General features: G+C 39.7%; 58 protein-coding genes, 5 tRNA genes and 1 riboswitch (2 of these 64 running past the window's edge). Of the genes, 40 read left to right on the top strand and 23 right to left on the bottom strand.

What is annotated here, in order from left to right; genetic code table 11:
* Positions 1-1706, bottom strand: partial view of a type I secretion system permease/ATPase gene (locus EL121_RS02640; protein ID WP_039197498.1) — the 5' portion only. Its footprint begins 511 nt before the window's first position; the window shows 1706 of its 2217 coding nt (coding positions 1-1706); the start codon lies at positions 1704-1706; its stop codon lies beyond the left edge, outside the window.
* A 1-nt stretch (position 1707) separates the two neighbouring features.
* Positions 1708-2967: a TolC family protein gene (locus tag EL121_RS02635; RefSeq protein WP_039197496.1), complete on the bottom strand. Its 1260-nt coding sequence runs from the start codon at positions 2965-2967 to the stop codon at positions 1708-1710.
* Between the two features lie 312 nt (positions 2968-3279).
* Here EL121_RS02635 and rsxA point away from each other — a divergent pair, with 312 nt between their 5' ends.
* The 8 genes from rsxA to lpxM are packed head-to-tail and all read left to right on the top strand — an operon-like array spanning position 3280 to position 10898.
* Positions 3280-3861 carry an electron transport complex subunit RsxA gene (gene rsxA, locus EL121_RS02630; protein WP_039197494.1) on the top strand — a complete coding sequence of 194 codons (582 nt, stop codon included), beginning with the start codon at positions 3280-3282 and terminating at the stop codon, positions 3859-3861.
* Positions 3861-4481 (top strand): electron transport complex subunit RsxB, encoded by a 621-nt coding sequence (gene rsxB, locus EL121_RS02625; RefSeq protein WP_039197492.1) that lies wholly within the window; start codon positions 3861-3863, stop codon positions 4479-4481. The genes rsxA and rsxB overlap by 1 nt, the downstream gene beginning before the upstream one ends.
* Positions 4474-6900: an electron transport complex subunit RsxC gene (rsxC, locus tag EL121_RS02620; RefSeq protein ID WP_039197490.1), complete on the top strand. Its 2427-nt coding sequence runs from the start codon at positions 4474-4476 to the stop codon at positions 6898-6900. The genes rsxB and rsxC overlap by 8 nt, the downstream gene beginning before the upstream one ends.
* On the top strand, positions 6893-7537 hold the full coding sequence (locus tag EL121_RS02615) for a trimeric intracellular cation channel family protein (RefSeq protein WP_039197488.1): 645 nt from the start codon (positions 6893-6895) through the stop codon (positions 7535-7537). The genes rsxC and EL121_RS02615 overlap by 8 nt, the downstream gene beginning before the upstream one ends.
* 19 nt (positions 7538-7556) lie before the next feature.
* On the top strand, positions 7557-8603 hold the full coding sequence (gene rsxD / locus EL121_RS02610; RefSeq protein WP_039197486.1) for an electron transport complex subunit RsxD: 1047 nt from the start codon (positions 7557-7559) through the stop codon (positions 8601-8603).
* Complete coding sequence (gene rsxG, locus EL121_RS02605) at positions 8603-9235, top strand: electron transport complex subunit RsxG (RefSeq protein WP_039197484.1); 633 nt, start codon at positions 8603-8605, stop codon at positions 9233-9235. Before rsxD ends, rsxG begins: the two co-directional genes overlap by 1 nt.
* Before the next feature lie 11 nt (positions 9236-9246).
* On the top strand, positions 9247-9933 hold the full coding sequence (locus EL121_RS02600) for an electron transport complex subunit E (protein ID WP_039197482.1): 687 nt from the start codon (positions 9247-9249) through the stop codon (positions 9931-9933).
* An 8-nt stretch (positions 9934-9941) separates the two neighbouring features.
* A complete protein-coding gene (gene lpxM, locus EL121_RS02595; RefSeq protein ID WP_039197480.1) occupies positions 9942-10898 on the top strand; it encodes a lauroyl-Kdo(2)-lipid IV(A) myristoyltransferase in 957 nt (318 codons plus the stop codon).
* A gap of 93 nt (positions 10899-10991) precedes the next feature.
* Here lpxM and EL121_RS02590 read toward each other — a convergent pair whose 3' ends face one another.
* From EL121_RS02590 to rmuC, 3 genes are all read right to left on the bottom strand, one after another.
* Complete coding sequence (locus EL121_RS02590) at positions 10992-11444, bottom strand: DUF302 domain-containing protein (protein WP_039197479.1); 453 nt, start codon at positions 11442-11444, stop codon at positions 10992-10994.
* Between the two features lie 72 nt (positions 11445-11516).
* Positions 11517-12107 carry an anthranilate synthase component II gene (locus EL121_RS02585; RefSeq protein ID WP_039197478.1) on the bottom strand — a complete coding sequence of 197 codons (591 nt, stop codon included), beginning with the start codon at positions 12105-12107 and terminating at the stop codon, positions 11517-11519.
* A complete protein-coding gene (gene rmuC / locus EL121_RS02580) occupies positions 12079-13713 on the bottom strand; it encodes a DNA recombination protein RmuC (protein ID WP_039197476.1) in 1635 nt (544 codons plus the stop codon). Before rmuC ends, EL121_RS02585 begins: the two co-directional genes overlap by 29 nt.
* 134 nt (positions 13714-13847) lie before the next feature.
* On the opposite strand from rmuC, the gene EL121_RS02575 reads away from it, so the two are divergent.
* The 14 genes from EL121_RS02575 (at position 13848) to pgi (ending at position 22016) form a co-directional block, all read left to right on the top strand.
* Positions 13848-14816: an aminodeoxychorismate synthase component I gene (locus EL121_RS02575; RefSeq protein WP_039197474.1), complete on the top strand. Its 969-nt coding sequence runs from the start codon at positions 13848-13850 to the stop codon at positions 14814-14816.
* The gene (locus EL121_RS02570; RefSeq protein ID WP_039197472.1) at positions 14794-15399 is read left to right on the top strand and encodes an aminotransferase class IV family protein; all 606 of its coding nucleotides are present in this window, start codon (positions 14794-14796) and stop codon (positions 15397-15399) included. Before EL121_RS02575 ends, EL121_RS02570 begins: the two co-directional genes overlap by 23 nt.
* Before the next feature lie 113 nt (positions 15400-15512).
* Entirely contained in the window at positions 15513-16643 is a 1131-nt protein-coding gene (recA, locus tag EL121_RS02565; protein ID WP_039197470.1) for a recombinase RecA, read from the top strand.
* Between the two features lie 63 nt (positions 16644-16706).
* On the top strand, positions 16707-17162 hold the full coding sequence (recX, locus tag EL121_RS02560) for a recombination regulator RecX (RefSeq protein WP_197050945.1): 456 nt from the start codon (positions 16707-16709) through the stop codon (positions 17160-17162).
* Positions 17155-17460, top strand: a complete 306-nt coding sequence (gene yqfB / locus EL121_RS02555) for a N(4)-acetylcytidine aminohydrolase (protein WP_039197466.1) — start codon at positions 17155-17157, stop codon at positions 17458-17460. Before recX ends, yqfB begins: the two co-directional genes overlap by 8 nt.
* Entirely contained in the window at positions 17460-17993 is a 534-nt protein-coding gene (locus tag EL121_RS02550) for a DNA topoisomerase family protein (RefSeq protein WP_039197464.1), read from the top strand. Before yqfB ends, EL121_RS02550 begins: the two co-directional genes overlap by 1 nt.
* Complete coding sequence (locus EL121_RS02545; protein ID WP_039197463.1) at positions 17986-18540, top strand: Sua5/YciO/YrdC/YwlC family protein; 555 nt, start codon at positions 17986-17988, stop codon at positions 18538-18540. The genes EL121_RS02550 and EL121_RS02545 overlap by 8 nt, the downstream gene beginning before the upstream one ends.
* 5 nt (positions 18541-18545) lie before the next feature.
* Positions 18546-19370 carry a shikimate dehydrogenase gene (gene aroE / locus EL121_RS02540; protein WP_039197461.1) on the top strand — a complete coding sequence of 275 codons (825 nt, stop codon included), beginning with the start codon at positions 18546-18548 and terminating at the stop codon, positions 19368-19370.
* Between the two features lie 177 nt (positions 19371-19547).
* Positions 19548-19624, top strand: a tRNA-Met gene (locus EL121_RS02535).
* 3 nt (positions 19625-19627) lie between these two features.
* A tRNA-Leu gene (locus EL121_RS02530) sits at positions 19628-19712 on the top strand.
* Between the two features lie 27 nt (positions 19713-19739).
* A tRNA-Gln gene (locus EL121_RS02525) sits at positions 19740-19814 on the top strand.
* Positions 19815-19865: 51 nt separating this feature from the next.
* A tRNA-Gln gene (locus EL121_RS02520) sits at positions 19866-19940 on the top strand.
* A gap of 145 nt (positions 19941-20085) precedes the next feature.
* Positions 20086-20337: a ubiquinone biosynthesis accessory factor UbiK gene (gene ubiK / locus EL121_RS02515; RefSeq protein ID WP_039197458.1), complete on the top strand. Its 252-nt coding sequence runs from the start codon at positions 20086-20088 to the stop codon at positions 20335-20337.
* Between the two features lie 38 nt (positions 20338-20375).
* Positions 20376-22016, top strand: a complete 1641-nt coding sequence (gene pgi / locus EL121_RS02510; protein ID WP_039197456.1) for a glucose-6-phosphate isomerase — start codon at positions 20376-20378, stop codon at positions 22014-22016.
* Between the two features lie 128 nt (positions 22017-22144).
* Here pgi and EL121_RS02505 read toward each other — a convergent pair whose 3' ends face one another.
* The 5 genes from EL121_RS02505 to EL121_RS02485 form a co-directional block, all read right to left on the bottom strand.
* Positions 22145-23503: a sodium-dependent transporter gene (locus EL121_RS02505; RefSeq protein ID WP_039197454.1), complete on the bottom strand. Its 1359-nt coding sequence runs from the start codon at positions 23501-23503 to the stop codon at positions 22145-22147.
* 69 nt (positions 23504-23572) lie between these two features.
* On the bottom strand, positions 23573-24409 hold the full coding sequence (locus EL121_RS02500; RefSeq protein WP_039197452.1) for a Dam family site-specific DNA-(adenine-N6)-methyltransferase: 837 nt from the start codon (positions 24407-24409) through the stop codon (positions 23573-23575).
* Positions 24410-24412: 3 nt separating this feature from the next.
* On the bottom strand, positions 24413-25501 hold the full coding sequence (gene aroB, locus EL121_RS02495; RefSeq protein ID WP_039197450.1) for a 3-dehydroquinate synthase: 1089 nt from the start codon (positions 25499-25501) through the stop codon (positions 24413-24415).
* Positions 25502-25517: 16 nt separating this feature from the next.
* Positions 25518-26039 carry a shikimate kinase AroK gene (gene aroK / locus EL121_RS02490; protein ID WP_005623982.1) on the bottom strand — a complete coding sequence of 174 codons (522 nt, stop codon included), beginning with the start codon at positions 26037-26039 and terminating at the stop codon, positions 25518-25520.
* A 263-nt stretch (positions 26040-26302) separates the two neighbouring features.
* Positions 26303-28888, bottom strand: coding sequence for a penicillin-binding protein 1A (locus EL121_RS02485; RefSeq protein WP_039197449.1), 2586 nt, complete (start codon positions 28886-28888; stop codon positions 26303-26305).
* 138 nt (positions 28889-29026) lie between these two features.
* Between EL121_RS02485 and EL121_RS02480 the strand changes: the two genes are divergently transcribed.
* From EL121_RS02480 to EL121_RS02440, 9 genes are all read left to right on the top strand, one after another.
* Positions 29027-29713, top strand: a complete 687-nt coding sequence (locus EL121_RS02480; RefSeq protein WP_039197447.1) for a type IV pilus biogenesis protein PilM — start codon at positions 29027-29029, stop codon at positions 29711-29713.
* Positions 29695-30216, top strand: coding sequence for a hypothetical protein (locus EL121_RS02475; protein WP_039197445.1), 522 nt, complete (start codon positions 29695-29697; stop codon positions 30214-30216). The genes EL121_RS02480 and EL121_RS02475 overlap by 19 nt, the downstream gene beginning before the upstream one ends.
* Positions 30217-30218: 2 nt before the next feature.
* On the top strand, positions 30219-30746 hold the full coding sequence (locus tag EL121_RS02470; RefSeq protein WP_081978365.1) for a chromosome segregation protein: 528 nt from the start codon (positions 30219-30221) through the stop codon (positions 30744-30746).
* Entirely contained in the window at positions 30739-31143 is a 405-nt protein-coding gene (locus EL121_RS02465; protein ID WP_039197443.1) for a hypothetical protein, read from the top strand. The genes EL121_RS02470 and EL121_RS02465 overlap by 8 nt, the downstream gene beginning before the upstream one ends.
* 11 nt (positions 31144-31154) lie before the next feature.
* Complete coding sequence (pilQ, locus tag EL121_RS02460) at positions 31155-32453, top strand: type IV pilus secretin PilQ (protein ID WP_039197441.1); 1299 nt, start codon at positions 31155-31157, stop codon at positions 32451-32453.
* Between the two features lie 125 nt (positions 32454-32578).
* Positions 32579-32992: a transcription antitermination factor NusB gene (gene nusB / locus EL121_RS02455; protein ID WP_039197439.1), complete on the top strand. Its 414-nt coding sequence runs from the start codon at positions 32579-32581 to the stop codon at positions 32990-32992.
* A gap of 64 nt (positions 32993-33056) precedes the next feature.
* Positions 33057-34022, top strand: a complete 966-nt coding sequence (gene thiL / locus EL121_RS02450) for a thiamine-phosphate kinase (protein WP_039197437.1) — start codon at positions 33057-33059, stop codon at positions 34020-34022.
* A gap of 12 nt (positions 34023-34034) precedes the next feature.
* Positions 34035-34508: a phosphatidylglycerophosphatase A family protein gene (locus EL121_RS02445; protein ID WP_039197435.1), complete on the top strand. Its 474-nt coding sequence runs from the start codon at positions 34035-34037 to the stop codon at positions 34506-34508.
* Between the two features lie 12 nt (positions 34509-34520).
* Positions 34521-35147 carry a LysE family transporter gene (locus EL121_RS02440; RefSeq protein WP_039199034.1) on the top strand — a complete coding sequence of 209 codons (627 nt, stop codon included), beginning with the start codon at positions 34521-34523 and terminating at the stop codon, positions 35145-35147.
* A gap of 50 nt (positions 35148-35197) precedes the next feature.
* Here the strand turns inward: EL121_RS02440 and EL121_RS02435 are convergent, their stop codons facing one another.
* Positions 35198-36295: a TrmH family RNA methyltransferase gene (locus tag EL121_RS02435; RefSeq protein ID WP_039197433.1), complete on the bottom strand. Its 1098-nt coding sequence runs from the start codon at positions 36293-36295 to the stop codon at positions 35198-35200.
* Positions 36296-36461: 166 nt separating this feature from the next.
* Here EL121_RS02435 and suhB point away from each other — a divergent pair, with 166 nt between their 5' ends.
* A complete protein-coding gene (gene suhB, locus EL121_RS02430) occupies positions 36462-37274 on the top strand; it encodes an inositol-1-monophosphatase (protein ID WP_039197432.1) in 813 nt (270 codons plus the stop codon).
* 121 nt (positions 37275-37395) lie between these two features.
* Entirely contained in the window at positions 37396-39249 is a 1854-nt protein-coding gene (gene dxs, locus EL121_RS02425) for a 1-deoxy-D-xylulose-5-phosphate synthase (RefSeq protein WP_039197430.1), read from the top strand.
* Between the two features lie 35 nt (positions 39250-39284).
* Here dxs and tyrA read toward each other — a convergent pair whose 3' ends face one another.
* From tyrA to pyk, 4 genes are all read right to left on the bottom strand, one after another.
* A complete protein-coding gene (gene tyrA / locus EL121_RS02420; RefSeq protein ID WP_039197427.1) occupies positions 39285-40406 on the bottom strand; it encodes a bifunctional chorismate mutase/prephenate dehydrogenase in 1122 nt (373 codons plus the stop codon).
* Between the two features lie 118 nt (positions 40407-40524).
* Entirely contained in the window at positions 40525-41589 is a 1065-nt protein-coding gene (locus tag EL121_RS02415; protein ID WP_039197425.1) for a 3-deoxy-7-phosphoheptulonate synthase, read from the bottom strand.
* A gap of 42 nt (positions 41590-41631) precedes the next feature.
* A complete protein-coding gene (locus EL121_RS02410; protein WP_039197424.1) occupies positions 41632-42678 on the bottom strand; it encodes a glycosyltransferase family 9 protein in 1047 nt (348 codons plus the stop codon).
* Positions 42679-42759: 81 nt separating this feature from the next.
* Positions 42760-44199 carry a pyruvate kinase gene (pyk, locus tag EL121_RS02405; protein ID WP_026313285.1) on the bottom strand — a complete coding sequence of 480 codons (1440 nt, stop codon included), beginning with the start codon at positions 44197-44199 and terminating at the stop codon, positions 42760-42762.
* 131 nt (positions 44200-44330) lie between these two features.
* Between pyk and sixA the strand changes: the two genes are divergently transcribed.
* The 3 genes from sixA (at position 44331) to fis (ending at position 46337) form a co-directional block, all read left to right on the top strand.
* The gene (gene sixA / locus EL121_RS02400; protein ID WP_039197421.1) at positions 44331-44825 is read left to right on the top strand and encodes a phosphohistidine phosphatase SixA; all 495 of its coding nucleotides are present in this window, start codon (positions 44331-44333) and stop codon (positions 44823-44825) included.
* A 225-nt stretch (positions 44826-45050) separates the two neighbouring features.
* Positions 45051-46013: a tRNA dihydrouridine synthase DusB gene (dusB, locus tag EL121_RS02395; protein WP_039199032.1), complete on the top strand. Its 963-nt coding sequence runs from the start codon at positions 45051-45053 to the stop codon at positions 46011-46013.
* 27 nt (positions 46014-46040) lie between these two features.
* The gene (fis, locus tag EL121_RS02390; RefSeq protein ID WP_005623949.1) at positions 46041-46337 is read left to right on the top strand and encodes a DNA-binding transcriptional regulator Fis; all 297 of its coding nucleotides are present in this window, start codon (positions 46041-46043) and stop codon (positions 46335-46337) included.
* 143 nt (positions 46338-46480) lie between these two features.
* Here the strand turns inward: fis and EL121_RS02385 are convergent, their stop codons facing one another.
* The 8 genes from EL121_RS02385 to trhP all read right to left on the bottom strand — a co-directional run bounded on the left by EL121_RS02385 (position 46481) and on the right by trhP (position 53642).
* Positions 46481-47635 (bottom strand): N-acetylmuramoyl-L-alanine amidase, encoded by a 1155-nt coding sequence (locus EL121_RS02385; RefSeq protein ID WP_039197419.1) that lies wholly within the window; start codon positions 47633-47635, stop codon positions 46481-46483.
* A 23-nt stretch (positions 47636-47658) separates the two neighbouring features.
* The gene (tsaE, locus tag EL121_RS02380) at positions 47659-48150 is read right to left on the bottom strand and encodes a tRNA (adenosine(37)-N6)-threonylcarbamoyltransferase complex ATPase subunit type 1 TsaE (RefSeq protein WP_039199030.1); all 492 of its coding nucleotides are present in this window, start codon (positions 48148-48150) and stop codon (positions 47659-47661) included.
* Between the two features lie 81 nt (positions 48151-48231).
* Positions 48232-48307, bottom strand: a tRNA-Gly gene (locus EL121_RS02375).
* Between the two features lie 130 nt (positions 48308-48437).
* Positions 48438-48989, bottom strand: coding sequence for an oligoribonuclease (gene orn, locus EL121_RS02370; RefSeq protein WP_039197417.1), 552 nt, complete (start codon positions 48987-48989; stop codon positions 48438-48440).
* A 2-nt stretch (positions 48990-48991) separates the two neighbouring features.
* Positions 48992-49468: a pantetheine-phosphate adenylyltransferase gene (gene coaD, locus EL121_RS02365; protein WP_039197414.1), complete on the bottom strand. Its 477-nt coding sequence runs from the start codon at positions 49466-49468 to the stop codon at positions 48992-48994.
* A 1-nt stretch (position 49469) separates the two neighbouring features.
* Positions 49470-50750 carry a lipid IV(A) 3-deoxy-D-manno-octulosonic acid transferase gene (gene waaA, locus EL121_RS02360; protein ID WP_039197412.1) on the bottom strand — a complete coding sequence of 427 codons (1281 nt, stop codon included), beginning with the start codon at positions 50748-50750 and terminating at the stop codon, positions 49470-49472.
* The gene (locus tag EL121_RS02355; RefSeq protein WP_039197410.1) at positions 50750-51997 is read right to left on the bottom strand and encodes an O-antigen ligase family protein; all 1248 of its coding nucleotides are present in this window, start codon (positions 51995-51997) and stop codon (positions 50750-50752) included. The genes waaA and EL121_RS02355 overlap by 1 nt, the downstream gene beginning before the upstream one ends.
* A 247-nt stretch (positions 51998-52244) precedes the next feature.
* On the bottom strand, positions 52245-53642 hold the full coding sequence (gene trhP / locus EL121_RS02350) for a prephenate-dependent tRNA uridine(34) hydroxylase TrhP (protein ID WP_039197408.1): 1398 nt from the start codon (positions 53640-53642) through the stop codon (positions 52245-52247).
* 154 nt (positions 53643-53796) lie between these two features.
* Between trhP and EL121_RS02345 the strand changes: the two genes are divergently transcribed.
* The 4 genes from EL121_RS02345 to EL121_RS02330 form a co-directional block, all read left to right on the top strand.
* Complete coding sequence (locus EL121_RS02345; protein WP_039197406.1) at positions 53797-54171, top strand: cytochrome b562; 375 nt, start codon at positions 53797-53799, stop codon at positions 54169-54171.
* Positions 54172-54256: 85 nt separating this feature from the next.
* A complete protein-coding gene (locus EL121_RS02340; protein ID WP_039197404.1) occupies positions 54257-55306 on the top strand; it encodes an AI-2E family transporter in 1050 nt (349 codons plus the stop codon).
* A gap of 319 nt (positions 55307-55625) precedes the next feature.
* Positions 55626-55729, top strand: a riboswitch (glycine riboswitch).
* 111 nt (positions 55730-55840) lie between these two features.
* Complete coding sequence (locus EL121_RS02335; RefSeq protein ID WP_039197402.1) at positions 55841-57208, top strand: alanine/glycine:cation symporter family protein; 1368 nt, start codon at positions 55841-55843, stop codon at positions 57206-57208.
* A gap of 65 nt (positions 57209-57273) precedes the next feature.
* A protein-coding gene (locus EL121_RS02330; RefSeq protein WP_039197400.1) for a thermonuclease family protein crosses the window boundary here: on the top strand, positions 57274-57473 show its start. 499 nt of this gene lie beyond the right edge of the window; 200 of the gene's 699 nt are visible here — the first part of the coding sequence; the start codon lies at positions 57274-57276; its stop codon lies off the right edge, out of view.

Raw genomic sequence — 57473 nt, 5'->3', positions numbered from 1 at the left:
AGATCTAAGTTTTCACGTAATGAACCTAAAAATAATCGAGGAGACTGGCTAAATAACGCCACTTGATTACGTAAGAAATTCGGATCAATTTGGCGTAAATCGACATTGTCTAATGTAACATTTCCTTTGCTTGGTTCGTATAAACCTGAAGCTAATTTAAGTAAAGTGGTTTTACCGCTCCCGATTTTGCCTAAGATACCGATTTTCTCGCCCGGTTTTATTTGTAAATTCAGTCCAGAGACAATCTCATTACCTTGCTCAGAATATTGGAATGCAGCTTGGTTAAATTGAATATGTCCTTGTACGGATGACAACGTAATATATTTACGTTCCGGATCACGCTCGGTCGGGCGCTCAATAATACTATCCAAACCTTTTAATGCTAGACGAGCTTGTTGGAAACGTGTCGCCAGTCCGGCAATTTGTGATAATGGCGCCAATGCTCGACCGGAAAGAATTACGGAAGCAATTAATGCCCCCATCGTAATGCGAGAGGCTTCATTTTCCGCATGAATAAGGTAAGTACCGACCACCACTAAAAAAACGGTATTCAGTTGCTGCATTGCCGTTGAAAAATTCACCACAAAATTGCTTAAGTCTTTTACCTTAATCTGTGTCGCAGCAGTCTTTGCCGTATAAGAATCCCAACGCTGTTGCGCCCAGTTTGCCGCATTATTGGTTTTTAAGGTTTCAATACCGTCAATCACTTCCACAACCAAACCTTGTCGCTGTGAACTTTCGCGCATGGTTTTATTAATGTTTTCTGCAATTTTCGGTTGTACCGCAAAGCCGACAATCATCACAATTGGGATAATGATCAATGGCACGAGCGCTAAGGAACCTCCCACCAAGAAAATCACAAAAATAAATAACAATACGAAAGGTAAGTCGACTAATACCAATAAACTTGCGCTGGTCATAAATTCTCGAACGGACTCAAATTCACGTAAGTTGTTGGCATAAGAACCGGAAGATGCCGGTTTATCTACTAAACGTAAGCCCATAACTCGTCTAAAGATCGCAGAACTTATCAGTAAATCGGCTTTTTTACCGGCGATGTCAGTGAGATGTCCTCGAATCAGTTTTGCCGCCAATTCGAAGCTAATCGCAAGCACTACACCGATACTTAATGCCCAAAGGGTTTCATAAGTTTTATTCGGAATCACTCGGTCATAAACGTTCATCACATAAAGTGAGCTGACTAAGGCTAAGAAATTGATGATAAAAGTTGCTAAGATCACTTGATAATAATAAGAACGGAAACGCCAAACCACCTTCCAGAACCAAGCTTTCGGCATATGATATTCCGGCAATTCCGAACGCTCGTCTTTAGCGGTTTGAGGTTTAATAAACCAGCAATATCCCAAATAATTTTGAGCGAGCGAGTCTGCCGATACGGTATGTGTGACACCATTTTGATACAAATGATAAATACGTTCTCTGCCTGCACCTTCAATTTTCGTAACAATAGCAGCTTCTTCATTTTGTAAGACCACTAGCACTGGTGTTGAAAGCGAAGGAATATCTTTTAATTCACGGCGAGAAATTTGGTTTTCAAATCCGTGCGAACGTAAAACTTCGACCAATGACTGAAAATTCACATTGAGATTTTGTTCTCGAATTACCTGAGCAGAAAGCGCTTCTTTAGCTACCGGAGAACCGTGTAGCTGGGTGATATGGGCGATGTGTTCGATAATTGCTTTCAATTTATTTACCTTCTTCCGTTAAGTTCAGAGTGCTAAAGCCAGCCCAATTAGCCACTTTAGCTTGAGAGACTAAATAGAGTAGTGCGGCATCTCGATAATCATTACGTGCTGCAACTTCTTCCGCCTGTACACTGGTTAATTCTTGGTAGGCGTCAAGCAAATTAAGTAATGATTTTGTTGCAATATCAAATTGTAGTTCGGTATCGTCAACGACTTTTCGTTGTAATTTAATTTGACGTTGTGTCGTTTTCGCCAGTTTTTGTGAACGGAACATTTCTAATTCTGCCGTACGAGCTTTTTCTTCTACTTCTAATTTAATGCTTCGTAATTTTGCATTAGCGGCTGCTTGAGAATGGCGGCTCCGTTCTGCCTCATGCTTCGTGGCTGAATTGTAAATATCCCAAGATACGCCAACATAGACTTCTCGCTCATGACGACTTGCGGAACCCTCTAAATTAATTGAAGGTAATCGACGAGCTTCGGCGGCTTTAACGGCAGATTCCGTACTTTCAAATTCTTTTTCTTGTGCAAGGTATGTTGGATTTTTTGCAAGGTTCTCATTACGATAGCGCTTTAAGAATGCAAGAGTATCTTGTGAAGCAAAAGGATCTTGTAACGAATTCTCATCTACCTCATTTTGGCTATATCGTCCTAACTGACTCAAATTTGTATGAAGAATACGTTCTTGGCGAATAATATTTGTTTCTACTTGATTACGGCGAGTCATTGCTTCATTTAATTCAAAGGTTCTACCGGGATCATAAGAAACGATCGTTTTTAAATCTGCAATTAATTTATCATGACGGGCTAAACTTTCTTGGTAGATAGCAATATTTTCTTTGGCTCGTAATGCTCCTAAATAATATTGCCCAATTGTTTGCCCCATTGTTTCACGCGTTTCACTAAATTTATGTTGATAATATTCGACACGATGCTTATCTCGTTCAATTTCAGCTTCTACAGCTCCCCAGGAATAGAGGTTTATTCTGCCGTTAATACTAGGATCGGAACGTCTCTCCCCTTGGTAAGTATGCTTTTGTGCGAGTATTTTATTCTGGCTGAGAGAAATAACCGGATGATGACCGGCTTCTGAAATTTTAGTTTGGCTTTCTGCGACACGAATGTTTGCTCTCGCTTCATCTAAATTTGGATGTTGCGTAAAAGCATATTGCAAAATTTGTTTTAAACTTTCGGCTTGAGAGAGTGATGGGGTGAATAAAAATAATCCAACACTTAATAAAGTATAATAAGATTTTTTCATGGAGAAATATTCAGCAGAAATAAAATGGATAGGAAATATTCTAGCACGCATTGGACTGTAAATAGGGAAATATGTTCTAAAAAAAACGTGTAAAAAAATTCATAAAAATCATACAGTAATGCAAGTAAAACTAATAAAGATCAATATAGTGAATATTTTTTATTGTTAGAAATAGCAAAAGACAGGATAATAACCAAAATTTTTTGGCTTTTGCATGTTACAAGCGGTCAAATTTTTGCTGTTTTTTGCAAAATTTGACGTAAAATCAACCGCTTGTCTTATATTGAATTGAACCTTTCTTTTGTGGACTTTATGCTCGATTATATATTGTTAGTTATCAGTACCGCTTTAATAAATAACTTTGTCCTAGTGAAATTCCTAGGACTTTGTCCATTTATGGGCGTGTCGAAAAAAGTAGAAACTGCGATTGGTATGGGAATGGCTACAACTTTTGTTTTGACGGTGGCATCGTTATCGGCTTATTTAGTCGAGACGTTCATTTTAGTACCGCTCGAAGCACAATTTTTACGTACTTTAGTCTTTATCTTAGTGATTGCCGTTATTGTACAATTAACGGAAATGATCGTTCATAAAACCAGCCCGATTCTTTATCGTTTACTTGGGATCTATTTACCTCTGATTACCACCAACTGTGCGGTGCTGGGTGTTGCATTATTGAATGTAAATTTAGCGAATAACTTGGTTGAATCCGTTCTATATGGTTTTGGAGCGGCTACTGGATTTTCGCTAGTGTTAGTGCTTTTTGCCGCACTACGTGAGCGCCTTGTTGCAGCGGATGTGCCGCGTCCATTCCAAGGTGCTTCAATTGCTTTAATCACTGCAGGATTAATGTCTCTTGCCTTTATGGGCTTTACAGGATTGGTGAAAATCTAATGTTAGACTTACCAATTATTACTTATATCTTAATTGCCATTGCTGTAATTGCCTTAATTTTTGGGGCGGTATTAGGCTATTCATCAATTAAACTCAAAGTTGAAGCGGATCCGATTGTCGACCAAATTGATGCATTGTTGCCTCAGAGCCAATGCGGTCAATGTGGTTACCCCGGCTGTAAGCCTTATGCGGAAGCTATTGCCAACGGGGATCAAATTACTAAATGTGTACCGGGTGGCCAGCCGCTAGTGGTGAAAATTGCAGACCTGATGGGCGTTGAAGTACCGGCAATGGACGGTGCGGAAGAGCCGGAAGTGAAAGTGGCATTTGTACATGAAGATATGTGTATCGGCTGTACCAAGTGTATCCAAGCTTGTCCGGTGGATGCGATTATCGGTACAAATAAAGCAATGCACACCATTATTGCGGATTTATGTACCGGTTGCGAATTATGCGTCGCGCCTTGCCCAACCAATTGTATTGAAATGATTAAAGTGAAGCCGACAGCACGTTCTTGGAATTGGCAATTTGATGAGAATTTGATTATCCCTATCGTAAATACGACGGAGTTACAGAAAAAAATGATTATCGGAACTGAAAAAGGAGAAAAAAATGTCTAATCCTAATTTAGTTCTTGAACGCATTCGCCAAACCAAACAAACCGGTAAATTGTGGGCGTATCCGGGCGGTATTCACCCGATGGAAAATAAAAAGCAATCGAATCAAAAGCCGATTCGTAGCCTACATTTACCGAAGTTTTTTTATGTACCTGTGGTTCAGCATTCCGGCTGGGCAGGCGAATTAATCGTCAATGTCGGCGATAAAGTTTTAAAAGGTCAGGCGTTAACCAAAGGTGATAATTTTCGTCAATTGCCGGTGCATAGCCCGACATCCGGGACAGTATTAGGTATTGCGCCGCACGTGTCCGCACATCCGTCAGGACTGCCGGAAGTCACGGTGATTATAGAAACAGACGGCAAAGACGAATGGATAGAACGTCAGCCGATTGATGATTTCTTAACATTGACAAGCGATCAAATTATCCAAAAAGTTTACCAATACGGCATTGCCGGATTGGGTGGTGCGGTGTTCCCTACTGCGTCTAAACTAAGTTTAGCGGATAAGCGTTGTAAATTACTGATTATTAACGGCGCGGAATGTGAACCTTACATCACTTGCGATGATCGTTTAATGCAAGATTATACGGCCGAATTGATCGAAGGTATCCGCATTTTACGCTATGTATTACGTCCGGAAGAGGTAGTACTGGCGATTGAAGATAACAAACCGAAAGCGATTAAAGCGATCCAAAAAGCGCTGAAAGGTTCGGATGATATTCATGTACAGCCGATTCCAACTAAATATCCTTCCGGCGCATCTGATCAGCTAGTACAGGTCTTAACCGGTTTAGAAATTCCGCAAGGTAAACGAACCATTGAAATGGGTATTGTGATGCACAATGTCGGTACGGCATTTGCGGTTAAACGTGCGGTAATGGACGATGAACCACTGATTGAACGCGTGGTGACGCTGACCGGCGATAAAATTCGCAATAAAGGTAATGTGTGGGCAAGACTCGGAACGCCGATTCAACATTTATTGGAGCAAGTGGATTATCAAGCGGATAGTCGTTTTCCGGTCTTTTTAGGCGGACCTATGACCGGTTTTATTCTGCAATCATTACAAGCGCCGATTACTAAAACCGCAAACTGTATTATTGCGCCGGATCATTTTGAATATGCACCGCCGGAGCCTGAGCGTAGCTGTATTCGTTGCTCAAGCTGCTCTGATGCTTGTCCGGTCGGATTATTGCCGCAGCAGCTTTATTGGTTTGCACGTTCGGATGATCATGATAAATCGAAGGAATACCATTTAGACGCTTGTATTGAATGCGGCGTTTGTGCTTATGTCTGCCCGAGCTACATTCCGTTGATCCAATATTTCCGCCAAGAAAAAGCCAAAATAGCGGAAATCGAGGAAAAAGCGAAAAAAGCGGAAGAAGCGAAAATTCGTTTTGAAGCCAGAGAAGCTCGCTTACAAAAGGAAAAAGAAGCTCGAACTGCACGTATCGCACAAGCAGCGGATAAACGCCGAGAAGAAATAGCAAGTTCTGCGGGAGAAGATCCGGTAGCTGCCGCACTCGCTCGTATCAAAGCGAAAAAAGCAGAAGCACAAACTGCGGAACCGGTTCATGCAAAAGCTGATATAAAAGCCAATGGAGAGCCGGATAATAGCGAATTAATGGCACAACGCCGAGCAAGACGTTTGGCAAAACAAGCTGAAGTTACAAATGAAGTAAATGACAATCTCTCTATCAATGCTGTGCAGCAAGTAGAAGAGACAGATCCTAAGAAAGCTGCGGTGGCTGCCGCATTAGCGCGTGCAAGAGCGAAGAAAGTAGCTCAGCAGGCACCGGCACAAGCGGTCGAAAATGCTGAAAAAGTTGCAAGTGCAGTAGATGCGGAAGACCCTCGTAAAGCGGCGGTGGCAGCAGCGCTAGCCAGAGCAAAAGCGAAGAAGGCAGCTCAACAGGCACAGGAACAAGCGGTCGAAAATGCCGAAAAAGTTGCAACTGCAGCAGAAGTGGAAGATCCTCGTAAAGCAGCGGTCGCAGCAGCGCTAGCTAGAGCAAAAGCAAAAAAAGCAGCCCAGCAAGCACCGGAACAAGCGGTCGAAAATGCCGAAAAAGTTGCAACTGCAACAGAAGCGGAAGACCCTCGTAAAGCGGCGGTGGCAGCAGCGCTAGCCAGAGCAAAAGCGAAGAAGGCAGCTCAACAGGCACAGGAACAAGCGGTCGAAAATGCCGAAAAAGTTGCAACTGCAACAGAAGCGGAAGACCCTCGTAAAGCGGCGGTGGCAGCAGCGCTAGCCAGAGCAAAAGCGAAGAAGGCAGCTCAACAGGCACAGGAACAAGCGGTCGAAAACGCCGAAAAAGTTGCAACTGCAACAGAGGTGGAAGACCCACGTAAAGCAGCGGTAGCGGCGGCAATTGCTAGAGCAAAGGCGAAAAAAATGAGTCAAGGGCTACAAAATGACTAATTTATTCGACAGTTTGCTGCCTACGCAACCGTGGTCCTTCTTGTTTATTCAGGATTTAATCGGCACTATCGTATTTGCCGTATCGGGCGCGATGGCGGCTCGTCAGCATAAAATGGATATTTTTGGTATGTTCATTTTGGCATTTGTGACTGGTGTCGGAGGGGGGACGCTACGTGATGTTATGATCGGTAGTACCCCTGTTTTCTGGATGAAACAACCGATTTACGTATTGATGATTACCCTTGCGGTTATTCTTACCGCTGTTTTTAGGAATAAAATCAGTAAGAAAGAATGGCAAACAGGGCTATTGATTTTTGATGCGATTGGCTTAGGCGTGTTTACCGTAATTGGCGTACAAAAAGGTTTAGATTTCGGGCTCCACCCGTGTATTGCAATTGCATTAGGCGGTATGACCGGTTGTTTCGGCGGTGTGATTCGAGATATTTTACGTAACGAAGTGCCGATTGTGTTACAAAAAGAAGTCTATGTCACAGCTAGTCTGGTTGGTGGGGTGATTTTTGTATTGTTCTATTCCGCCGGTGTTGAAAGCCGCTGGGTAGATATTGCTACGGTTAGTACTGTGATTTTGATACGTTTGTTAGCGATTCGATTTAATCTACATTTACCGAGAATTTAAGCGGGAAAGGAATTATTTGATGTTTAAAATGGTGAGTTCTCCCCATACCCATTCGTCTAATTTAACGGCGAAATTTATGCTGTGGGTAATGGTAGCTATGTTACCGGCACTGGGCGTGCAGTGGTATTTCTTCGGTTACGGTGTGTTTATTCAAGTGGTTATTGCAATATCACTGGCGGTGGTGATTGAAATCGCACTTGCAAAATTGCGCCGAAAACCGACCGCTTTTTATCTTGCTGATTTGAGTGGCTTGTTAACGGCACTGATTTTAGCGATGTCGATCCCGCCTTACGCACCTTATTGGATAGTTGTGATTGGTGTGATTGTTGCCCTATTACTGGCAAAGCATGTATATGGTGGTTTAGGACAGAATTTATTTAACCCTGCAATGGTCGCTTATGCGTTATTATTGGTTTCTTTTCCGGTGCAAATGACTGGCTGGCTGGTGCCAATCGATTTATTAAATGAACCGCCGACATTTAGCGATGCGATTTCGTTGGTATTCTCCGGTGTAACCAGTGACGGCTTTAGCGTACATCAATTATTGGGCAGTGTGGACGGTATCGCACAAGCAACACCACTTGATAGTGCCAAAACCAGTATGCAGAAATTAGGTGTAGAAGGTGTATTACAATCCCCGATTTTTAGCGGTATGTTCGCAAATGGTTGGTTGCAAATTAATTTAGCCTTTCTTGCCGGCGGTTTATTGCTAATTTATAAACGTATTATTCACTGGCAAATTCCAGTCGCGATGTTGATGGTGTTTGCTTTATTAAGCGGACTAACTGATTTATTGTTACCGCATACACACTTAAGTGTTGTTAGTCAGCTTTTCAGCGGTGCAATGATGTTTGGTGCTTTCTTTATTGCAACAGATCCGGTAACCGCTTCGATTACGCCTCGAGGCAAATTGATTTTTGGCGGCTTAATTGGTTTATTTGTCTATTTAATTCGTTACTACGGCAATTATCCGGATGCGGTAGCGTTTTCGGTGCTACTGGCAAATATCTGCGTACCGTTAATTGATCATTACACTCAACCAAGATTATATGGAACCGGAAGATAATGAATACCTCAAAAATTACCGTTAAGTATGCGTTATTATTAGGTTTAATAGCACTTATTTGCACAGCCGTTTCGACCGGTGTTTATTTGCTTACCAAAGGGCGGATTGATGAAGTGACCGCTGCTCAGCAACGCCAATTTTTACAAGAAGTTGTGCCGGCAAACCATTTTGATAATGATTTGCTTGGCTCTTGTAAAATGGTGGATTTGCCGAACGCCCCTTATTTAAACCGTATTTATATTGCAAAAAAATCGGAAAATTTGACCGCTTATGCGATACAAGCTACTGCTCCGGACGGCTATTCGGGGAATATTGTCTTACTTATGGGGATTCAGCCGGACGGCAAAGTGCTTGGTGTACGAACGTTAGAACATAAAGAAACGCCGGGATTGGGCGATAAAATTGAAACGCGTGTTTCAGATTGGATTTTGTCCTTTAGCGGCAAGTTATTTAGCCTTGAAACTGAATCTCTCTGGGCGGTAAAAAAAGACGGCGGTCAGTTTGATCAATTTACCGGTGCGACAATTACTCCCCGTGCAGTGGTGAATAATGTACGTCAAAGTGCAAAATGGGTGGTGACGGAGCTAGCAAAATCTCCCGAACAATTAGAAACGTTTGCAAGTTGTAAATAAGAAATAATCGTATGAATACTGAAAATCAAATTCCGGTGACGGAAATCGATACCACAGTGCCGGCAGAATCCTCAATTTGGCGTAATTTGCTTGCTGAAGGCGTGTGGAAAAATAACGGTGCTTTAGTGCAATTATTAGGTCTTTGTCCGTTATTGGCGGTCTCAAATAATGTCACTAATGCGCTCGGGTTAGGGCTTGCAACATTATTAGTGTTGGTTTGCACCAATACCACAGTATCGCTGTTTCGTAAATTTACTCCGCATGATATTCGTATTCCGATTTACGTGATGGTAATTGCAACTGTGGTAACTGCGGTGCAGCTGTTAATGAATGCTTTTGCTTATCCGGTTTATCAGTCTCTCGGGATTTTTATTCCGCTGATTGTTACCAACTGTATCGTAATCGGCCGAGCAGAAGCCTTTGCGTCTAAAAACTCGGTAGCGCATTCCGCCTTTGACGGTTTTGCAATGGGGCTCGGGATGACGTTAAGCCTTGTGGCACTAGGCGCAATGCGTGAAGTCATCGGAAATGGCACCTTATTTGACGGTTTGGACTTATTACTGGGCGATTGGGCAAAATCTTTACGCATTGATGTGTTACACTTAGACTCGGGTTTATTACTAGCAATTTTACCTCCCGGTGCATTTATTGGGCTTGGGGTAATTTTGGCGGTGAAGAATTTAATTGATAAGAAATAGAGAACCGAATGACAGAACGAATTACAGCCCGAGAGGGGTATGAACATAAATTTTTAACGGAATTTTTGTATCCGAAGTATTGGGGCGTATGGCTTGGTGTCTTTGCACTGGTTGTTCTGGCTTATGTACCTGCTCGTATGCGTGATAAATTAGGTGTATGGATTGGTCGAATCGTTGCAAATCATTTAAAACGTAAAGGCAAAAAACAGTATCATCGTGCTGATGTGAATTTACGTTATTGCTTTCCTGAGTGGTCGGAACAAAAACGTGCGGAAGTGATTGAGAAAATGTTTATTACCGTTTCTCAAACAATGCTGGCAATCGGTGAAACGGCACTGCGTTCAACCGCTTATTTACAAAAACGTTGCGAGTTTAACGGCTTTGAATATGTCAGAGAAGCTCGAGAAAAGGGTAAAAACGTTATCTTGCTCGTGCCGCATACTTGGTCGATTGATGCCGCAGGCGTAGCGATGTACACCCACGGATTCCCGATGACCTCAATGTATAATCCGCATCGAAACGCACTTGTCGATTGGCTTTGGAATATTACCCGTGAGCGATTCGGCGGCAAAATGCACACGCGTCAAAACGGTATTAAGAAATTCTTAAATGATGTGCGCAAAGGCGATGTCGGTTATTTCCTACCGGATGAAGATTACGGTGAAGATCTTAGCGTTTATGCCGATTTCTTTGCGACGGAAAAAGCGACTTTACCGGGGCTGAATAAAATGGCAAAAGTGGCAAATGCGGTGGTGATTCCGATGTTTCCGATTTACAATGCGGAACAGGGGATATATCAAATGGAAATCTTACCGGCATTGGAATTTTCCGGCGATCCGGTGCAATCTGCCCGAGAAATGAATAAAGTGATAGAGTATTTCGTGACAAAAAATCCGGAACAATACGTGTGGATTTTACGTTTACTTAAAACCCGCCGAAACGGTGAGGATATTTATAAGCGTTAACCTATTTACTGATTTCGTTTTGGATACAAATAAGCGGTCAAATTTCGCAAATTTTTTGCAAGATTTGACCGCTTGTCGTTTATAAGTCATGGATTATTTTGTTACAGTGGCTTCAATCAGTTTTTCCGCTTTGGCTAAGCTATTTTCAACTGCTTGGTATGGCGTATTTGAATGGGCTACAACTTGTTCCGCACGATTTAACATGACTTCAACTTCTCCTGTTTTCGGCTCCGTCACTAACACTTTTAAAGGCAATTGCAATGCCAAGCTCGGATCTTTTACCATCAACGGTGTTCCGGCTTTTGGTGTGCCGTAAATAATCACGGTTGCCGGTTGCATTTCAAGACCGGCAGCTTTTGCCGCTGCTTGGTGATCGATTTTAGCAAAGACCATCATGCCTTTGTCTTTAAATGTCTCTTCTAAGGTTTCTACTGTTTGCTGAAAGCTAAATTTACTTTTAAACACCGCAGGTTTCAGGTCTGTTTCTGCATTCGCATAACCGGCAGCTAATAATAAAGACGTAAGTAGTAAAGCTTTTAATTTCATTGGATTGTCCTCGGTTAAAATAAGCTAATATTAGACTGTAATCTATTATTGCCCTTACACCAAAATTTCACGCTAGGCATTTAGCCAGTTTCGTAACATTTGCTCGCCATACTCAGTAATAAACGATTCGGGGTGGAATTGCACGCCATAAATCGGTAAATGCTGATGTTTAAATGCCATTAAGACATCTTGATCGCAAACCGTCGTAGCAACAAGCGGTGTATTTCCCAGTGATTTTTGCGAAATAGCCCACGAATGATATAAACCGATATTAAAACGCTCGGGTAAACCGTCAAAAATCGGGTTATCGCTAATTTGGATTAAAGGACGTTGCTGCCCGTGTCTGACTTCATTCAAGTTGTATAGCTCGCCGCCAAAAAATTCACACAGCGTCTGATGACCTAAACACACACCTAAAATTGATTTGGTTTGATGAAAACGTTTCAACATTTCAAAGGTTTGCGGATAAGCTCTTGGTACATCCGGGCCGGGTGAAATCAAAATGTGGCTAAAGTTTTCTACCTCATCAAGCACTAATTGTTCTACTAAAACCACTTTCATCGGCATGCCGATTTTACGTAGCAGATCAACCAGATTGAAAGTAAACGAATCGTGGTTATCGATAATTAATAAATTAGTGGCTTTCTTCATTGTTTGCTGCATTGCTATCTTCAATCTTTTCTGCAATTAATGTGAGTTTATTGGTATCAAAATCATTGGTAAGCATCTCAACCGCCGGCATCGTTTGGCTGGCTTTGGCGGAAAGTTGTTGGAAACGTTCCACCTTGCCGACTAAGCCTTGGCGTCCGACTAATGAGGTTACCGTCTGATTATATTGGTTATTTACCGTATTCAGCGTATTGCCTAATTTCGCCAAACGATCTGCAACAGTACACACTTGATTATAAATTTCACCCGCTTTTTCACTGATTTCACGTGCTTCGGCATTGCCTCGCTCAATTCGCCATAAATTTGCCACGGTACGCAAAATCGGCATTAAAGTGGTATATGAAACCAAAATGACATTACGTTCATAACCGTAATTAAACAGTTGCGGATCGTGTTTCATCGCTTCAATATAAGCTGGTTCAATCGGTACAAACATCAACACGAAATCCGGACTTTTCACCCCTTGTAAACTGCTATAATTCTTTTTCGATAAGCCGTCAATATGCGTACGGAGTGATTTGCAATGCTCATCTAAGGCTTGGGTAATTGCAAAATTTTCTTCGGATCTGACCGCTTGATCATAAGCCAATAATGAAACTTTACTATCAATAATTAAATGTTTTTGATCGGGTAAATGCACCACAAAGTCAGGTGCGAAGCGTTTGCCTTCTTGGTCTCGAAAACTTTCTTGAGCCACATAGTGCTCGCCGGCTAATAATCCCGCAGCCTGTAATGCCGATTCCAGCTGTACTTCGCCCCAATTACCGGCGATTTTATTGTTGCCTTTAAGCGCATTGGTTAAGTTTTGTGCTTCTTCCGACATTGACACTCCGATTTGTAGCACGCGCTTCAGTTCGGCTTCTAAACTTGCCGTACCTTTAAGCGATTCGCTATGCACTTCATTTACCCGTTTTTGGAAACCCTCGATTTGTTCTTTAAACGGTTTTAACAGGGCATCTAACGAAGATTGGTTGCTGGCGGTAAAACTTTTGGTTTTTTCTTCCAAAATTTGCTGTGCCAAATGTTGAAACTCAACATTAAGTTGTTGTTTTACCTCAACAAAATTACGTTGTTGCGCTTCAAAATTCGCTTGTTTTTCTGAAAGTGAGGTTCGCAATTCGGTTAATTCATTTTGCGTCTGGCTAAGTTGAGCTGAAAGCGATTGGCTTTCACGTTCTTTATGCGAAAGCGCATTTTGATTAAATTGTAATTGCTCTTCTAAACTTTCCGACTTGGCTTGGAATGCACCGATACGTTCTTTCAGCTCATTGATATAGCGTTCCAATTGCTGTTCTTGTTGTTCCGCTTCTTCAATTTTGCCGTGTAAGCGGTTAATTTGTGTCTCTTTTTCGTTAATTCGTTCAATACCCGCTTGGGCTTGTGTTTTATACTGAATTGCCCATTGTTCGATCTGATTTTTTTCAGCAGAAAGTTGCTCAAATTTTTGGTTAATTTGAGTGAGATCGGCTTGTGCTTTGGCCAAATCTTGCGAAAGTTCAAACGCATCACGTTGGTAACGTGATTGCAGAAAAAACAGAAAAACGGCGATAGCCAGTAGCACGGCAATCGCCACATAAAACCATATTTCGTCAATAATCATAAAGGTAAACCTGAATCTAATAGAAAAATATACAGTATTATAGCAATCCGGCGAAAAATGAAAAGTGAAAGAACGTTGCTAAATTGGCGGAAATTCCCCTAGAATAACGGCAATATTCGTCACATTTTGAGTTTATGCAACATTTTATCCAAATCGCCAATCAACTCGGGCAACAGAAAAGTCCGTTTTTCTTTTTAATTGATTTTGAACAGCAAAAACCGATTATTTGCCCGCTAGAACAAGCGGCAGCAAGCGGTCTGTTTTTCGATTTTTTTTGCAAATCGAATGTTCAACCACAAAACGTTAGCAAGCCGTTTGAATTTCAAATCAATCCCATTTCGTTTGAAACTTATCAGCAAGGTTTTGAGCTTGTTCAAAAGGAAATCCAAGCCGGAAACAGTTATTTATTGAATTTGACTTATCCGACTGAAATTCAAACCAATTACAGTTTAGATGAACTGTTTTTCGCCAGTTCGGCAAAATATAAATTGTGGCTGAAAGGGCAGTTTGTTTGTTTTTCGCCAGAAACTTTTGTGCGGATTCAACAAAATAAAATCTACTCTTATCCGATGAAAGGCACGATTAATGCGAATGAGCCGAATGCGGCGGAAAAGCTGATGCAATCGGATAAAGAATTTACCGAACACAATACAATTGTAGATTTGATTCGTAATGATTTGGCGTTAGTTTCACAAAATATTCAGGTGACGAAGTATCGTTATTTAGAGAAAGTGGATACCTACCGTGGCGCAATTTATCAAACCAGTTCTGAAATTTGCGGCGAGCTAAACGAAAATTGGCAAGCGAGTGTGGGTTCACTATTAGCCAAGCTCCTGCCGGCAGGCTCAATTAGCGGTGCGCCGAAAGAAAAAACCTTAGAGATTATTCAACAAGCGGAAATCGGGCAGCGAGGTTATTACACCGGCATTTTCGGCTATTTTGACGGTGAAAATTTAGAGAGTGCGGTGGCAATTCGCTTCATTGAACAGAATAATCAGCGACTTCTTTTCCGTAGTGGCGGTGGTATTACTGCAAAAAGCGTATTGAACGACGAATATAACGAGTTACTGGAGAAAGTTTATGTGCCGATTTCCATTGTTTGAAACAATTTCAGTGATTGATGGCGAACCGCAAAATTTAGCTTATCATCGGCAACGTTTTGAAAGTACGATTAAGCAATATTTTAATGTGCAACCGCAATGGCAATTAGCAGAAATAATTTATGTGCCGGACGGATTCCGGCAAGGAAGAGTTCGCTGTCGCATTGATTACAATGCGAGTGAGTTTCAACAGCAATTTTTCCTTTATTCGCCACGTAAGATCAACTCTTTCCAATGTGTGTACGTTGAGGATTTGGATTACCGCTTTAAATATAGCGATCGCAAGCGGTTAGATTCGCTTAAAACTTTGCAAGCTGATGAAGTGATTATTATCAATAACGGTAAGGTGAGTGATTGTACGATCGGAAATTTACTGTTTTTAAAACAAGGACAGTGGTTTAGCTCACAAGATTATTTATTAAAAGGTACGCAGTTAAGCAAGCTGCTTGAAGCGGGTATGGTTCAATTAGTACAAATAACATCGCAAGATTTACCTCAGTATGAACAGGTTATGATGGTGAATGCGCTTAATCCTTTTGATTTACAAAGAGCTTTACCGATTTCAGCGATCAATTTTGCTAGATAGATCGAAAAACAGTAAAAAAATGCTTGAAACTGTATAAGTAAACACTATAATAATACACAGTTAATTGACGACAAGCAGTCGTTTTTTCAAAAAAGTTTGCAAAGGACAATACTATGGCAGCTGACAACAAAAAAGCGCAAAAGAATACAGTAACAAAACAAATCGATCCGGAACAAAAAGAAAAAGCATTAGCAGCTGCTCTTGCCCAAATTGAAAAACAATTTGGTAAAGGATCTATCATGCGCTTAGGTGATACACAAGCGCTTGATATTGAAGCGGTTTCAACCGGTTCAATCGGTTTAGATGCCGCATTAGGTATCGGCGGTTTACCGATGGGACGTATCGTTGAGATCTATGGCCCGGAATCTTCAGGTAAAACAACACTGACTTTATCGGTCATTGCGCAAGCACAAAAATCAGGTAAAACTTGTGCATTTATTGATGCGGAACACGCACTTGATCCGGTTTATGCACGCAAATTAGGCGTGGATACCGATGCGTTGTTAATTTCTCAACCGGATAACGGTGAGCAAGCACTTGAGATTTGTGATGCGTTAGTTCGCTCCGGTGCGGTTGATGTGATTATTGTGGACTCGGTTGCTGCATTAACGCCGAAAGCGGAAATTGAAGGTGATATGGGCGATTCTCATATGGGCTTACAAGCACGTTTAATGTCACAAGCATTACGTAAGTTAACCGCAAATATTAAGGCGACTAACTGCTTAGTGGTGTTTATCAACCAAATTCGTATGAAGATCGGTGTGATGTTCGGTAACCCGGAAACAACAACCGGTGGTAATGCACTTAAATTCTACGCTTCGGTTCGTTTAGATATCCGCCGTTCAGGTGTAGTAAAAGACGGTGATGAAGTGGTTGGTAGCGAAACGAAAGTGAAAATTGTGAAAAATAAAGTTGCGCCGCCGTTCCGTGAAGTTCAATTTGACATTATGTATGGCGAAGGGATTTCACGTATGAATGAACTATTGATCCTTGCTGAAGCGAATGGCTTTATTCAAAAAGCGGGTGCTTGGTTCTCATACGAAGGTACGAAAATCGGCCAAGGTAAAAATAATGCAATTAAATGGTTAAAAGAGAACGCAGAGATTGCAAACAAAATTGAACAAGAAATTCGTGAGTTACTCATTTCAACACCGGAAAAAACATCAGCAGGCGAGCAGAATGTATTAGATGCCGATGATGTGAATGACTTTGAAGACGAAGAGTTTAACGAAGAAGAACTATAGTAAAAATGCGGTTTCTGCGAAGGTAGAAACCGCATTTGTTTTTTATATTGAATGATTTTAAGTATGGCTAACTACACGGCAATAAATTATCTGTTATATTTACTCTCTAAGCGAGATTATAGTGAACAAGATTTACGACGAAAATTAGTTCAAAAAGAATATAGCCAGGAAGAAATAGAGCAGGCTATTGAACGCGCACAAGCGAATAATTGGCAAAGTGATGAGCGCTATTGTGCCAGTTTTATTCGTTACCGTTCACAGCAAGGAATTGGACCTCGCCGCTTAAAACAAGAGTTGAAACTCAAAGGGATTAAAAATTGGCTAATAAGCCAAGAATTGGATAATGCTGAGATTGATTGGTTTATACTTGCCGAGCAAGTTTTTGAGAAAAAACGACCGCTTGCATGGGATATAAAAGCTAAGCAAAAAATGTGGCGTTTTATGCTCAGCAGAGGCTTTTATAATGACCATTTTAGTCACCTAATGGATATCGATTACAATGACACAGAATATGAATAATATTACTTTTTTTAGCCGTTTCGAGGCGGATATTTTAGCCGGTGAGAAAACCATTACTATACGAGATAAATCCGAGTCTTATTTTCAACCTCAGCAAGAGCTAAAGGTTTTTACTAATGAAACTAATCGTTTCTTTGCGCATATTCGAGTGATTTCCATTACGCCAATTCATTTCGAGCAATTAAATGAGCAACACGCTAAACAAGAAAATATGTCGTTAGCAGAGCTGAAGCAAGTCATCAGAGATATTTATCCGAATGATAATGACTTTTTTGTGATTGAGTTTGAATTAATTTAATGAGTATTTTTAAATCTACGAAACAAGTAGAACTTTGTCCTGATTGTGGTTCTGCATTACAAATCAAACGAGGGAAACAAGGTTTATTTTTAGGTTGTAGCAGTTATCCGCAATGTGACTATATAAAACCGCTACATCAGACTAACCGCATAATTAAAGATTTAACGGAAATTTGCCCTGAATGCGGACATTTTTTGCAATTAAAACAGGGTAATTTTGGGATTTTTATTGGCTGTAGCCATTACCCAGAGTGTCATTTTACTGTACATGATGAGGCGGAAGAACAAGAAGAATTTGATTGCCCGGAGTGCAAAACGCATAAATTAGTGGCGCGAAAAGGACGCTCAGGTAAAACGTTTTATGGCTGTAGCGGATTTCCTAACTGTAAGTTTACTTTGGCATCTAAACCTATAGCAAAAGCTTGCCCTCAGTGTCAGTGTTCAATCGTGACGCTCAGGAAACAGCGTGGAAAGTCGATGTATCTATGTGCGAATAAGTCATGCCAATATCTATTTAGTGAAGAAAATGAATAACTTAGAAAATATTGTTGAGCAATTAAAACAGAATAATGTGGTTGCTTATCCTACTGAAGCCGTCTTTGGTTTAGGTTGTAATCCTAATAATGAGTCAGCTGTGCGAGCTTTATTAAAATTAAAAAAACGCCCGGAAGAAAAAGGGCTTATTCTTATTGCTCCAACCAAAGAGCTATTACTTCCTTATATTGATGAGAGCAAGTTAACCGCAGTGCATTGGCAAATTTTTGAAACGCCTTCCGAGCAGGCGATTACTTGGGTAATGCCGGCTAAAAAGGAAGCGCCTCAATATTTGACCGGGCAATTTGATACGATTGCTGTACGCTTATGCCGTATTCCAGCAGTCATTGAGCTTTGTGAACGTACCGGATTTGCTCTAACTTCGACCAGTTGCAATTTAACCGGACAAGAACCATGCCGAACGGCAGACGAAGTAAAATTACAATTCGGAGTAGATTTTCCGGTATTAGAAGCTGATACGGGGGGAAAAATCAATCCTTCTGAAATTCGAGATATTTTTACACAACATATTTTTAGACAAGGGTAATAAGCATGAATCGTTATGCCGTATGGGGGAACCCGATTGCGCAAAGTAAGTCGCCGCAAATTCACCAATTCTTTGCAGAACAAACCGGACGTAATGTTTGTTATACCGCTAAATTAGGTGATGAGCAGCAATTTGAACTGCAGCTTAAGCAGTTTTTTGCAGAGGGAGCCAAAGGCGCAAATATTACAGCACCATTTAAGGAGCGAGCATTTAAACTAGCGGATGAACATAGTGAAGGATGTTTATTAGCCGAGGCGTGTAATACATTGAAGCGATTAGATAACGGTCGTTTATATGCGGATAATACCGATGGTTTTGGGCTTTGCTCGGATTTGGAGCGTTTAGGTTGGCTAGAACCTAATCAACGTGTGCTTATCTTAGGTGCTGGCGGTGCGACTAAAGGTGTACTTTTTCCTCTTTTAAAAGCGAAACAGCAGATTACTATCTATAATCGAACCTTAGAGAAAGCGGTTCATTTAGCAGAAAAATTTGCAAAATATGGAAACATTCAGATCGCTTCACTAGAACAAATCGCTGAACAAGAGTTTGATTTGGTTATTAATGCAACATCATTAGGTTTACAAGGAAAATATGTGCCTGTTGCTGCCCACCTTTTAAAAGGCGCTGCAGTTTATGATATGCAATATGCACCTAATATGCAGACACCATTTTTAAATTATGCTCGTGATTGCGGCGCTCTACGTTATCAAGATGGGTTAGGAATGTTAGTTGGACAAGCTGCTTTTGCCTTTAAACTGTGGGAAAATGAATTTCCTGATATAGAAACAGCTCTCGTTAGGCTTAAATTAGAGATGGAAAATGCAAAATAGCATTCTATAACTTATTATAAAATAAGCAGTTTTTAGTTATTTTTATGACAAAATGAGCAATGTATAGCCAAACAATCAAATTTCTCCACTTTTTTAAAAAAAGTGTTTGACGAAGCGGAATAAAATCAGCATAATACACCCCGTAAGCCGATGAGGTGAACGCAAAAATGAAAAAATGGCTACATAGCTCAGCTGGTTAGAGCACAACACTCATAATGTTGGGGTCGCAAGTTCGAATCTCGCTGTAGCCACCATTTGCGGGAATGGCGAAATTGGTAGACGCACCAGATTTAGGTTCTGGCGCCGCGAGGTGTGTGGGTTCAAGTCCCTCTTCCCGCACCATTCATTGTCTTACGAAAAAATTAGTGTTGGGGTATCGCCAAGCGGTAAGGCACCGGGTTTTGATCTCGGCATCCCTAGGTTCGAATCCTAGTACCCCAGCCATCTAATTTCATTTCATGCAATAAAGCTAACTAAATGTTAGTTTTTTTCTTTTGGGGTATCGCCAAGCGGTAAGGCACCGGGTTTTGATCTCGGCATCCCTAGGTTCGAATCCTAGTACCCCAGCCATCCTTCTTATTATCCAAAGCTTATCTTATTTTTTCTTATTAATATTTTTTTTATTTTTGATTTATTCCTAATTATTCTTATTCTCTTCTTTAGATTTAGCCAAAAATTAATTAAAATTAAATGCTATTCTATAAGGAGAAAGTGAATGTTAAATCCAAAGAACCTTGAGTCCTTGGCTCAGCAACTCCATAATGCATTACCTCAGCCTTTAAAAAATGTCGGTAATGATCTTGAAGAAAAATTTAGACAAATTTTACAAGCCCAATTAGCTAAACTTGATATTGTGACCCGAGAAGAATTTGATGTGCAATCTCAAGTATTACTCCGTACACGTGAAAAGCTCAATGAATTAGAAAAACGTCTTGAAGAGCTTGAAAAACATCAATCAAAAGATTAATCCCATTTTTAATTTTAATTAGCAAAAGGACCTTTAATATGCAAAATATTAATCCAACGCAAACAGCAGCTTGGGCTGCTTTAGAACAACATAAAGCAGATAACTTAAACATTCCTCAGCTATTTGCCGAAGATACAAATCGTTTTGATAAATATCACTTAAATTTTGAAGAGCAAATTCTTGTCGATTTTTCTAAAAATGCCATTAATCAAAAAACGTTAGACCTATTACGTCAGTTAGCAAGTGAATGCGGCTTAGCTTCTGCGACCGAAGCAATGTTCTCTGGTCAGAAAATCAATCGTACTGAGAATCGTGCGGTATTACATACCGCATTACGTAATCGTTCAAATATACCAGTGATGGTTGATGGCAAAGATGTGATGCCGGAAGTGAATGCTGTATTGGCTAAAATGAAAGATTTCTGTGAGCGTGTTATTTCAGGTAGCTGGAAAGGCTACACAGGAAAAGCAATCACTGATGTGATTAATATCGGTATCGGTGGTTCGGATTTAGGTCCTTATATGGTAACTGAAGCGTTACGCCCATATAAAAATCATTTAAATATGCATTTTGTGTCGAATGTAGACGGTACGCATATTGCAGAAGTACTGAAAAAAGTAGATCCTGAAACAACATTAGTATTAGTTGCATCAAAAACTTTTACTACTCAAGAAACCATGACCAATGCGTTAACTGCTCGTGAGTGGTTATTAGCGGCTGCAAAAGATGAATCTGCAGTAGCAAAACACTTTGCAGCATTATCTACTAATGCGACAGAAGTAGCGAAATTCGGGATTGATACGGCAAATATGTTTGAATTCTGGGACTGGGTAGGCGGTCGTTATTCATTGTGGTCTGCAATCGGTCTTTCTATTGCTTTATCATTAGGCTTTGAGAACTTTGAAGTATTGCTTTCAGGTGCTCATGCAATGGATAAACATTTCCGTACTGCGCCGATTGAGCAAAATATCCCGACGACATTAGCGTTAATCGGTATTTGGAATAGTAATTTCCTTGGTGCGGAAACTGAAGCATTATTACCTTACGATCAATATTTACATCGCTTTGCGGCATATTTCCAACAAGGTAATATGGAATCAAACGGTAAATTTGTCGGTCGTGACGGCAGTCCGGTAACACACCAAACCGGCCCAATTGTATGGGGTGAACCGGGTACTAACGGCCAGCACGCTTTTTATCAATTAATTCACCAAGGTACGAAACTGATTCCTTGTGATTTTATCGCTCCGGCACAAACACATAATCCGGTTGGTGATCACCACGCAAAATTATTATCGAATTTCTTTGCGCAAACCGAAGCGCTTGCATTCGGTAAATCGAAAGAAACCGTTGAAGCGGAATTTATGGCGGCAGGTAAAAATTTAGCAGACGTTGCGGAAATCGTACCGTTTAAAGTATTTACCGGTAATAAACCGACAAACTCAATTTTAGTGCAAAAAATTACACCGTTCACTTTAGGTGCGCTGATCGCAATGTATGAACATAAGATCTTCGTACAAGGGGTAATTTTCAATATCTACAGCTTTGACCAATGGGGTGTAGAGTTAGGCAAACAATTAGCAAACCGTATTTTACCTGAGTTACAAAATGCGGAACAAATTACCAGCCACGACAGCTCTACTAACGGATTAATCAATCAATTTAAAGCGTGGCGCTAGGCTTTATAAAGATTAAGCGATAAAAAAACAAGCGGTCAAAATTTGCGAATAATTTGCAAATTTTGACCGCTTTTTTATGTTCTCTGTTTATAAAAAAGCTATCCGTTGCCGAATAGCTTTTTTGTGATTTAGAGCGAATTAAAGAAGATCACTAAAATAATGATGGGGATAACAAATCTTACGTAGTTAAACCAAATATTGGTGAACGTTTTGCTAGCACCTAATTCTGCTTTAGCTTCATCTTTTAGGACAAAACCAACGAAAATCGCACTGCCTAATGCGGTTAGGATAAATAAGATATTACCACTGATATAGTCGAAGGCATCAAAGATGCTTTTGCCCATAATCGTAATGTGTTTCCACTCATTATCACCTAATACGGATGGGATATTGCCCACGACGAAAATTGTCCCAAGCGTTAAGGCAATTGCAGCTTTACGTCCCATTTTTGTTTTTTCTTGTAGTGCCGTGATAATTACCTCGTAAATAGTGAGTGAGGTAGTGAGTGCAGCAACGACTAATAAGCTAAAGAAAATAATTGCAAAGATACTTCCGCCCCACATATTTGAAAACACAATCGGTAAACTTTGGAATACCAAGGTCGGTCCAGAGTTTGGTGCAACACCAAAACTAAATAATGATGGGAAGATCATAAAACCGGCAAGTACGGCAATTAGGGTATTCATAATACCGGTAATAGTTGCTGTTTTTACAAGGTTTTCACTTTTATCTAAATAACTTGATAAGGTAATTAATACACCAAAACCAAGGCTTAATGCGAAGAATACTTGACCTAACACAAACACAAACAGTTTAGGTGTGATTTTAGAAAAATCTGGCATAAGGTAGAAAGAAATACCTTCCGCCGCACCTGGTAATGTGACGTTACGAATCACCATCACAAGTAGGAAAATAAACAAAATCGGCATAAGATATTTTACTGAACGTTCAATACCATCAACGATTCCTTTGACTAAAATAAAGTAGTTTACTAATACGAAAATCGCTGTGTAACCGATGATTGCGAGCGGACTGTTTTGAATACTTTCTTTGTAATAAGCCGCAGTCGTTTCAACGGTAATCGGAGAAGATAAATCAAGAGTACCGCTTAATAAGCTACCGATATAATTTAATACCCATCCGCCTAAAACCATATAGTAAGCTAAGATACCAAATGCGCCGAGTAAGCCCATATAACCGAGAATTTTCCAACCTGAAGCGATTTTTTTACCGTTTGCCGTTCCGCCAAACGCATCAATCGCATTTACCTTAATGCGACGACCGATAACATTCTCCACCAAAATCATCGGAATACCGATTACAATCATTGCGATACAAAATAGAAATACGTAAGCTCCGCCGCCATTTTCGCCTACAAGGTAAGGAAAGCGCCAAGTTGCGCCAAAACCGACAGTCGCACCGGCAACAGTCATAACATAAGCCAATCGGTTTGACCACGATTGGCGTTCTACAGGTTTATTTGACATTATTACTCCTAAAGGGCTAATAAAGACCGACAAGCGGTCTGATTTTTAAAAACTTTTACAAAAAGATATTTATGCAAAAAGTGCAAATAATTCATCGACTTTTATACGTGCATCGCCTTTTTGGCTGATAGAACGCTGAACTTTAATTTTTTTGATTTTTGCACCTTTATAAATGCTACGGGTAAAAGCCGTATCATGATTTGAAATTAATACCGGAATGTTTTTAGCTTGCGCTTGCTTTGCATAAGAGGCGAGCAATTCTTGCTGGGCAAGACTAAAGCCTCCTCCGGCATAATTGGTGAAATTGCTTTCTTGTTGAAGCGGAGCGTAAGGCGGATCGCAGTAAACAATATAGTTATCCGACTTTTGCTCCAATAAGTTGAAAACCTCTTCAAAGTCAGCGCAAATAAACTGTGCCTTTTGGGCTTTTTCAGCAAAAAAGCGTAATTCTTGCTCAGGGAAATAGTGTGTTTTATATGCGCCGAACGGTACATTATATTCTCGCTTTTGGTTATAACGACAAAGCCCATTAAAGCCAAAACGGTTTAGATATAAGAACAGCACGGCTCGGCGGAATTCATCGTTAGATTGATTAAATTCCTGACGGCGCGCGTAATAAAATTCCGCACTATTAGCATTAGGTGCATGAAAGAGCGCTTTTGTTTGCTGAATATAATGTTCTACGTCTTGCTTTACGATATTAAACAGGTTAATGAGATCTGGGTTAATATCAGCGAGCAGATAGCGATCATAATCCGTATTGAGAAATACGGAGCCTGCACCTACAAATGGCTCAACGAAACAAGCCCCCTGAGCTGGCTGAGGGGGCAGATGTTTGTTGATTTCTGGGGTTAGGCGGTATTTTCCACCCGCCCATTTTAAAAAGGCACGTTTGTGATTGCTCATAAATTAGCGTTGGGTGAAGCGTTCTATTGCTGCTAATACTTGCGCTTCAGTTGCTTGTGCGCTGATATAGGCTTGACCAAGTGATTTAAGTAAGATTAGACGTAATTGACCGCCTAGTACTTTTTTGTCTCGCCACATATAAGGAAGATATTCCGTCGGTTCCATATTATCCGGAGAGATTGTCGGTAAAATCGCGCGAGCTAATAACTTCTCAAGACGAGCTACGTCTTGTTCGGTTAAGTCGCCGAGAATACGCGATAATTCTGCTGCTTCAAGCATTCCGACTGATACGCCTTCACCGTGCAACCAATTACCGTATCCCATATGCGCTTCAATGGCATGACCGAACGTATGACCTAAATTCAGTAAAGCACGATCGCCTTTTTCGGTCTCATCTCGAGCGACAACATCGGCTTTTAATTGGCAGCAACGCTGGATACAGTATTCCAATGAGTTTTGATCAAGGGCAACAAGTTTATCAATATTTTGTTCTAACCATTCAAAGAAGGTGAGATCAAAAATAGCACCGTATTTGATGACTTCGGCTAAGCCGGCACTTACTTCACGTTTAGCTAAGGTGTGTAAGCTATTCGTATCAATAATTACCGAAAGCGGTTGGTAAAACGCACCGATCATATTCTTACCTAGAAGGTGGTTTACTGCCGTTTTCCCACCTACGGAGGAATCTACTTGCGCCAATAGGGTTGTCGGGATTTGAATAAAACGGATGCCTCGTTGATAAGAAGCTGCAGCATAGCCTGCCACATCCCCAATAACACCACCACCTAATGCAAGAAGGGTAGTGTCTCTGTTATGATTTTTTTCCAATAATGCGGTGAAAATCATATTGAGCGAATCTAACGTTTTGTATTTTTCCCCATCTGGAATTAATACGTAATCAACACAACAACCTAGTTTAGTCAACGTATCTTGAACTGTGGCAAGATAATGTTCAGCAACTGTTGGATTAGAGACAATCATCACTTTGTCACCGGCTTTTAACGGAGCATAACTTTGCGGATCCGCTAACAGGCCGGCTCCAATAATAATCGGATAACGACGTTCTTTTAATTCAACATTCACTTGTAACATATCTTGCCCCTTGTGGTTACTGTAAATTATCAATTAACTCGATGATATGAGTCGCAACAACTTTTGCACTTTGTTCATCGGTTTGTAGTGTAATGTCAGCAATTTCTTCGTATAACGGATTACGAACTTTTGCTAACTCTTCAAGGGTTTTACGTGGATCTTCCGTTTGAAGTAAAGGTCGTTTTTTATCACGTTGCGTACGCTCAAATTGTTTATCTACCGTGGTTTCTAAGTAGATCACAATACCTCTAGCAGAAAGTACGTTTCGATTATCTTTTGATAATACTGAACCACCACCGGTTGAAAGTACAACCCCTTGATTTTGGGTTAATTCATTAATAATTCTTTCTTCGCGTTTACGGAAACCCGCTTCACCTTCTACATCGAAGATCCAATCAATATCTGCGCCAGCACGTTCTTCAATTACAGAATCGGAATCAATAAAATCCATATTCAACATTTGTGCCAGCTGGCGACCAATAGTGCTTTTCCCTGCTCCCATTGGACCTACTAAGAAAATATTACGTTTTTCAGCCATTATTTTTTCTTCATTTATTCGACAACTAAATTTAAACAACTCGACTTGTGGAAAGAAAACGACCGCTTATGCCTTACTGCCTTCAATTAGCAATGGCAAGCGGTCTGTTTTGCGAAAAATTTTACAATTATGATTTTTCGATTAATTCAAATAGTATAGATGCCACAAATCGCCCAAAATAAAATTAGGTGTGATTATCTCAAGAAATCACACCTAATTTCAACCTTATAGAAGAGATTATCTCCAAATTTTTACATTATTTTTTAGAATAATTCGCTACCTTCCGGTGAGCTCAAAACTCCTTTAGGCGGTAAGCCTAAACGTTGTTCGATATGTAACTGTTTATCCTGAGATTGTGGCAGTTTATAGGCTTTTTCAACGATATATTTTTTCGTTGGTTCAGTACCCTTGATAAAGTACTCAGTTAAATTGCTGCCTAAGAAACCACTTGTTGAATCAATTTTTGCTTCAACAATATTTTGAGGTATCGGGAAGTTACGCTCAGGTTTATCTTTTAATGCCACTTTCATATATTTAACCCATGCCGGCATCGCAGTTCTTGCTCCTGCTTCTCCACGACCTAAATCACGTTTGTTATCATCGAACCCGACATAAACGGTCGTTACGATATTAGCGCCGAAACCAGCATACCAAGTCACTTTTGAATTGTTTGTAGTACCGGTTTTTCCGCCTATATCTTTACGTTTGAAGTCATTAGCAAGTGCTTTACTGGTACCGTTCCAAGCTTGTCCCGGTTCACCATAGATTGCACTATTTAATGCACTACGCATTAAGAAAGCAAGTTCACCGCTAATCACACGAGGAGCATAACGAACTTCTGAAGAGTTTTGAGTTGCTTCTGTCATTAAGCTCGGCGCATTTGTTTTCACTGCCGGCTTGATCTCCGGTTCAGATTCAGTTGACTCTTCCGCTTCTACTTCTTCCGTAACACTTTCTTCGCTTGGTGTACCAAATGCTTCACGTAGCTGTTCTTCATCATGAATTTTCACACCGTCAAAATAAGCCGGTTCAGGATATTTCACCGGAATATGATCACATTCGACACAAGCAATGGCCGGATTTGCTTTAAATAATTCATTGCCTTGGTTATCTAAAATACGATCAATAATATAAGGATCAATCAAGTAACCGCCGTTATCGAATACAGCATAGGCACGAGCCATTTCTAGCGGCGTAAAAGAAGCTGCACCTAGTGCTAGTGCTTCGGTTGCCATAAATTGATCACGACTGAAACCAAAACGTTCTAAATATTCGGCAACATAGTCTAAACCCGCCATTTGTAAGGTGCGGATTGCAACCATATTTTTTGATTTACCTAATGCAACACGTAAACGTAGTGGACCTTCATATCGATTATCCGCATTTTTTGGCGTCCACGGCTTTTGTCCGCGCTTAATAATCGTAATCGGTGAATCGCTCAGCGTGGTTGAAAGACTTAAACCTTTATTCATTGCCGCGGTATAAATAAACGGTTTGATTGATGAACCAACTTGAACTAAAGATTGGGTCGCTCGATTAAAGCGACTTTGTTCAAAGCTAAATCCACCTACGATCGCTTCAATTGCACCGTTATCACTGTTTAATGACACCAATGCTGAGTTTACTTCAGGAATCTGACCTAGTTGCCAATCGCCACCTGTTTTTGTTTGGCGAACCCAAATTTGTTCACCAACATTTAATTTAATTGATTTGCCAAATGTTGCATTTGATTTTTTCAATTCGGCTTTATCGCCGTTAGCTAACATAATGGTATAACCATTTTTGGTGATAGCAACAACCGCTGCACCAACGAAAGGTTCTGAATTTGGTAATTTGCTTAGGTGTTCGATAATTTTCTCATCATCCCAAGCACTTTTGTCGTTCCAAAGCTTTTCAGCTCCACGCCAACCGTGGCGGCGGTCATAATTAATTAAGTTTTCACTTAATGCGTCTTGAGCCGCTTTTTGGTCAGTGGAAAGTACGGTTGCATACACTTTAAAACCTTTGTTATATGCAACGTCTTCGCCATAACGTTTCACCATCTCTTGGCGAACCATTTCGGTTACATAATCCGCTCTAAATTCTAAAGCCGTACCGTAGAACGTTGCTTTTACAGGTTCTGCTTTTGCTTGATCATATTGCTGCTGGGTAATTTTACCGACTTCTAACATTCGGCCTAATACAACATTACGGCGTGCTTCGGCACGTTTTACCGAGTAAAGCGGATTCATGGTAGAAGGTGCTTTAGGCAAACCGGCAATAATCGCCATTTCACTTAAACTGAGTTGTTCTAACGATTTACCGAAATAGGTTTTGGCAGCTGCCGCCACTCCGTGAGAACGGTAACCCAGATAAATTTTATTCAGGTAAAGTTCAAGAATTTCATCTTTGCTCAGTACTTTCTCGATCTCAAGCGCTAAGATAGCTTCTTTGATTTTCCGCTCTATATTACGTTCCGGCGTTAAGAAGAAATTTCTTGCTAGCTGTTGCGTAATTGTACTTGCTCCTTGAGTATCTCCCTGACTAGAACGCCAGATAGCACGCATGATCCCTTTAGGGTCGATACCTTTATGATCGTAGAAACGAACGTCCTCGGTTGCAATGATTGCATCAATGAGCGTTTGTGGAATTTCTGCCAGTTTTACTGGAATACGGCGCTGTTCACCCACTTCACCAATGAGTTTGCCGTCAGCCGTGAATATTTGCATCGGCTGTTGTAATTCAACACTTTTTAATGTTGAAACATTTGGTAGGCTTTCTTTGATATGGAAATACGCTATGCCGGCGACAATCCCCCCCAAAATAATGAGAGAAAGAAAAGCACTTAATATTATTTTTGCGATCTTCATCGAAAAATTCTCTTTTGGTAAATGACGAAATAAAATTTTATAGCCAATATACAGACACTACAAAGGTATAAGTATAAGCGAAAAACACCTAAAAAACCGCTTAAAAATCAAACAAAGTCAATTTAAAGGAGTAAAATTGTGAAAAGTTTCGCCAAGTTGCTGAAAAATACGCAAAAACCTTCATTAATTGGCGTAAGTGAAAATCAGGCTTATCGCTGCTTTGTTTGGGAGAATGTGCCAGAAAATAAAACCGAGATTTCTTGGCAAGTAAAAGCGGAAGATAATGACTTTTCATGGCAACAAGCGGTTAAATTTCCTGAAAATTCTACATTTGTTCGTTCAATTCCTTTCCAATATATTTGGCGAAAATATCTTTTTCTCCCTCTTAGTTACAGCCAAACAATGATTTATCGCCAAATTGTGCAAGTATTATGCCGAGAATTACCGATTGCATTAGAAGAAGTTTATTTTGATTACCAACTCTTTCCACTGCCGAATGATGGCTTGGTTCGAGTGCTCGTTTATGCCCTACGCAGAAATTATGCTGATTTACTTTTACTTCAAACAGATACGATTTTAGATTGTGAACTTTATTGTTTTGTTCGTGGTTTTAATTACTTATCCAATTCAACCTTAGCACAAGAGGACAGGGTTTACACTTTAGAAAATAAAACATTTAGATTAACAGCGAAAGCGCTTGAGTTTAGTTCGGACCTTACACAAGCCAACTGCGATTTAAGTCATCTTGAATTACCTGGTTCGACAAAAGATCCTTTTTTATATGTAACCGCATTAGGGGCGAGTTTATGGAATGGCAAGGGATAAATTTAACCGATTGGCGAATAAGGCAATGGAAACGCAAAATTTATAGCCGATTTTATTGGTTATTTATTATTGGCATGATGGCACTCAGTCTCGCTATATATTTGCAATCGAGTGCTTGGCAAATTTCTCAGCAAAATAGACCGCTTGTAAGCCAGAATCAGCAGCTAAAAACAGAATTGGAACGACTGAATAGCAAATTAGAACAAGGACGAAGCTTATCAAATGTTCATCTAAGTGAAACGTTAACTGAAAGGCAAGTGAATATGTTCTTAGATTTATTGCAACGCTTGCCTTTAGCACAAGGTGGAATAGATACGGTCATACTGGAACATAATGAGATTCCAAGTATGACAATAACCGGTATATTAATGCAATCCATCCAATTTGAGCGGTTAGAAAAATATTTATCCGAACAAAAAGCATTTAAATATTCATTAGTTAATTTTCAAATAAATGATCAACATCAAGTTGAATTTAGTTTGAACATCGTATTAAGGGAGTAAGAATGTTTTCTATTAATCGATTTTATTTATTTCCTCAAGGATATGTTTTTAGGATGTCATCATTTGTTGAACGTTATTTTAAAACAATTCTTGTTTTATTGTTCGTTTCAATTATTAGCTATCCGTCTTATTGTTATTTTTATGAACAATATCGGCAGCAGGAACTATTATTTGTTCAGCAACAATTAACTGACGAAATTAGCCAAAAGAATATGCTGTATCAAAGTCTTTCCAAACATAATGACGATTTTAAAAGAAAGGAACAATCTATTAGCCAATTTAATCAACAATTACAAAATTTATTTAATCGTCATCAGGTAAAGTTAGAGCAAATGCAATGGAATGTAGAACAAGAAAAGTCAATATATTTTTCCTTAAATCATCAAGTTGTCACAATATTTAATTTAATTAAGGCGTTATCTAATCTTAAAAAATTAAAATTCAAACAGATTGATTTGGTTAAATTAAATGTGGGAAAACAGTTGCAATTAAAAGCTACTGTTATCGTTACAGAGGATAAAAATGAGTAAATATATTTGGATTTTATTATTTTTCTCATCAGTAAGCATTGCTGAACCATTTTATGGTGAGAAATTAGCCGATGAAAACAGCCACATTTCTTCTGAGTCGGAAATTGCAATAAATACAGAAAATTTGACCGCTTGTAGCTTACCGTTACAACGAAATTCCCATTATTTGCCGGCAAAATTGGCACAGTTAAAATTTATCGGGGTGGTGAAGAAACAGGATAACTATAAAGCAATTTTGATGGATGCTCAAAAGCAACTGTTTGATTTACAAGTGAATGATTGGCTAGCGGATGAATTAATCCAGATTATAGACATTGATTTAAAATCTATCCGTTACATTAATTGGCAAACAGAGAAAAATTGTGAGTCTCCGACTCCAGTGCTCTTAAAATTATAGGAGGAAAAAGTATGCGAAGAGTGATTTTGTTGCTCCTTTTGATATTAACGCCGGTTATGGCAAATACTTTTTCTATCTCGCTGAAAAATGCGCCGACAGCGGAAGTTTTAAGTTATTTAGCCGAAGAATACGGCAAAAATATTGTGTTAAGCGGCAATATTGAAACAAATACTACATTAAGAATTGAAAATAGCGATTTTGATAGCGTGTTAAAAAGTATTACTCGAGCAAATAAGCTCAGCAGTGCGTATGAAAACCAGATCTATTTTATTGGACACAAAAAAGATGAGAAAGCGGCTATGCCAATAGCTGTAAATCCGGATGTATTGAAACCTAAGTTGATTACTAAGACAATAAAATTAGATTATGCGAAGGCAGCGGAAGTGATTGAATCTTTAACCAAAGGTAGTGGTAATTTTTTATCGGAAAACGGCTATCTACATTTTGATGATCGTAGTAATAGTTTGATAATTAAAGATAGCCCAGAATCGATGAAAAATATCGTGAAATTAATTAGAAATCTGGATAAACCGACTGAGCAGATTGCGATTGAAGCAAGGATAGTCACAATAAGTAGTGAAAATTTGCAAGAGCTTGGGGTACGCTGGGGAATGTTTTCTCCGACAAACGGACATCATAAAGTCGCTGGTTCGCTTGAAGCGAATGGACTACCGAATACTAACCATTTAAACGTAAATTTTCCGGTAAATAATGCCGCTTCTATTGCGCTACAAGTGGCAAAAATTAATGGACGAGTGCTTGATTTGGAATTAACCGCTTTAGAGCAAGAAAATGATGTGGAAATTATTGCCAGCCCTCGTTTACTGACCACTAATAAGAAACCGGCGAGTATTAAGCAAGGGACTGAAATTCCGTATGTGCTTTATAACCGTAAAGATGAAGTGAAAAATATCGAATTTAAAGAAGCCGTTTTAGGGCTACAGGTCACGCCGCATATTTCAAACGATAATCAAATTTTGCTTGATTTGGTGGTGACACAAAATTCGCCGAATTCAACCAGTTCGACAGTTCATGGTTTAGTAACGATTGATAAACAGGAATTAAATACGCAAGTATTCGCTAAGCATGGTGAAACTATTGTGCTAGGCGGTATTTTTCAGCATTTAACCGCAAAAGGTGAGGACAGAGTGCCGATTTTAGGTTCAATTCCGGTCATTAAAAAGTTATTTAGCCATTCCAGTGATAGGATCAGTAAGCGCGAATTAGTTATTTTCGTTACACCTTATATTGTTAAAAGTGGAAAACAGCAAATTTCCTCGCATTCTTCACAGAAATTACCGCCAAAATAGGATAAATTGTGTTAAAATCTCTTGCTTAAATCGCAATAAGTTATTTATTGATTGCGTACGAATTTTTGTGTGGCGGTTTATTGAGATGCCGCCATTTTGCTCTTTATAATAAACGCAGAGGTTTTATGAAAGTTTCTCCACGTCGCCGTGCCAGAGAGTGTGCGGTTCAGGCTCTTTATTCTTGGTATGTATCGCAAAACAGTATAGAAGAAGTTGAATTATCGTTTGTAACAGACCAAGATATGAATGGTGTTGAGTTACCTTATTTCCGTAAACTATTACGAGGTACGGTTTTATATGTAGAAGCGATTGATAGCGAGCTTCGCCCATTTTTAGATCGTGCGGAAGATGAGGTTGATCCAATTGAACGTACTATCTTACGCCTTTCAGCATATGAATTAAAATATGAACTTGATGTACCTTATAAAGTAGTAATTAATGAAGGTATTGAAGTAGCGAAAGTATTCGGTTCAGACGATAGCCATAAATATATCAACGGTATTTTAGATAAATTAGCACCGGCTTTAGGTCGTAAATAATTTATTTATCGAAAGAAGGTGAGCATTGGCTCGCCTTCTTTTTTTGTTATTTAACGGAGGAAAAATGACGGAATTTGAAGTTATTGCACAATATTTTCAGCGTAACAATGTGCGTTCAGATGTTGATTTATCCGTAGGTGATGACTGTGCTGTTACTACCTTAAAGCCGGATGAACGTTTAGCGATTACTACCGATACGCTTGTATCGGGAACGCATTTTCTTCCGTCTATTTCAGCTGCGGATTTAGCTTATAAAACATTGGCGGTTAATTTAAGTGATTTAGCTGCAATGGGCGCAACTCCCGCTTGGGTTTCTTTAGCGTTAACATTACCGAAAGTTGATCATCAATGGCTTGCTGAGTTTAGCCAAAGTTTATTTTCCGTGTTAGATCGTTATCATGTTGATTTGATTGGTGGCGATACCACCGGCGGTCCGCTTTCGCTAACGCTTACCGCACAAGGTATTTTACCTAAAGATCAAGGATTGTTTCGACATCAAGCAAAAGTAGGTGATTGGATTTTTGTTTCCGGCAGTTTAGGGGATAGTGCAGCCGGTTTATCGCTGTTGTTGAGTAATTGCAAAATTTCGGACGAATCCGACCGCTATTTAGTGCAACGCCATTTACGACCTACGCCAAGAGTGGAATTAGGACTGGCATTACGAGCATTTTCCCGTTGTGCAATCGATATTTCAGACGGCTTATTAGCGGATCTAGGGCATATTCTAACGCGCAGTCAAGTTGGCGCCGAAATCAAATTGGATAACATACCGCTTTCTGCACATTTAATGGCTAAATATAGTGAGCAAGAAGCGCTTCATTTCGCTTTAATCGGTGGGGAAGATTATGAGTTATGTTTTACCGTATCGGATGACAAGCGGTCGGAAATGGAACAAATTTTACGTTCTCAAGGGATTAAGGTTAGCTGTATCGGTAAAATCATCCCGGCAGCAAGCGGTCTGATTTTACGCCAAAATGGCAAACAAGTACCGGTACCGTCTCAAGTCGGCTTTGATCACTTCAAATCATAATAAAAAATAACTATGAAAATTTTTAACTTAAAAAATCCGATTCATTTATTCGCTTGTGGTTTTGGTTCCGGTTTATTAAAACCGGCTCCTGGAACGTGGGGATCGCTTGTAGGCGTATTGATTGCCATTTTATTGTGGAATTTAACCGAGAGTTCTTTATTCTTTGTTGGTTTAACTCTTGTGAGCTTTATTGCCGGTTGCCATATTTGTGAGCAAACCAGTCGCGATCTAAATGTACATGATGACGGGCGTATCGTTTGGGATGAAATTGTGGCAATTTTTTTGATGTTTACATTTTTGCCTGAATACAATTGGTTAGCTTATCTACTAACGTTTATTTGTTTTCGTTTCTTTGATGTACTAAAACCTTATCCGATTCGTTATTTTGATGAAAAATTAGAAACCGGTTTAGGCATTATGTTTGACGATATTGTTGCTGCAATTTATGCACTGATTGTTTTACATTTTATTTATTGGTTTATTTAGGAAAGCGCTATGTTGATGACAATTTTTATTGTGCAATTAATTGGCTTAATTAGCCCTGGTCCTGATTTTTTTTATATCAGTCGTAAAGCGGCAAGTGATAATACGCGTAATGCGATCTGTGCGTGTGTCGGTATTTCTATCGGCGTGGCAATTTGGGCGGTTGTAGCAGTGTTTGGATTATCGGTCTTGAGCCAAACGACCCATATTATTCAGTATATTATTATGATTTTAGGCGGAAGCTTTTTGGCTTATATGGGCGTTAAAATGGTACAAGTTACCCAAAATGCAAAATTTGATGAGTCAAAAGCAAAAGTGGTACAAACGACGATTAGACAAGAAATTTTAAAAGCATTAAGTGTGAATATTGCTAATGCCAAAATTGCGGTATTTTTTAGCAGTGTGCTATCCGGTTATGTTGCACAATTATCCAATATTACGGATTTACTTGCGGTATTAATGATTTTAGTCGGGAGCGCATTTGTTTATTTCTTATTAGTTTCGTTACTTTTCTCACGTAAACCGATTCGTAATTTTTATGCTAAATATAGCCGCTATATTGACAATGTTGCCGGTGTGATTTTTATTTTATTCGGGATGATTTTGATCTTTGACGGAATCAAAGGTTTGATTGGCGGTTAAAGTAAAACAGGCTTACGTTTTTGCGTAAGCCTGTTTTTTTAGTTTCAATCTTAAGCGATATGCGTTTGGTACCACTGATTCAGTACGATACCAGTACTTACCGCAACATTTAAGCCACTGTTAAGCGGGTTTTCAAAAGAAAGCTGTACGGTTGTATCTTCCGGATATTCAACGTCTTGTGCTGGAATTTCACTTAATACGAATACCGTTTTTGCAGCTAATTTCGTTTTTGCCAGTGATGCCGCTTGTTTATTACGGGTTAAATGGACGATTTGATAGCCTGCATGACGTAATTGCGTCAGTGCGATTTGTTTATGCTTGGTTTCAAGCGGACGAACAAATTCTAAACCACCTTCGGCAACGCGAGCTGCAGCACTTGAATTAAGGGTATCGGCACTTTCTACAATTACACCGCTTACACCATAGAACGCACAAGTACGAATAATACCTCCTACGTTTTGTGCATTGTTCACTGCATCCAGTAAGACTAAACAATCACGTTTACGCGGCACTTGTAAATAACCTTCTAATGAGAACGGCACGGCTTTTTTCACTAATAAACAGACATCGCCGTGGTGTTCTGTGCCGGTGACACGTTCCATTTCGGCACGATCTACCACATGATAAGCTTTTTTGTGTTCGGCTAAGTAGCTAAGCATATCGCCTAACTTTTTCGCGCCTTCTACAGTTGCCCATAAACGCACAATCGCATCCGGTCGTTGTTTAAACAATGCAAGGCAAGCGTTTTCACCGTACACTTTCATTTCTTCCGCACGGTTTTTCTTAATTTTTTCCGGCGCACGAGGAGAAAGCGGGCCGGTTTTTTTCTCTTTAATTGTGCTATTGCAGCCTTTTACGCTAATTTGTACGCTGCCTTCGCCGCTAGCTTTTTTAGCGCTTGTCGGGTAAAGCACTTCACGAGCTTCTTGGCGATCTTTACGCTCAAAGCGAGCTTTATTGCCACCGAATTTAGGTTTGTCAAAACGAGGTTTATCTTCGAATCGGTTTGAAGAACGATCATTACGCTGTTCGCGGCGATTTGAGTGATGTTCATCGTTAAAGCGGTTTGATTTTGTTTGGAATTTGTTATCTCGGCGCTCATCAACGGTTTGAAAGCGAGGTTTATTTTCATTAAATTTTGGTTTCATTCTATCGTTCCTTAGGGAAAATTTCGGGCTATTATAGTTTATTCGCCTAGTAAAATATCGCTTTTTTGCAAAAAATTTTGAGAATCAGACCGCTTGTTATTCCTTTATTTGGTAAGTTTCTTTATAATCACTCGTCTTTTTATGTTCTTTAAAATCTGGTGGAATTATGAACCCAATGTTAAACATTGCTATTCGTGCTGCACGAAAAGCAGGCAATATTATTGCTAAAGGCTATGAGCAAGCCGCGAGTGAAATCGAAGTGGCTCAAAAAGGTACAAACGATTATGTAACTGCAATTGATAAAGCGGCGGAAGCGGCGATTATCGAAGTGATCCGTAAATCTTATCCTGATCACGCTATTGTTGGTGAAGAGTCTGGTATTTTGGCTGGTGAAAACGAAAATGTGCAATGGGTGATTGATCCATTAGATGGCACAACTAACTTCGTGAAACGCTTACCTCATTTTGCAGTTTCGATTGCGGTACGTGAAAATGGTCGTACAACGGTGGGTGTTGTTTACGATCCAATCCGTAATGAACTTTTCACTGCTGTTCGTGGTGAAGGTGCAAAACTCAATGAATTCCGTTTACGTGTAGAAACAGATCGCCGTGATTTAAACGGTACTGTACTTGCAACCGGTTTCCCTTTCAAAGCAGCTAAACATCGTCCTGCGCATTTAAATATGTTAGAAGGCTTAATGAATAACGGCGTGGCGGATTTCCGTCGTACCGGTTCGGCAGCGCTTGATTTGGCTTATGTTGCGGCAAATCGTGTTGACGGTTTCTTTGAAATCGGCTTAAAACCTTGGGATTGTGCGGCAGGCGATTTAATTGCGCGTGAAGCCGGGGCAATCGTAACGAATTTTGTTGGTGGAACAGATTACTTAAAATCAGGTAATGTTGTTGCAGGTCAGGCTCGTGTGGTAAAAGAGATTTTAAATACGATTCAACCGGTATTAACTGAAGATCTTAAAAACTAATTTAAAAATTTAAACCATAGATTTCACGGGTAAAACAAACAAGCGGTCAAATTTCCGGCGTATTTTGCAATACCCGTGTTAATTCGTATGGCTCGTGGTTAAATTAAAAAAAGAAAACACTATGCAAAACAAATATCCTCTGTTAAGCCAAATCAACTCTCCGGAAGATTTGCGTTTGCTTGCAAAAGAGCAATTACAGCCTGTGGCAGATGAGCTTCGCGCTTATTTACTGGAATCGGTTAGCCAAACAAGTGGTCATTTAGCCTCCGGTTTAGGGGTGGTAGAGCTTACGGTAGCTTTGCATTATGTTTATCAAACACCTTTTGACCAACTCATTTGGGACGTTGGTCATCAGGCATATCCGCATAAAATTCTTACCGGTCGTCGTGACCAAATGCATACCATTCGTCAAAAGAACGGTATTCATCCTTTCCCTTGGCGTGAAGAAAGCCTCTATGATGTGTTAAGTGTCGGTCATTCATCTACTTCAATTAGTGCCGGTGTCGGTATTGCCGTAGCGGCGGAAAAAGAAAATGCCGGACGTAAAACCGTATGTGTGATCGGCGACGGTGCAATTACTGCCGGTATGGCATTTGAAGCGATGAACCATGCAGGTGCGATGCATACGGATATGCTAGTCATTTTAAATGACAATGAAATGTCGATTTCCGAGAATGTCGGCGCATTAAACAACCATTTAGCACGTATTTTCTCGGGGTCAATCTATACAACCGTGCGTGACGGCAGTAAAAAAGTATTGGATAAAGTCCCGACCATTAAAAACTTCATGAAGAAAAGTGAAGAGCATATGAAAGGGGTGATCTCGCCGGAAAGTACCTTGTTTGAAGAGCTTGGTTTTAACTATATCGGCCCGGTTGACGGTCATAATATTGATGAGCTGGTCAAAACGCTTAGCAATATGCGTGAGCTAAAAGGCCCGCAGTTCTTACATATTCGTACCAAAAAAGGTAAAGGCTATGAGCCGGCAGAAAATGATCCGATTGGCTATCACGGCGTGCCTAAATTTGACCCGACTTGTGGACAATTGCCGAAATCAAAAACGATTCCGACTTATTCGGATATTTTCGGTAATTGGCTATGTGAAATGGCGGAAAAAGATAGTAAGTTAATCGGTATTACACCGGCAATGCGTGAAGGCTCGGGAATGGTTGAGTTTTCAAAACGTTTCCCTGAACAATACTTTGATGTCGCGATTGCAGAGCAGCATGCGGTGACTTTCGGTGCCGGTTTGGCAATTGCCGGTTATAAACCGGTGGTGGCAATCTATTCAAGCTTCTTACAACGTGCTTATGACCAATTGATTCACGATGTGGCGATTCAAAATTTACCGGTGATCTTTGCGATTGACCGAGCGGGGATTGTCGGTGCGGACGGGCAAACTCACCAAGGTGCATTTGATGTGAGTTTTATGCGCTGTATCCCGAATATGACGATTATGTGTCCGTCAGACGAGAATGAAATGCGCCAAATGCTTTATACGGCTTATCGTATGAATACGCCAACAGCGGTACGTTACCCGAGAGGTAATGCGCAAGGTGTGGCGTTAGAACCGATGCAAGCGCTTGAAGTTGGTAAAGGTAAGCTAATTCAGCAAGGGCAAAAAGTGGCGATTCTAAACTTTGGTCCATTGCTAAATGAAGCACGTATCGTTGCAGAAAAACATAATTACACGCTGGTAGATATGCGTTTTGTGAAACCGCTTGATGAACAATTAGTAGCGGAATTAGCGGATTCGCATGAGTTATTGGTTACCTTGGAAGAAAATGCGATTCAAGGTGGTGCAGGCAGTTTTGTGAATGAATATTTGCAAAAAATCGGTAAAATTCGACCGCTTGTCATGCTTGGTATTCCTGATTTCTTTGTGCCACAAGCGACTCAAGCGGAAAGCTATGCAGATTTAGGCTTAGATGCGGTAGGCATTGAGCAGAGAATTCAAGCGGTAGTAAATCAATAAAGAAAAGGCTCATCTTATAAAGATGAGCTTTTTTATTATTTACGATTATCGTTTGCCTGTTGCAGTAACATTCTACTTTCTTTTAAGAATTGTTCCGAATAATCACCAAACCAATGATGAACTTCTTCAAATGCTTGAATAAAACCGGCTTTATCATTGTTTTTAAAGAACTCCAAGCTGGTTGCAAAAGTGTCTTTTAGTGATTCAATTACCGCCAGATTTTCCGGTTTATCCGAAATAATATCTGCATATAAGCCGCCGTCTTGAGCGAATAAGCGTCCGATCATCGCTAATTCCAAACGGTAAATTGGTGAGGAGAGCGCTAAAAGCTGTGACAATTTTACCGGCTGGCGAGATAGATGCAGACCGAAAGTAAAAGTTGAGAAGTGACGTAAGGCTTGAATATAAGTCATGGCATGATCATGCTCGTGAGCATCAATCACTTCAATTTTTGCACCCCAAATTTTTATCTGTTCAATTAACCATTCGTATTTTTCGGAAAAACGTCCATGACAGCAGGCAACCAGTTGTTTTGCCATTGAAGCAATATCCGGCCCAAACATTGGATGTAAGCCGACAACCGGGCCGCTGTGGATTTCCAACATTTTCTCAAGCGGCTGTGCTTTAACCGAGGTCAAATCCGCTAAAATCATATTTTCCGTTAAGAACGGTTGTAAACGCTCAATCGTGTCTAAGGTTTTGTTAATCGGCACGCAGACAATCACTAAATCACTGCCACTAAGGATTTGTTGCGCATTGTCCCAATCTTTGCTGCCTAGTGTTTCGACTTGGTAACCGGAAAGCTCTAGAAAACGAGCAAATAACCCACCTAATTTACCTTTACCGCCAACAATCACAATTTTATTGATATTCGGATTGGTCGTTTTAAAGCCGTGTTTGTTTTCATTCGCATAAGATTCACGCATGACGCGCCTTAATACGTCTTCGATCAAATCAGCAGGCACGCCTTGCTTTTCTGCTTCCTCTCGGCGGGCGGCAATCATCGCCGTTTCTCGCTCCGGTGCGTAAACCGGAATGCCGTGTTCCGATTTTACTTTTCCCACTTCGGCGACTAATTTTAAGCGCTCGGCAAATAGCTGAATTAATTGCTGGTCAACTTGATCGATTTTTTCTCGTAAAGGATTTAATGGGCTCATTGATTGTTCCTTCATTCTGTTGGAAGACTCATTAAACAAGCGGTCAAATTTGCATAAAATTTTGCAAAATTGACCGCTTATTTAATTTATGTGAATCTTACCAAATTATTTACGGTCGTTATTTCTGTCTTAATTTTTCGGCAAAGTTAGTTAATACTTCTTCTGTTGTTTGCCAGTCGATACAAGCATCGGTAATCGATACGCCGTATTTCATTTCACTGAATGGCTGCTCCGATGATTGATTGCCGGCATTTAAGTGACTTTCGATCATTAAACCGATAATTGAGGTGTTACCGTTTAATAATTGCTCTAGGGCATTTTCCGCTACCAGTGGTTGACGGCGATAATCTTTATTTGAGTTACCGTGGCTGCAGTCAATCATAATTGCTTCTGGTAAGCCTGCTTTACGTAACGCTAATTCGCATTCTTCTACATATTGTTGTTCAAAGTTTGGCGTTTTACCACCTCGTAAAATCACATGACCGTCCGGATTACCTTTGGTGTGTAATAAGTTTACTTGACCTTTTTGGTTGATACCGATAAAGCTATGACTTTGCGCCGCGGATTGCATTGCGTTGATTGCCACAGCTAAGCCACCGTCCGTACCGTTTTTAAAGCCGACTGCCATAGATAAGCCGGAAGCTAGTTCACGGTGTGTTTGTGATTCGGTTGTACGTGCACCGATCGCAGACCAACTAAACAGATCCGCTAAATATTGTGGTGTCATTGGATCTAGCGCTTCCGTTGCAAGCGGTAAACCTAATTCTGCGAGTTCTAAGCATAGTTTACGTCCGACACGTAAACCGGTTTCAACATCAAAAGTACCGTCAATTTTCGGATCGTTGATTAAACCTTTCCAACCTACGGTTGTACGCGGTTTTTCAAAGTAAACGCGCATTACGATATAAAGCTTATCTGAAACGGTGTCGGCTAATGCTTTTAATTTTTTTCCGTATTCGATAGCCGCAACCGGATCATGAATAGAACATGGGCCAATTACAATCAGTTTACGTGGATCACGTTTATGAATAATATCTGAGATCTCACGACGTGATGTTTCAATTTGTTTACGTAAATGTTCCGGTAATGGAAATTCTGCTTTAAGTTCAGCCGGTGTGAGTAATACTTTTTCGTCAGCAATATTTACATTATGCAAGCTATCTTGATTAACTACGGTGTTCATTTTTGTTTCCTGTATGTGTAAAAAAAATAATACAGTGTTACTTTACAATTTTACAGCTAGAGTTTCAACTATTTTTTTCTTCACATCGTCCACACTGATTCGTTCCATTAATTTTTCGCCTGATTTACTTTTGGCTTTGGTGGCCCAAGGTAACTTATTCCACGGTTTTCCATAATAATCTAGTACGGATTGATCATAAGCAGAAACAACATTGTGTTGATCATTATAGGGCGCTGTACGACGAGGATTATGAATTGCATATAAGCCGATAACTGGTGTCGATTGTGTAGTTGCGATATGTGCTGCTCCCGTATCGGGAGAGATAACCAAATCAACTTGATTGATTAATGCTGCAAGTTGTTTTAGGCTGGTTTTTCCTGTGATATTGATGCATTTAGGCGCAAGTTGTTGAATTTTGTTTGCTGTTTCCATTTCGTAAGCAGAAGGAGAGCCGGCAATAATCACATTGATATTTTGAGCGGTAAGCCATTGAGCGATTTCTGCATTACGTTCTGCACCCCAATCTTTTTCTTTTTTACTGGAACAAGGTGAAATTAAGACATTTTTCTTGGTTTTATCAATAAAAGCAGCACTGTAATCAAGATCGGATTGGCTTAAAGGCAGCGACCAACGAGGCGTTAAATCCGTTACGCCTATTGCTTTAGCAAACATCATTTGCCCATCCAATACATGTGGAGAAGATGTCATTTCCACTTTTTCATTAGTAAAAAGCCATTGCATTTCACGTGCACGATCTCGATTAAAACCAATTTTTTTAGTCGCTTTAATGCCTAATGAAATCATTGAGGCTCGAAAAGCGGTTTGCATATTTAACAGGAAATCGAACCGCTTGTTAGCCAGCGTCTTCCAAAGTGTAAATATTCCTTTCCAGCCGTTTTTTTTATCATAGGGAATTAGTTCGACGTTTTCCAAGCCTTGCATCAGCATTGCTTCGGTTTTGCCGATTATCCAACTGATTTTTGCATCGGGGTATTGGCGCTGAATCGCCTGAACGACAGCCAGTGTATGACATACGTCACCAATGGCGGAGAGGCGTAAGATACAGATATTAAGCGGTTGTTTTTTCATTAAAATTTACGAATTAGAGTTATTGGAGAATATAACAAAAACCCACGCATTAGCGTGGGCTTTTTAGATTGAATTTAGTGATTATTCAACTTTTAAGATACGGCAAGTATTTGTACCGCCTTCTTTTAATTCGTCACCATGTGTTAATAACACTAAGTCACCAGACATTAAGTAACCTTTCTCTTTTAATAATGCGATTGCTTTTTTCGCACCATCAATTGTACGGCTTTCTTCATCGTAGAATACCGGTGTAACACCACGGTAAAGCGCAGAAAGATTTAATGCTTTTTGGTTACGAGATAATGCATAAATCGGTAAACCTGAGCTGATACGGCTCATTAATTTAGCTGTTTCACCTGAATGAGTTAATGCGATGATTGCAGAAACGCCTTCTAAGTGGTTTGCAGTGTACATTGCTGACATTGCAACCGCTTCATCGATAGTTGCAAATGTACCTTCCATACGGTGGCGAGAAATATTGATGCTAGGCATTGTTTCAGCACCTAAACATACTTCAGCCATTGATTTAACGGTTTCTACCGGATAATCACCATTTGCAGTTTCCCCGGAAAGCATTACCGCATCCGTACCGTCTAATACTGCGTTTGCAACGTCCATAACCTCTGCACGTGTCGGCATAGGTTTTTTGATCATTGATTCCATCATTTGCGTTGCAGTAATCACTACGCGGTTTAATTTACGTGCACGACGAATTAAACGTTTTTGTACGCCAACTAATGCAGCATCACCGATTTCAACACCTAAGTCACCACGTGCAACCATCACAACGTCTGAGCCTAAGATGATGTCATCCATTGCTTCTTCGGTTGCTACGGTTTCAGCACGCTCAACTTTTGCAACGATTTTCGCATTTAAACCTGCTTCTTGTGCTAATTGGCGAGCGTAGTGTAAATCTGCACTTGATTGCGGGAATGATACCGCAAGATAGTCAACACCGATTTTCGCTGCTAATTTGATATCTTCTTTATCTTTGTCTGTTAATGCAGGTGCAGATAAACCACCGCCTAATTTGTTGATACCTTTATTGTTTGATAAAGGTCCGCCAACAGTGACTTCTGTATGAACTTTTACGCCTTCAACAGAAAGTACTTTTAATTGAACGTTACCATCGTCTAATAAAAGAATATCGCCCGGTACTACATCGTTTGGTAAGTTTTTGTAGTCTAAACCAACCGCATCTTGGTGACCTTCACCACGTGGTAAGTCTGCATCTAATGTGAATTTGTCACCGATGTTTAAGAAAATTTTACCATCTTTGAAAGTTGATACACGGATTTTAGGACCTTGTAAGTCACCTAAGATTGCAACTGTTTTACCTAATTTTGCTGCAATTTCACGTACTTTATTTGCACGTTCAATGTGATCTTCCGGTACACCGTGTGAGAAGTTCATACGAACCATATTTGCACCGGCAGCAATAATTTTTTCTAAGTTATTGCCACGGTCTGTAGCTGGACCCATTGTACAAACAATTTTGGTTCTTCTGAGTTTTCTAGACATTGATAGACTCCGTAATGTATTGATTTGTCGATATTAAAAATTCTTTTTATGACAGGACTTGATTCTGTCTCAAACGTGGCACATTATACGCCTAAATCTTTTAGGTTTAAATACAGTAATGAGGTTTTCCGATGAATATTTGGATTATGCGCCATGGCGAAGCCGGTTTTAATGCGAGCAGCGATAGTGAACGAACTCTTACCTCTCAAGGTGAAGCTGCCGTCAAAAAACAAGGAGAATGGCTAGTTAACCGTTTGATTGAAAAGCAAATTGAGCTAGATAAAATTTTAGTCAGTCCCTATCGTCGTACACAACAAACCCTTGAATGTTTATTTCAGGGGATGCAAGCGGTCGATTCTGATAAAAATTTTGCAAATGAAAGTTTGGTTGAAGTTTGGGATGGCATTACGCCATTGGGTGATTCTGATAATGTTTGTGGTTATTTAGCTTTTTTACGAGAAGAAGGGGCAAAGAACGTATTAATTATTTCTCATTTACCACTGGTTTATGATTTAGTATTAGCACTTACAGCAAATCAAGAAGCGGTGCATTTTTATCCGGCGGTAATGGCTGAGATTGATTGGAAAAGTGATTTTGGGAAAATAACAGCGATTGAAAAGCCTTAAATTCGCAGTATTTTTAGGAATAATGCAAATTTTTTAAATATTTTTAAAAATTGTCGAATAAATAGACTTCCAAAATAGGAAAAAAGTGCGTATTATACGCACCTCGAAAATCAGGTTAGCCTGAAAGGTTTAAATAAGAAAGTACGGTTTTTTAGCCGTACTTTTTATTTGGATGTTTCTCTCGTTAAAATCGCTTTAATTTTAATCATTTACGGTGAAGGTAAGATGCAAATAGGACAGTATGAATTTAAAAACCGTATTTTCCTTGCGCCGATGGCTGGTATTACTGACCAACCGTTTCGCCGTTTATGTAGTCAACTTGGAGCTGGTTTAACATTTTCAGAGATGATGTCCACCAACCCCGATGTATGGCATACCGAAAAATCTCGTTTGAGGCTTGCGCATCATGAAGAGATTGGTGTGAATGCCGTGCAAATCGCCGGGGCTGATCCACTAGAGATGGCGGCAGCTGCAAAAGTAAATGTGGAGTATGGGGCGGAGATTATTGATATCAATATGGGGTGCCCTGCGAAGAAGGTAAACAAAAAGATGGCAGGCTCTGCGCTTTTACGTGAACCGGAACTCGTCGCTCAAATTTTAGATGCGGTTGTAAATGCTGTTGATGTGCCTGTAACATTAAAAATTAGAACAGGTTGGGATCAAGAAAATAGAAATTGTTTGGAGATTGCGAAAATTGCCGAGAAAGCAGGTATCTCCGCTTTAACGATTCATGGTCGTACTCGTGATTGTTTATTCAATGGCGAAGCTGAATATGAAAGTATTAAAGCCGTTAAACAAGCAGTTTCTATTCCGATTATTGCTAATGGTGATGTAACTTCCGCAGAGAAGGCAAAATATGTTCTAGATTACACCAAAGCAGATGCGGTTATGATCGGTAGAGGCAGTTTTGGTCGCCCTTGGTTATTTAAGGAAGTTAAAGATTTTTTAGAGAATGGACGTTCTTCAAACTCATCACTTGATGAAAAATGCGAACTAATGTTGAAGCATATTGAAGACCTTCACCTGTTTTATGGTGAGGAGAAAGGTTATCGAATTGCACGTAAACATGTCGGTTGGTATGTAGAACAACTTGCGCCAGGCTCGAATTTTAAACGTACTTTCAATGCCTTAGAATCGACAAAAGAACAGCTTTTGGCATTGGAAGATTTTGTGAAATCGATTCGTTAGAATCCTTATTTAGTTGGATAGAGGACAATGTTAGAACAACAACCTACACAAAACCCATTAACTGTATCAATGTTAAATGCTCAAGCTCAACAAGTGAATAAACCACTTCGTGACAACGTGAAAGCAGCATTAAAAAATTACTTATCTCAATTAAACGGTGAAGATCCAACAGAATTATACGAATTAGTATTATCTGAAATCGAACACCCAATGTTAGATATGGTAATGCAATATACACGCGGTAACCAAACTCGTGCGGCAACAATGTTAGGCATTAACCGTGGTACATTACGTAAAAAATTAAAAAAATACGGTATGGGTTAATCCTTACTGATATTCGAGTAATCTAGCAAAACCCTCACTGAAAAAGTGAGGGTTTTGTTTTTCTCAAGATAAAAAATAAGCGGTCAAATTTGCAAATTTTTTTACAAATTTAACCGCTTGATTTCTAGTATTGTACTTTTTATTTATTGTACTTTGAGCTTTTTACCTACGGTAATCTTATTATTTTTGATGTTATTTAACTTACTCAATTTTTCTGGCGTCGTATTATAGATGCGGGCAATTGAATAGAGTGTTTCATCTTGTTGCACAATATGATAGCCGTTGCTAGATTTTTGAGGCTCTCGTTTTGTTGAATTTGACTCTTTATCTTTACTATTTTTCTTGTTGTCTTTAGCCGATTTTTCTTCCACTTTCGTTTTCGAGTTATCGTTTTTGTTCGCTTTTAACGCGTTGTTCAAATTATCTTTTTTAGATGATTTCTCCGAAAGACGATCAGCTTTTTTCTCTTTTGTCTCTTTCTTATCGGTATCTGCCGAAGTTTCTTTTACTTCTTTGTATATCGCTTTTGTGTTACCGGAATGACGTGAAACGTAAGCCACTAAGCCGTTATAAATCGCTTGGGCTATTTTTCGGCGGTAAGCTGGTGTTGCAAGTTTTTGCTCTTCTACCGGATTTGATAAAAAGCCGGTTTCTACCAAAATAGAGGTAATATCCGGAGAACGTAATACACTTAAACTCGCATGCTGCGGCGCACTTTTGGCAAGAGAAGTGACATTTCCCAGACGTGATAATACGGTTTTGCCTAATTCATAACCGGAACGTTGAGAGTGTGAAAATTGCAGATCTAATACCGTTTGGTTTAAATATTTTTCATTGGTATTCGACAAAACAGAGCCAGCACCACCGAGTAATTCCGATTGTTTTTCATGATCTTCGAGCCATTTACCCATTTCATCGCTAGCACGGCGGTTTGAAAGCACCCAAACAGAAGCTCCCTTTAAACTATTCGATTTAGGCGATGAATCGGCGTGAATTGAGACGAGTAAGTTTGCTTTATTTTTACGCGCAATTTCAGTACGCTCCGGAAGCTGAATAAAATAGTCGCTTTTGCGAGTCATTACCGCTTTAAATTTCGGGTTTGAATCCAGTAACGCTTTTAATTCTTTTGAAATCGCTAAGGTCACATTTTTTTCTTTTATGCCGAGAGTTGCACCGATAGCGCCCGGGTCTTTCCCGCCGTGACCGGCATCAACCACAACCACGGTTTTAGCATAACTGCTAAGACTAAAAAATAAGCCAAATAAACTAACAGCAATATAATTTACTAACTTGTTCATCTTATTCCTTTCAATTAAGCGGTTTAATTTAGATTAAAATTTACTAAAAGTTGTGTACCCACTGCAGTTTGCGGTAGCAATGTAATGTTGCGTCCTTCCTCGGCATAATCAATTTGGATAATGATATCTGCTTCAGGAATCATTCCTTTACCACGGCTAGCCCATTCTAATAAACAAACCGTTTGTGGGCGGAAATAATCACGAATGCCCATAAATTCGAGCTCTTCGGGATCACTTAAACGATAGAGATCAAAATGATAAATTGCATAAGGTGCAAGTTGATATTCTTCCACTAAAGTGTAAGTCGGACTTTTGACATTTCCAGTATGGCCGAATTCACGTACGATACTGCGTGTTAATGTTGTTTTCCCCGCACCGAGTTCACCGTTTAAATAAATGACTAATGCATGCTGAGGCGAACGGTTTAAATAGGCTTGCATATGCTTCGCCAATATTTGACCAAATTGCAACATTTGTTGCTCTGTTGGAAAATAAAAAGTGATTGAATCTGACATTTCCGTAATAAGCTTTACAAGGCTAATAATACTAATTAAGAAATAAAAATTAAAAATTTGGAAGATAATTCGGAGAGAAAATGGAGCGGGAAACGAGGCTCGAACTCGCGACCCCGACCTTGGCAAGGTCGTGCTCTACCAACTGAGCTATTCCCGCATGAGACGTTTCATTGAATAACGAAACGCCCGAAATTATACGAATTTCTCTTGAGAACACAAGTTTATATCGTTTAAAAAATGTAAACTTGCAAGCCAATTTTTCAATTTTGCTGAAAAAAGAACGTATTTTAATCTAATTTGATAAAGTGTGTACGATAAAATTTTAGCTCTTCAATAGACTCTCGAATATCGTCTAAAGCTAAATGGGTATTTTTCTTAGTAAATTGGTTAAGCATTTCCGGTTTCCAACGGCGAGCAAGCTCTTTTAGGGTGCTGACGTCTAAGTGGCGATAGTGGAAGTAATCAGCAAGATCCGGCATATATTTGTATAAGAATCGCTTATCTTGCGCAACACTGTTGCCACAAATCGGTGAAGCACCTTTCGGTACCCACTGTTTCAAGAAGTCGAGTGTTTGTAATTCAACCGCTCGTTCGGTTAACTTACTCTGTTTAACTCGTTCGATTAAGCCGTTTTCCGTATGGGTTTTAATACACCAATCGCTCATTTTATTCAGTAATTCATCCGATTGATGTACGGTTAAGACAGGGCCTTCTGCTAAAATATTTAAATCTTTATCCGTTACAATCGTTGCAATTTCAATAATACGTTCTTTTTCCGGATCTAAGCCGGTCATTTCCAAGTCAATCCAAATCAGATTTTGACTGTCTAGTTTACTCATATTTATTCCTTCTCTTTTAATGCATTTAGCACGAATGGCGGTACAAATTGTGCGACATCACCTTGGTGACGATAAATTTCTCGTACCATTGTTGATGAGAGATAACGCCATTGTACGGCCGGCGGAAGAAAAATTGTTTCTAAACCTTCTTCCAATTTTTCATTAAGTTGTGCTAGTTGAATTTCATATTCAATATCATCATTTCCTCGTATACCCCGAATTAACGCTTTTGCCTGATGTTGTACGGCAAAATCTGCAAGTAATCCGCTAAATCCGACCGCTTGTACGTTACTGAGATGAGCACAACTTTGTTGAACTAATGAAGTTCGTTCTTCTAATGAAAAAAGCGGTTGTTTACTCGGGTTTCTTGCTACAGCCACAATCACCTTGCCAAATAATTTCGCCGCACGTTCGATAATATCCAAATGTCCATTGGTTATAGGATCAAAAGTGCCGGCGTAGATAACGGTATAACTCATATTATTTCTCTAAATAATGCGCAAGTAGTTGCATATGACGTTTTAAAGCCCCCTGATTTTCTTGTAACACACTAAAACCCGCTTGGCTAATCGCTTGGCGAGCATTTGGATGTTCAAGTAAAAAATTGACCGCTTGTGCTAGATCTTGCTCATTACTTTTTACTTCGACAACACCTTTTACATAGCGTAATTTTGCAAAAACTTCAGGGAAGTTAAATGTATGTACACCTGATATAACGGGAAGTTCAAATGCTATTGGTTCTAATGGATTATGTCCGCCGTGTTTGACTAAACTACCTCCGACAAACGCGATTTTAGCTAAACCGTAAAGTGTCATCATTTCTCCCATGGTATCGCCTAATAACACTTGAGTATTGGGCTTCAAAGGTAATTTATCGGTTCGTTTAGAGTAATTCAAATCCGATTTGATTAATAAATCTTCAACACTGTCAAAACGTTCCGGATGACGGGGAACTAAAATTAATACTAAGTCAGGCCAACGAGCTAATAGTTGCTTGTGAGCATCAAGTAACATTTTTTCTTCGCCTTCGTGAGTGCTGCCGGCAATCCAAACAAGACGTTGGTTTAGCTCGAGTTCTTGCTTAGTAAGCTCGACTTTATTACGCAATTCATTGGTAATTTCTAAATCAAACTTCAGGTTTCCGGTATTCACTAGATTTGTGCTGTGGAATCCTAGATTCAGATAACGCTCTGCACTTACAGCATCTTGAGCCATAATCAGATCAATATCGTTCAACATATTTGTTAAACCGGACTTAATCCAACCGTATCTTTCCGCTGAGCGAGGAGAAAGGCGCGCATTGGCAATCACAAATGAAATATTTTTTTTATGCGCTAGATAAATTAAATTTGGCCATAATTCCGTTTCAATCACAATAATCAGTTTGGGCTTGATAAAATCCAAAAAGCGAGTCACCGCATCAGGCAGGTCATAAGGCAAATAAAAGTGTGACACACTGCTACCAAATGCAGCTCGTACACGTGCTGAACCGGTAGGCGTTACAGTGGTAACAGTGATCGGTAGCGTTGGATATTTCGCTTGGATTGCCTTAATTAGTGGTGTTGCGGCGATCACTTCTCCAACAGATGCGGCATGTACAATGATGCCGTTTTCATTTGGTTGTTTATCGTTATTATAGTAACCGTAACGTTCCCATAAACGGCGGCGATATGCCGGTTGCTTACGTCCACGATTCCACATCATTAATAAAATTAATGGTTGAATGATGTAACTTAAAATCGTATAGAAAAAACGTAGCACTATTTTGTCTCCGTAAGCGGTCTATTTAGAGCATTTTTTTGTAAGCCTAAGAAAATTACCGTTGTAATGAAATAAAACATGGCACCGGAATTATGCGACAAAAAGGCCTGGGTTAAAAAATAGCTCATCATCAATAAAATATGCGTAATACCTAATACGCCCCATAAATAAGCAAGAGAGTTCTGTTCCGCCTGTTTTAATCTTTTCCAGAATAAAGCCAGTGGTACGAATAAAGTTGCGAGTAATGCGATAAGCCCTAAAATGCCTCGGGTTGAAGCATCGTGTAAGTATTGGTTGTGTGCATGACCAAAACTTGCTGCAAATTTAGAGATTTTCCCTTCAGAAAAATGTTGTTGTCGCATTTCTTTCACGCCTTGGATTCCCCAACCGAAGATTGGTTTCTCTTGAATGCCAAGCACAGCGCTTTTCCACATATCAAAACGGGCGCCTACAGAAGTACTTTTATTTGAACCGTTAACATAAACGATAATGTCATTTTGTGCATCAAGGTAACGTTTGTGAATTGTCTCACTAGTAAAAATGCCGCCGGTAAGCGTAATTAATAATACGCCTGAGATAAGCCATTTTGATAGTGATTTACGGTTAAGCCAAAAAATAACGAATAGTACGAACGGTACACCAACCCATGCCCCTCGAGCGGTAGTGAGAAAGCTGGCAATAAGTGCAAATAAAGCGGCAATTAGGCTTAAATACATCGCAATACGATGTTTTTGCGTATAAAAATAAAATAACGTGCAAAATGAGAACATCGCTAATGACATGGCGATATCACCAGCTTGGATATGCATAATTTTAGGAAATGGCTTATCAAAGCCTAAACCGAACACTTGAACCATACTGGTAATACCTGCACCGATACCTGCAATTAAGATCGCATAGGCAATCCATAAGTGCTTTAGCTGATTTTTATAAAATATCGCTAAAATGGGTAATGCTAATAAAGCCCGATTAGCGAGGTCTAAGTCACTACCTTTTCCTTTATGTACAATAAGAGATACTACAAAGAGTAAAAAGTAACAGATAAATGTCGTAATTAACCATTTATCCGATTTGGTTAAATGATAGGATTTATTTTTTATATGTGGGATGAGCAACGCTAGACCGGCTAGCGCCAATAAGATCGGAATAAGACTGTAACTAAGTTTAAATTGAAGCATTAAAATAAAAAACAGAGCGATTAGCCCTGAATAGATTTGGCTTTTATTATATTTAATTTGCGTTAGCATAGGGATCCCACCTCAAAAATCGAGAAAGAGAATATTATACTTAAAAATCAAGTGAGAAAGGAAAAGAAAGATGATTTTGTTGTGAAAATTTTTCGTAGGTATAAAAAAACCCCTCATTCCAGAGGGGTAAAACTTATTATGGAGTCATACTTCTATGAGTATTGAATCTTAATTATATGAATTTAATTCATAACTGCAATAATAAATTTTCAATCTTTACAATATATTGTTGAATTTGTGAGATTGATCACATTTTGTGCGGGTTTCTTGTATTAGAATCTATAAGATTACGCATAAGAAGTGCATAGTCTAGATCAATATCCGCCGGTACGTCTAAAAATACGAAATGCCCGTCACCAAGCCCAGCTTCTACTTGTTCATTTTTCCGGTTCAGCATACGTTCGATTTTGAACACGATATTACCTTTTGGTGTCATCATTTCTACCGAATCGCCCACGAGGAATTTATTTTTAACCGCCACTTCCGCCATACCTTCCGCATTACGTTTACCGGTGAATTCACCCACAAATTGTTGGCGTTCTGAAATTGAGTAGCCGTATTCGTAGTTTTGATATTCATCGTGGGTATGACGACGTAAGAAACCTTCGGTGTAACCACGGTGTGCGAGTGATTCTAAGGTATCCATTAGTGATTCATCAAACGGTTTACCTGCCGCTGCATCGTCAATTGCTTTACGGTAAACTTGAGCGGTACGTGCACAGTAGTAGAACGACTTAGTACGTCCTTCAATTTTAAGTGAATGAACGCCCATTTGGGTTAATCTTTCTACGTGTTGTACTGCACGTAAGTCTTTGGAGTTCATAAAGTAAGTACCGTGTTCATCTTCAAACGCAGTCATTTGCTCGTCCGGACGGTTTGGCTCAGTATATAAGAATACTTTATCCGTATGTGAACCTTCGCCTAATGTCGGCGCAACATTTTTCACTTCAATTTCCGGCTCATAACGTTGAACGGCAGATTGCGGCACGATATTACCGACTTCATCGGTTGTGCCTTCTTCCATTTTGTATTCCCAACGGCAAGCGTTGGTACAAGTACCTTGGTTCGGATCACGTTTATTGATATAACCGGACAATAGGCAACGACCTGAATATGCCATACAAAGTGCACCGTGTACGAAGATTTCAAGCTCGATATCCGGCACTTGCTGGCGGATTTCTTCGATTTCTTCCAATGATAATTCACGTGAAAGAATGACACGAGTAAGTCCCATCTGTTTCCAGAATTTTACCGTCGCCCAGTTTACCGCATTCGCTTGTACCGAAAGATGAATATCGATTTCCGGGAAGTTTTCACGCACTAACATAATTAAACCGGGATCGGACATGATCAATGCATCCGGTTTCATATCCACGACGACTTTCAGATCTTTGATAAATGTTTTAAGTTTTGAGTTGTGTGGCGCAATATTCACCACCACATAGAATTTTTTACCTAAGCTATGAGCTTCATCAATCGCGATTTGTAAGTTAGCGTGGTTAAATTCATTGTTACGTACGCGTAAGCTATAACGCGGTTGGCCTGCATAAACGGCATCTGCGCCATAAGCAAAAGCGTAACGCATATTTTTTAAAGTGCCGGCAGGCGAAAGTAATTCAGGTTTAGGGTATTTTAATTCGGACATAGGTTTATTCTCTTCTGATAACAAGTCAGTACCTCCCGCGAGGGAAGGCGTAAAAGTGTCTATTTTCCAAGAAATATCGCTTTCTAGCAAGCAATAGATAGATTAGAATGCGACTTTTTGTGCTTAATTCATTTCGTTGAAATGTAGGAAAATTATGAAAAAATTTAAATGGCTAGTTGTAGCGACAGTTTTGGCATTTTCGAGTATGGCTTTTTCAAAGGGAGTTATGATGGAAATGTTCCAAATGAAAAAACAGTTAAATGTATTGCAAGATGCGGAAACAACGGAACAATTCCAAACTTCTGTAGCGGCATTTTTACTGCAAGCTGAAAAAGCAAAAGAGACGATGCCGGCAAGTCTGGACGGTGATCAAGAACGTTTTGTCGGTTATCAAGCGGCAATGCAACAAGTGATTGATGTTGCGAAGCAAGCGGAGCAACAAGCTCAAGCAGGAAATTTAGATCAAGCAAAACAAACTCTGGAAGCACTTGATGATATGAAGAAAAAATATCACTCAGAGTATAAGTAACAGAAATAGTAAGCGGTTGAATTTTAGCGTTCATAGTAAAAAAATGTTAAAATTTGACCGCTTGTTTTTTATGTATTGGAGAATTATGGAACAGTCTCAAGTCTCTCTGACCAAAGCGTTAGTTGCCACAGCCGCAATTATCATTATTTTAGCGGGGATTAAAGCAGCGGCAGAAATTGTCGTGCCGTTTTTATTGTCACTATTTATTGCAATTATTTGTTCGCCTATCATCAAATTTATGACGACACGTCGTATTCCTTTAGGCATTGCAATCAGCCTGTTATTAGGATTGATTGTCTTAGTTTTTTTATTTTTGACCGGTATGGTAAACAATGCTATTCAGGAATTTACCGCTTCTATCCCACAATATAAATTATTGCTTACTGCTCGTTTGCAAACGATATTCGCTTTAGTTAAAGAGTATCAATTACCAATTAATATTAGTCAGGAAGATATACTCAGTAAATTTGACCCTAGTGCCGTTATGAATTTAGTTAGCCGTTTGTTATTAGGTTTTTCAGGCGTGTTATCTAATATTTTTGTTTTATTTTTAGTAGTGATTTTCATGTTGTTAGAATCACCTATGGCGAAATATAAATTAGCGCTGGCGTTGAGTCCGGATAATGACCTTTCTAATGAGAAATATTATATTGATCAAGTTTTAAAAGGCGTAATTGGTTATTTAGGCATTAAAACGGTTGTAAGTGCTTTAACCGGCTTATCTGTTTGGATTTTATTAATGATCTTAAATGTGCAATATGCCGTATTGTGGGGCGTATTGGCTTTCTTATTAAATTATATTCCGAATATCGGTTCTTTTTTAGCCGGCATTCCGATTGTCTTACAAGCGTTGCTATTAAATGGTTTTTCTGTTGGCTTAGCCGTATTAGCCGGTATAGTCGGTATCAATATGTTATTTGGTAACGTCTTGGAACCGAAAATGATGGGGAAACGGTTAGGGCTTTCAACATTGGTGGTTTTTCTTTCCTTGCTTTTCTGGGGATGGCTATTGGGAACAGTTGGGATGTTGCTTTCCGTTCCGCTCACGATGGCGTTAAAAATCGCTTTAGAATCGAATCCAAGTTCTCGCCGATATGCGATATTACTTGGCGACGTAGATGAAATTAAACGTTAATATTTTTATTAAGCTGTTTGGCAAAATAACAAGCGGTCAAATTTCTTAAATTTTTTGCAATTTGCAAAGTTTTAGGGAAATTTGACCGCTTGTTTATTATGTATAGGGCTGCTTTTTCTTATATTGTTTAATCTATCATCAAAAAGCAAACGTTTGCGTTAAAATTGTAGGGTTTTACTTGACGATTTTTAAAGAATCGTTAAAATCTGCCCATTCTTTTTAACGAAGAATTGTTCGGATGAAGGTAGCTGGAGAAGAGTGAAAACTCTACCGACGAGGTAAAATCTTTCAGGTGCTAGCGATAGCGAGGACAGTTACTGGACGAACCCTTGGAGAGATCCAATCCATGTAAATGGAAAATGGACGCCGAAGGCGCAAGTGCGAATGCATGAAACGCTCAGGCAAAAGGACAGGGGAGAAAAGTGATACCTACCTAACTAGCGGTCATTTTTAGTCAAATTTTATCGATTTTACCGCTTATCTTTATTGTTACTTTTCTTTCCTTGTAACATACAATTACGAGGAATTAAACACATGTCATTTGACGATATTCTTAACACTATTAACAGCCTTATTTGGGGCGCCCCGCTTTTAATCCTACTTTCCGGTGTCGGTCTATATTTAACTTTTGCATTAAAAGGCATTCAATTTTGCCAGCTAGGTCGTGCTTTCATTTATATGTTCAAACCTGAAAAAGGCGAAGGACAAGCAGGTGATATTTCTGCGTTTGCCGCACTTTCTACTGCACTCGCTGCAACAATCGGTACCGGTAATATTGTCGGTGTGGCAACCGCTATTCACTCAGGCGGGCCGGGTGCATTATTTTGGATGTGGCTGATTGCGTTATTCGGTATGGCGACCAAATATGCGGAAGGCTTATTAGCGATTAAATTCCGTGGTCGTGATAAAGACGGTTTTATTGCCGGTGGCCCAATGTATTATATCGAAATGGGAATGGGCAAAAACTGGAAATGGCTGGCAAAAGCATTCGCATTTTTTGGGGTATTAGTTGCTTTACTAGGGATTGGTACTTTCCCACAAGTAAACGGTATTACCCATTCGTTAGAATCAACCTTTGATGTGCCGGTCGTATTTAGCTCAATTATCTTAACTTTAGTGGTGACTTCTATCATATTAGGTGGGGTGAAACGCATTTCTAAAATCGCATCGATTGTGGTGCCATTTATGGCGGTAGCTTATGTGATTGCTTCGGTTAGCGTATTAATTATGAACGCGGAAAAAGTACCGGATGCAATCATATTAATCGTACATGCGGCCTTTAATCCGGAAGCCGCATTAGGCGGTGCATTCGGTTTCACTGTAATGCAAGCGATTCAATTAGGGGTTGCACGTGGTATTTTCTCGAATGAATCAGGTTTAGGTTCGGCACCGATTGCAGCTGCAGCGGCACAAACTAAAGAGCCGGTGCGCCAAGGCCTAATTTCAATGACCGGTACTTTTTTAGATACCATTATTGTGTGTACCATGACCGGTCTGGTGATCGTGTTAACTGGCGCTTGGACGGGCGAAGCCGAAGGAGCGGAATTAACCAACCTTGCGTTTAACCAAGGTTTAGAGAGTTCATTCGGTGCGGTGGTTGTTACGATTGGTTTAATTTTCTTTGCATTTACTACGATTTTAGGTTGGTGTTATTATGGTGAGCGTTGTTTTGTTTATCTGACTAACGGTAAAACCAAAGGAATTAAATTCTATCGTTTACTATTTATCTTATTAATTGCTTCTGCACCGTTCTTACAATTAAAAACGATTTGGACGATTGCAGATATTGTAAACGGTTTAATGGCATTCCCGAATCTGATTGCTTTAATTGCATTACGCAAAGTGATTATTGAAGAAACCAAAAATTATTTCTTCCGCTTGAAAAACGGCGAACTAAAATAAGATTTACGCCGAGTGATTGAAAATCTGTTAAAGTGTAGGGTAATACCTACACTTTTTTATTTTGTATGAAAGTTCTTTATTCTTTAGTTTTATTCCTATTTTTGAGTTTAATTGCGCCCTCTATTTATGCGGCTTCCGACAGTTCAATCAGCTGTAAAGTCGTAGGGATTAGTGACGGTGATACGCTGACCTGCTTATACAAACGTAAGCCGCTTAAAGTGCGCTTGTTATATATTGATGCGCCGGAGTCCGCCCAGCCATATGG

It is taken from the genome of Actinobacillus equuli, assembly GCF_900636745.1.
Lineage (GTDB): Bacteria > Pseudomonadota > Gammaproteobacteria > Enterobacterales > Pasteurellaceae > Actinobacillus > Actinobacillus equuli.
Note: the sequence above shows the minus strand (reverse complement) of the source record. Positions and strands in the feature narration are given on the sequence as shown.

What these genes read in the sequence shown, in the direction of transcription:
- EL121_RS02635 (WP_039197496.1), bottom strand. Translation starts at nt 2,967, where the DNA reads ATGAAAAAATCTTATTATACTTTATTAAGTGTTGGATTATTTTTATTC.
- rsxA (WP_039197494.1), top strand. Translation starts at nt 3,280, where the DNA reads ATGCTCGATTATATATTGTTAGTTATCAGTACCGCTTTAATAAATAAC.
- rsxB (WP_039197492.1), top strand. Translation starts at nt 3,861, where the DNA reads ATGTTAGACTTACCAATTATTACTTATATCTTAATTGCCATTGCTGTA.
- rsxC (WP_039197490.1), top strand. Translation starts at nt 4,474, where the DNA reads ATGTCTAATCCTAATTTAGTTCTTGAACGCATTCGCCAAACCAAACAA.
- EL121_RS02615 (WP_039197488.1), top strand. Translation starts at nt 6,893, where the DNA reads ATGACTAATTTATTCGACAGTTTGCTGCCTACGCAACCGTGGTCCTTC.
- rsxD (WP_039197486.1), top strand. Translation starts at nt 7,557, where the DNA reads ATGTTTAAAATGGTGAGTTCTCCCCATACCCATTCGTCTAATTTAACG.
- rsxG (WP_039197484.1), top strand. Translation starts at nt 8,603, where the DNA reads ATGAATACCTCAAAAATTACCGTTAAGTATGCGTTATTATTAGGTTTA.
- EL121_RS02600 (WP_039197482.1), top strand. Translation starts at nt 9,247, where the DNA reads ATGAATACTGAAAATCAAATTCCGGTGACGGAAATCGATACCACAGTG.
- lpxM (WP_039197480.1), top strand. Translation starts at nt 9,942, where the DNA reads ATGACAGAACGAATTACAGCCCGAGAGGGGTATGAACATAAATTTTTA.
- EL121_RS02590 (WP_039197479.1), bottom strand. Translation starts at nt 11,444, where the DNA reads ATGAAATTAAAAGCTTTACTACTTACGTCTTTATTATTAGCTGCCGGT.
- EL121_RS02585 (WP_039197478.1), bottom strand. Translation starts at nt 12,107, where the DNA reads ATGCAGCAAACAATGAAGAAAGCCACTAATTTATTAATTATCGATAAC.
- rmuC (WP_039197476.1), bottom strand. Translation starts at nt 13,713, where the DNA reads ATGATTATTGACGAAATATGGTTTTATGTGGCGATTGCCGTGCTACTG.
- EL121_RS02575 (WP_039197474.1), top strand. Translation starts at nt 13,848, where the DNA reads ATGCAACATTTTATCCAAATCGCCAATCAACTCGGGCAACAGAAAAGT.
- EL121_RS02570 (WP_039197472.1), top strand. Translation starts at nt 14,794, where the DNA reads ATGTGCCGATTTCCATTGTTTGAAACAATTTCAGTGATTGATGGCGAA.
- recA (WP_039197470.1), top strand. Translation starts at nt 15,513, where the DNA reads ATGGCAGCTGACAACAAAAAAGCGCAAAAGAATACAGTAACAAAACAA.
- recX (WP_197050945.1), top strand. Translation starts at nt 16,707, where the DNA reads ATGGCTAACTACACGGCAATAAATTATCTGTTATATTTACTCTCTAAG.
- yqfB (WP_039197466.1), top strand. Translation starts at nt 17,155, where the DNA reads ATGAATAATATTACTTTTTTTAGCCGTTTCGAGGCGGATATTTTAGCC.
- EL121_RS02550 (WP_039197464.1), top strand. Translation starts at nt 17,460, where the DNA reads ATGAGTATTTTTAAATCTACGAAACAAGTAGAACTTTGTCCTGATTGT.
- EL121_RS02545 (WP_039197463.1), top strand. Translation starts at nt 17,986, where the DNA reads ATGAATAACTTAGAAAATATTGTTGAGCAATTAAAACAGAATAATGTG.
- aroE (WP_039197461.1), top strand. Translation starts at nt 18,546, where the DNA reads ATGAATCGTTATGCCGTATGGGGGAACCCGATTGCGCAAAGTAAGTCG.
- ubiK (WP_039197458.1), top strand. Translation starts at nt 20,086, where the DNA reads ATGTTAAATCCAAAGAACCTTGAGTCCTTGGCTCAGCAACTCCATAAT.
- pgi (WP_039197456.1), top strand. Translation starts at nt 20,376, where the DNA reads ATGCAAAATATTAATCCAACGCAAACAGCAGCTTGGGCTGCTTTAGAA.
- EL121_RS02505 (WP_039197454.1), bottom strand. Translation starts at nt 23,503, where the DNA reads ATGTCAAATAAACCTGTAGAACGCCAATCGTGGTCAAACCGATTGGCT.
- EL121_RS02500 (WP_039197452.1), bottom strand. Translation starts at nt 24,409, where the DNA reads ATGAGCAATCACAAACGTGCCTTTTTAAAATGGGCGGGTGGAAAATAC.
- aroB (WP_039197450.1), bottom strand. Translation starts at nt 25,501, where the DNA reads ATGTTACAAGTGAATGTTGAATTAAAAGAACGTCGTTATCCGATTATT.
- aroK (WP_005623982.1), bottom strand. Translation starts at nt 26,039, where the DNA reads ATGGCTGAAAAACGTAATATTTTCTTAGTAGGTCCAATGGGAGCAGGG.
- EL121_RS02485 (WP_039197449.1), bottom strand. Translation starts at nt 28,888, where the DNA reads ATGAAGATCGCAAAAATAATATTAAGTGCTTTTCTTTCTCTCATTATT.
- EL121_RS02475 (WP_039197445.1), top strand. Translation starts at nt 29,695, where the DNA reads ATGGAATGGCAAGGGATAAATTTAACCGATTGGCGAATAAGGCAATGG.
- EL121_RS02470 (WP_081978365.1), top strand. Translation starts at nt 30,219, where the DNA reads ATGTTTTCTATTAATCGATTTTATTTATTTCCTCAAGGATATGTTTTT.
- EL121_RS02465 (WP_039197443.1), top strand. Translation starts at nt 30,739, where the DNA reads ATGAGTAAATATATTTGGATTTTATTATTTTTCTCATCAGTAAGCATT.
- pilQ (WP_039197441.1), top strand. Translation starts at nt 31,155, where the DNA reads ATGCGAAGAGTGATTTTGTTGCTCCTTTTGATATTAACGCCGGTTATG.
- nusB (WP_039197439.1), top strand. Translation starts at nt 32,579, where the DNA reads ATGAAAGTTTCTCCACGTCGCCGTGCCAGAGAGTGTGCGGTTCAGGCT.
- thiL (WP_039197437.1), top strand. Translation starts at nt 33,057, where the DNA reads ATGACGGAATTTGAAGTTATTGCACAATATTTTCAGCGTAACAATGTG.
- EL121_RS02445 (WP_039197435.1), top strand. Translation starts at nt 34,035, where the DNA reads ATGAAAATTTTTAACTTAAAAAATCCGATTCATTTATTCGCTTGTGGT.
- EL121_RS02435 (WP_039197433.1), bottom strand. Translation starts at nt 36,295, where the DNA reads ATGAAACCAAAATTTAATGAAAATAAACCTCGCTTTCAAACCGTTGAT.
- suhB (WP_039197432.1), top strand. Translation starts at nt 36,462, where the DNA reads ATGAACCCAATGTTAAACATTGCTATTCGTGCTGCACGAAAAGCAGGC.
- dxs (WP_039197430.1), top strand. Translation starts at nt 37,396, where the DNA reads ATGCAAAACAAATATCCTCTGTTAAGCCAAATCAACTCTCCGGAAGAT.
- tyrA (WP_039197427.1), bottom strand. Translation starts at nt 40,406, where the DNA reads ATGAGCCCATTAAATCCTTTACGAGAAAAAATCGATCAAGTTGACCAG.
- EL121_RS02415 (WP_039197425.1), bottom strand. Translation starts at nt 41,589, where the DNA reads ATGAACACCGTAGTTAATCAAGATAGCTTGCATAATGTAAATATTGCT.
- EL121_RS02410 (WP_039197424.1), bottom strand. Translation starts at nt 42,678, where the DNA reads ATGAAAAAACAACCGCTTAATATCTGTATCTTACGCCTCTCCGCCATT.
- pyk (WP_026313285.1), bottom strand. Translation starts at nt 44,199, where the DNA reads ATGTCTAGAAAACTCAGAAGAACCAAAATTGTTTGTACAATGGGTCCA.
- sixA (WP_039197421.1), top strand. Translation starts at nt 44,331, where the DNA reads ATGAATATTTGGATTATGCGCCATGGCGAAGCCGGTTTTAATGCGAGC.
- dusB (WP_039199032.1), top strand. Translation starts at nt 45,051, where the DNA reads ATGCAAATAGGACAGTATGAATTTAAAAACCGTATTTTCCTTGCGCCG.
- fis (WP_005623949.1), top strand. Translation starts at nt 46,041, where the DNA reads ATGTTAGAACAACAACCTACACAAAACCCATTAACTGTATCAATGTTA.
- EL121_RS02385 (WP_039197419.1), bottom strand. Translation starts at nt 47,635, where the DNA reads ATGAACAAGTTAGTAAATTATATTGCTGTTAGTTTATTTGGCTTATTT.
- tsaE (WP_039199030.1), bottom strand. Translation starts at nt 48,150, where the DNA reads ATGTCAGATTCAATCACTTTTTATTTTCCAACAGAGCAACAAATGTTG.
- orn (WP_039197417.1), bottom strand. Translation starts at nt 48,989, where the DNA reads ATGAGTAAACTAGACAGTCAAAATCTGATTTGGATTGACTTGGAAATG.
- coaD (WP_039197414.1), bottom strand. Translation starts at nt 49,468, where the DNA reads ATGAGTTATACCGTTATCTACGCCGGCACTTTTGATCCTATAACCAAT.
- EL121_RS02355 (WP_039197410.1), bottom strand. Translation starts at nt 51,997, where the DNA reads ATGCTAACGCAAATTAAATATAATAAAAGCCAAATCTATTCAGGGCTA.
- trhP (WP_039197408.1), bottom strand. Translation starts at nt 53,642, where the DNA reads ATGTCCGAATTAAAATACCCTAAACCTGAATTACTTTCGCCTGCCGGC.
- EL121_RS02345 (WP_039197406.1), top strand. Translation starts at nt 53,797, where the DNA reads ATGAAAAAATTTAAATGGCTAGTTGTAGCGACAGTTTTGGCATTTTCG.
- EL121_RS02340 (WP_039197404.1), top strand. Translation starts at nt 54,257, where the DNA reads ATGGAACAGTCTCAAGTCTCTCTGACCAAAGCGTTAGTTGCCACAGCC.
- EL121_RS02335 (WP_039197402.1), top strand. Translation starts at nt 55,841, where the DNA reads ATGTCATTTGACGATATTCTTAACACTATTAACAGCCTTATTTGGGGC.